General features: G+C 47.7%; 45 protein-coding genes, 1 pseudogene and 1 other annotated feature (1 of these 47 only partly in view). Of the genes and pseudogenes, 43 read left to right on the forward strand and 3 right to left on the reverse strand.

Translation table 11 applies throughout. From position 1 onward, the window contains the following. The 14 genes from I2B62_RS19380 to I2B62_RS19445 form a co-directional block, all read left to right on the forward strand. A protein-coding gene (locus I2B62_RS19380) for a type III pantothenate kinase (RefSeq protein WP_195270672.1) crosses the window boundary here: on the forward strand, positions 1-590 show its 3' portion. Its footprint begins 196 nt before the window's first position; only the last 590 of its 786 coding nucleotides appear in the window; the start codon falls outside the window, past its left edge; its stop codon occupies positions 588-590. Continuing rightward, entirely contained in the window at positions 591-1,565 is a 975-nt protein-coding gene (gene dusB, locus I2B62_RS19385; RefSeq protein ID WP_195270673.1) for a tRNA dihydrouridine synthase DusB, read from the forward strand. Further along, positions 1,558-2,292, forward strand: a complete 735-nt coding sequence (locus I2B62_RS19390; protein WP_195270674.1) for a hypothetical protein — start codon at positions 1,558-1,560, stop codon at positions 2,290-2,292. Before dusB ends, I2B62_RS19390 begins: the two co-directional genes overlap by 8 nt. 105 nt (positions 2,293-2,397) lie before the next feature. Beyond that, positions 2,398-3,222 (forward strand): hypothetical protein, encoded by an 825-nt coding sequence (locus tag I2B62_RS19395; protein WP_195270675.1) that lies wholly within the window; start codon positions 2,398-2,400, stop codon positions 3,220-3,222. A gap of 100 nt (positions 3,223-3,322) precedes the next feature. After that, a complete protein-coding gene (locus I2B62_RS19400; protein WP_195270676.1) occupies positions 3,323-3,952 on the forward strand; it encodes a stage II sporulation protein M in 630 nt (209 codons plus the stop codon). 520 nt (positions 3,953-4,472) lie between these two features. Continuing rightward, complete coding sequence (locus I2B62_RS19405) at positions 4,473-5,249, forward strand: enoyl-CoA hydratase-related protein (protein WP_195270677.1); 777 nt, start codon at positions 4,473-4,475, stop codon at positions 5,247-5,249. 9 nt (positions 5,250-5,258) lie between these two features. Next, a complete protein-coding gene (locus I2B62_RS19410; protein ID WP_195270678.1) occupies positions 5,259-6,815 on the forward strand; it encodes a CoA-transferase in 1,557 nt (518 codons plus the stop codon). A gap of 45 nt (positions 6,816-6,860) precedes the next feature. After that, positions 6,861-8,000 (forward strand): acyl-CoA dehydrogenase family protein, encoded by a 1,140-nt coding sequence (locus I2B62_RS19415; RefSeq protein WP_195270679.1) that lies wholly within the window; start codon positions 6,861-6,863, stop codon positions 7,998-8,000. 208 nt (positions 8,001-8,208) lie between these two features. Next, a complete protein-coding gene (locus I2B62_RS19420) occupies positions 8,209-8,631 on the forward strand; it encodes a MarR family transcriptional regulator (protein ID WP_195270680.1) in 423 nt (140 codons plus the stop codon). Between the two features lie 164 nt (positions 8,632-8,795). Continuing rightward, positions 8,796-10,154, forward strand: coding sequence for a sodium-dependent transporter (locus tag I2B62_RS19425; protein WP_195270681.1), 1,359 nt, complete (start codon positions 8,796-8,798; stop codon positions 10,152-10,154). Positions 10,155-10,169: 15 nt separating this feature from the next. Then, positions 10,170-10,829 (forward strand): nuclease-related domain-containing protein, encoded by a 660-nt coding sequence (locus I2B62_RS19430; protein ID WP_195270682.1) that lies wholly within the window; start codon positions 10,170-10,172, stop codon positions 10,827-10,829. A gap of 106 nt (positions 10,830-10,935) precedes the next feature. Next, positions 10,936-11,946: an NERD domain-containing protein gene (locus tag I2B62_RS19435; RefSeq protein WP_195270683.1), complete on the forward strand. Its 1,011-nt coding sequence runs from the start codon at positions 10,936-10,938 to the stop codon at positions 11,944-11,946. A gap of 179 nt (positions 11,947-12,125) precedes the next feature. Beyond that, complete coding sequence (locus I2B62_RS19440; RefSeq protein ID WP_195270684.1) at positions 12,126-12,827, forward strand: ABC transporter ATP-binding protein; 702 nt, start codon at positions 12,126-12,128, stop codon at positions 12,825-12,827. After that, a complete protein-coding gene (locus I2B62_RS19445; protein ID WP_195270685.1) occupies positions 12,827-15,103 on the forward strand; it encodes an FtsX-like permease family protein in 2,277 nt (758 codons plus the stop codon). The genes I2B62_RS19440 and I2B62_RS19445 overlap by 1 nt, the downstream gene beginning before the upstream one ends. A 10-nt stretch (positions 15,104-15,113) precedes the next feature. Here I2B62_RS19445 and I2B62_RS19450 read toward each other — a convergent pair whose 3' ends face one another. Next, positions 15,114-15,695 (reverse strand): TetR/AcrR family transcriptional regulator, encoded by a 582-nt coding sequence (locus tag I2B62_RS19450; RefSeq protein ID WP_195270686.1) that lies wholly within the window; start codon positions 15,693-15,695, stop codon positions 15,114-15,116. 185 nt (positions 15,696-15,880) lie between these two features. Between I2B62_RS19450 and I2B62_RS19455 the strand changes: the two genes are divergently transcribed. The 5 genes from I2B62_RS19455 (at position 15,881) to I2B62_RS19475 (ending at position 19,009) form a co-directional block, all read left to right on the forward strand. Beyond that, on the forward strand, positions 15,881-16,318 hold the full coding sequence (locus I2B62_RS19455) for a rhodanese-like domain-containing protein (RefSeq protein WP_195270687.1): 438 nt from the start codon (positions 15,881-15,883) through the stop codon (positions 16,316-16,318). Continuing rightward, positions 16,315-16,740: an Rrf2 family transcriptional regulator gene (locus I2B62_RS19460; protein ID WP_347707847.1), complete on the forward strand. Its 426-nt coding sequence runs from the start codon at positions 16,315-16,317 to the stop codon at positions 16,738-16,740. Before I2B62_RS19455 ends, I2B62_RS19460 begins: the two co-directional genes overlap by 4 nt. A gap of 22 nt (positions 16,741-16,762) precedes the next feature. Then, a complete protein-coding gene (locus I2B62_RS19465) occupies positions 16,763-18,127 on the forward strand; it encodes an FAD-dependent oxidoreductase (RefSeq protein ID WP_195270689.1) in 1,365 nt (454 codons plus the stop codon). 31 nt (positions 18,128-18,158) lie between these two features. After that, entirely contained in the window at positions 18,159-18,476 is a 318-nt protein-coding gene (gene trxA / locus I2B62_RS19470; RefSeq protein ID WP_195270690.1) for a thioredoxin, read from the forward strand. Between the two features lie 182 nt (positions 18,477-18,658). Continuing rightward, positions 18,659-19,009, forward strand: a complete 351-nt coding sequence (locus tag I2B62_RS19475; protein WP_195270691.1) for an Hpt domain-containing protein — start codon at positions 18,659-18,661, stop codon at positions 19,007-19,009. A 61-nt stretch (positions 19,010-19,070) separates the two neighbouring features. Here the strand turns inward: I2B62_RS19475 and def are convergent, their stop codons facing one another. After that, positions 19,071-19,526, reverse strand: a complete 456-nt coding sequence (gene def, locus I2B62_RS19480) for a peptide deformylase (RefSeq protein WP_195270692.1) — start codon at positions 19,524-19,526, stop codon at positions 19,071-19,073. Between the two features lie 177 nt (positions 19,527-19,703). On the opposite strand from def, the gene I2B62_RS19485 reads away from it, so the two are divergent. After that, entirely contained in the window at positions 19,704-20,462 is a 759-nt protein-coding gene (locus tag I2B62_RS19485) for an SDR family oxidoreductase (RefSeq protein WP_195270693.1), read from the forward strand. A gap of 49 nt (positions 20,463-20,511) precedes the next feature. Here the strand turns inward: I2B62_RS19485 and I2B62_RS19490 are convergent, their stop codons facing one another. Continuing rightward, positions 20,512-21,369: a GyrI-like domain-containing protein gene (locus tag I2B62_RS19490; RefSeq protein WP_195270694.1), complete on the reverse strand. Its 858-nt coding sequence runs from the start codon at positions 21,367-21,369 to the stop codon at positions 20,512-20,514. Between the two features lie 216 nt (positions 21,370-21,585). On the opposite strand from I2B62_RS19490, the gene I2B62_RS19495 reads away from it, so the two are divergent. The 23 genes and pseudogenes from I2B62_RS19495 to I2B62_RS19605 form a co-directional block, all read left to right on the forward strand. Then, entirely contained in the window at positions 21,586-22,266 is a 681-nt protein-coding gene (locus I2B62_RS19495; protein ID WP_195270695.1) for a response regulator transcription factor, read from the forward strand. Then, positions 22,259-23,305: a HAMP domain-containing sensor histidine kinase gene (locus I2B62_RS19500; RefSeq protein ID WP_243259624.1), complete on the forward strand. Its 1,047-nt coding sequence runs from the start codon at positions 22,259-22,261 to the stop codon at positions 23,303-23,305. Before I2B62_RS19495 ends, I2B62_RS19500 begins: the two co-directional genes overlap by 8 nt. A gap of 99 nt (positions 23,306-23,404) precedes the next feature. Further along, positions 23,405-24,076, forward strand: coding sequence for an ABC transporter ATP-binding protein (locus I2B62_RS19505; protein WP_195270697.1), 672 nt, complete (start codon positions 23,405-23,407; stop codon positions 24,074-24,076). A 5-nt stretch (positions 24,077-24,081) separates the two neighbouring features. After that, complete coding sequence (locus tag I2B62_RS19510; protein WP_195270698.1) at positions 24,082-26,478, forward strand: FtsX-like permease family protein; 2,397 nt, start codon at positions 24,082-24,084, stop codon at positions 26,476-26,478. Between the two features lie 178 nt (positions 26,479-26,656). Beyond that, positions 26,657-27,064 (forward strand): Rrf2 family transcriptional regulator, encoded by a 408-nt coding sequence (locus I2B62_RS19515; RefSeq protein WP_195270699.1) that lies wholly within the window; start codon positions 26,657-26,659, stop codon positions 27,062-27,064. Between the two features lie 14 nt (positions 27,065-27,078). Then, on the forward strand, positions 27,079-28,287 hold the full coding sequence (gene nifS, locus I2B62_RS19520) for a cysteine desulfurase NifS (RefSeq protein WP_195270700.1): 1,209 nt from the start codon (positions 27,079-27,081) through the stop codon (positions 28,285-28,287). Positions 28,288-28,332: 45 nt separating this feature from the next. Then, entirely contained in the window at positions 28,333-28,710 is a 378-nt protein-coding gene (nifU, locus tag I2B62_RS19525; RefSeq protein ID WP_038353165.1) for a Fe-S cluster assembly scaffold protein NifU, read from the forward strand. 145 nt (positions 28,711-28,855) lie between these two features. After that, complete coding sequence (locus I2B62_RS19530) at positions 28,856-30,037, forward strand: AI-2E family transporter (RefSeq protein WP_195270701.1); 1,182 nt, start codon at positions 28,856-28,858, stop codon at positions 30,035-30,037. Between the two features lie 116 nt (positions 30,038-30,153). Next, a complete protein-coding gene (locus tag I2B62_RS19535) occupies positions 30,154-30,699 on the forward strand; it encodes a hypothetical protein (RefSeq protein ID WP_195270702.1) in 546 nt (181 codons plus the stop codon). Beyond that, positions 30,680-31,747, forward strand: a complete 1,068-nt coding sequence (locus I2B62_RS19540; RefSeq protein ID WP_195270703.1) for an AI-2E family transporter — start codon at positions 30,680-30,682, stop codon at positions 31,745-31,747. Before I2B62_RS19535 ends, I2B62_RS19540 begins: the two co-directional genes overlap by 20 nt. 77 nt (positions 31,748-31,824) lie before the next feature. Continuing rightward, positions 31,825-32,043: a binding site (T-box leader), on the forward strand. 78 nt (positions 32,044-32,121) lie between these two features. Continuing rightward, complete coding sequence (gene alaS / locus I2B62_RS19545; protein WP_195270704.1) at positions 32,122-34,761, forward strand: alanine--tRNA ligase; 2,640 nt, start codon at positions 32,122-32,124, stop codon at positions 34,759-34,761. An 82-nt stretch (positions 34,762-34,843) separates the two neighbouring features. Next, positions 34,844-35,116 carry an IreB family regulatory phosphoprotein gene (locus I2B62_RS19550; RefSeq protein ID WP_013382004.1) on the forward strand — a complete coding sequence of 91 codons (273 nt, stop codon included), beginning with the start codon at positions 34,844-34,846 and terminating at the stop codon, positions 35,114-35,116. A gap of 123 nt (positions 35,117-35,239) precedes the next feature. Beyond that, the gene (locus I2B62_RS19555) at positions 35,240-36,184 is read left to right on the forward strand and encodes an aldo/keto reductase (protein ID WP_195270705.1); all 945 of its coding nucleotides are present in this window, start codon (positions 35,240-35,242) and stop codon (positions 36,182-36,184) included. Between the two features lie 48 nt (positions 36,185-36,232). Then, the gene (ruvX, locus tag I2B62_RS19560; RefSeq protein WP_195270706.1) at positions 36,233-36,670 is read left to right on the forward strand and encodes a Holliday junction resolvase RuvX; all 438 of its coding nucleotides are present in this window, start codon (positions 36,233-36,235) and stop codon (positions 36,668-36,670) included. A 56-nt stretch (positions 36,671-36,726) separates the two neighbouring features. Continuing rightward, the gene (locus I2B62_RS19565) at positions 36,727-37,026 is read left to right on the forward strand and encodes a DUF1292 domain-containing protein (protein WP_195270707.1); all 300 of its coding nucleotides are present in this window, start codon (positions 36,727-36,729) and stop codon (positions 37,024-37,026) included. Between the two features lie 2 nt (positions 37,027-37,028). Next, complete coding sequence (gene sfsA, locus I2B62_RS19570; RefSeq protein WP_195270708.1) at positions 37,029-37,736, forward strand: DNA/RNA nuclease SfsA; 708 nt, start codon at positions 37,029-37,031, stop codon at positions 37,734-37,736. Positions 37,737-37,756: 20 nt separating this feature from the next. Then, complete coding sequence (locus I2B62_RS19575; protein WP_207736100.1) at positions 37,757-39,514, forward strand: ribonuclease J; 1,758 nt, start codon at positions 37,757-37,759, stop codon at positions 39,512-39,514. Between the two features lie 173 nt (positions 39,515-39,687). Further along, on the forward strand, positions 39,688-40,053 hold the full coding sequence (locus tag I2B62_RS19580; RefSeq protein ID WP_195270709.1) for a YlbF family regulator: 366 nt from the start codon (positions 39,688-39,690) through the stop codon (positions 40,051-40,053). A 78-nt stretch (positions 40,054-40,131) separates the two neighbouring features. Continuing rightward, positions 40,132-41,598 (forward strand): endolytic transglycosylase MltG, encoded by a 1,467-nt coding sequence (gene mltG, locus I2B62_RS19585; RefSeq protein WP_195270710.1) that lies wholly within the window; start codon positions 40,132-40,134, stop codon positions 41,596-41,598. A 15-nt stretch (positions 41,599-41,613) separates the two neighbouring features. After that, on the forward strand, positions 41,614-42,264 hold the full coding sequence (locus I2B62_RS19590) for an O-methyltransferase (protein WP_195270711.1): 651 nt from the start codon (positions 41,614-41,616) through the stop codon (positions 42,262-42,264). 93 nt (positions 42,265-42,357) lie between these two features. After that, positions 42,358-43,596: a U32 family peptidase gene (locus I2B62_RS19595; protein WP_279354812.1), complete on the forward strand. Its 1,239-nt coding sequence runs from the start codon at positions 42,358-42,360 to the stop codon at positions 43,594-43,596. Positions 43,597-43,757: 161 nt separating this feature from the next. After that, positions 43,758-44,669, forward strand: coding sequence for a site-specific integrase (locus I2B62_RS19600; protein ID WP_195270713.1), 912 nt, complete (start codon positions 43,758-43,760; stop codon positions 44,667-44,669). Positions 44,670-44,924: 255 nt separating this feature from the next. Then, positions 44,925-47,625 (forward strand): annotated as a pseudogene (locus I2B62_RS19605) (hypothetical protein); the annotation flags it as partial.

Here is a 47,625-nt window from a genome sequence, read left to right on the forward strand (position 1 = left end):
TTCCGAATATCATGTATTCTTTAAATAATGGAATAAAAAAATTATTCGGCGTTGAGCCTCTGGTAGTAGGCCCAGGGATAAAAACCGGAATGCCGATTCAAACCAGTGATCCGGCAGAAGTGGGCGCAGACCGGATCATTGACGCTGTAGCGGCATATAATCTCTATGGGGGTCCAGTGATTGTTTTAGACTTTGGAACAGCAACCACCTATGATTATGTGGATAAAAACGGTGCATTTGTTGCGAAGGTCACTTCGCCTGGGATACAGATCTCTGCCGAGGCCCTTTTCAGGAACGCTGCCCAGCTGCCCAATATTGCCATAGAAAAACCGGTCTCGATATTGGGAAAAGATACGGTAACCAGCATGCAGGCCGGATTGGTTTACGGTTATATCGGTCAGGTTGAATATATTGTTTCGAGAATGATTGAAGAAATTGGTATAAAAGGCATTAAGGTAGTTGCAACAGGAGGGTATGGAAGAATGTTCCATGAGGAGACGAGAGCCATTGATATTTTCGATCCCCAGCTGTCACTAAAAGGTCTTAAGATCATTCATGATAAAAATATCAAGACATCCAGAGGAAGATAGATGTTTAAAATAGGAAATGTTGAGATAGAAAATCGAATATTTCTGGCGCCGATGGCAGGTTATACTAACCTGCCATTTCGTTTGATTGCCAGGAAATACGGAGCTGGTGCTGTTTTTACCGAAATGATCAGCGGTAAAGGGCTTTATTATAAAGATAAAAAAACCGCTGAGCTGATGCTTACCTGTGATCAGGAAGCACCGGCAGGTATCCAGCTTTTTGGGTCAGAGCCAGAAATTTTAAGTGAAGTGGTAGAAAAATATATTAATCCTACGGACTTTGCATTTTTGGATTTTAACGCTGGATGTCCTGCGCCCAAAATTGTTAAGAATGGTGAAGGCTCTGCATTAATGAAAAATCCCAAACGTCTTGGAGAGCTTGTCCGGGCAATAAAAAAAGTAAGCAGCAAGCCTGTTATTATTAAAACACGCATTGGATGGGATGCTCAGAGCATCAATGTAAGAGAAGTGGCTGAGGTGATTGAGGATGCTGGCGCAGATGCCCATACGATCCATGGGAGAACGCGCGAGGCCTTTTATTCCGGAACGGCCGATTGGAAAATTATCGGACAGGTCAAGGAAAACAGTAAAATCCCGGTTATATTAAATGGTGATATAAACAGTGGGGAAAAGGCTGCTCAGGCTTTTGAAATGACTGGCTGTGATGCCTTGATGATCGGTCGGGCCTCGGTTGGCAACCCCTTTATTTTTCGAGAGATCAACCACCGTCTTTCTACAGGTGAGACCTTGCCGATACCTTCTCCGGAAGAACGGATTCAAACCGCCATTGAACATGTTGAATGGGTTAGTCTGATGAATCGCCCTGAAGCTGCGATTAAGGAAATGCGAAAGCATTTGGCAGCTTATACCAAAGGGCTGAAAAACGCGACAAATTTGAGAAATGAAATTTTTAAGGTGTGCACGAAAGAAGAAGTCCTTACACTTTTAAACCGATATATGGAAGAAAATTATGGTTGATAAGCTTTTAAAAGAACAAAATTTGAGAATTATTCCTTTTCGCGAAAAGAAGATGTATATTGTCGATAATCATCAATATGCGCTGCTGATATGGGCCAGAGAAGTATTGCAGTGCAATATGCCCGGAGTGTTAGTGAGTATTGATTATCATCCAGATACGAATCCCTCTTTTTGGCTGTACGCTTATCAGAAGGCAATAGCCATTGATCCAGAGAGAGAAGAAACGTTGTGTTCGATATTTCAGAAAAAAATCATGGAAGAGATTGATCCTTTACGTCTAGATACTCTGGCGGAAAAGATGCCTTTGATGCGCAATGATGAACAAATCAACACAGCTATGGAACTGGGCTATCTCATTGATTACCATATGATCAACTGCATGGAAAAGCATTGCTACACTAAAGGGCACCATTACCGGGTTCCAGAAGAAAAATTTGGTATTCTAAAAGATGATATGTTCCAGGCGGCAGGATTCGGTTTGTCAAGCTTATGTAATCAGGAGAAGTCAATCTTAATTTTAGACATTGATCTTGATTACTTTATGAAGCGGGAAAATTTTGTTGTTTCATCCAATGAAATGTCCGTTTTCAAAAAACTGCTCAAAGCAGCGCATTTAATTACCTGTGCTCGGTCTGCTACATATTTTGAGCATCTGAAAAGAGAACATTTTACCATAGAAGCGTGTGAAAATGCGCTGATAACAATGCTAAAAAATCTGATGGAATAAAAAAAGGAAAACGCTTAAATACAAAATTCCTTTTGTTTTTTCAGACAGATTAAATCAAGTATGCTAAAATAGAGAAAAAGTTCTGAAGGAGCGTTTGTATATAGAATGAAAAATCTTTATGAAGAAGAATGGTTCAGCAGGCTGTATGCTGTTATTTGCATATTAATTCTGTTGGTCGGGTTTGGTATACGGAATCTTTTAGTATTAATGCTTCCATTTATTTTGGCAGGGGGATATTTCTTTTTTAAATTTAATAAAGAGGATGAAAACCGATTTTTGTTCCGCATGCTGATTCTTATGGCTGTTTTCCCCTTTCTTTTGGCGTTTGTATTTATTCTCTGCGGTAACATTAGAGACGCTGCCTGGTTTGACGCGTATAATATCAATCAATGGGTCATGATCTTTACCGGACTTTTGATTTACGCCGGAACACTTACCCTATCGTTTAGTGCGTTTTATGTAAACAGAGGATCTGATCTCGGCAAAAAGAAAAAAGAAAAAACAGCAGACGCTTCAAAGCTTTCTTTCATTACCTTGTATCCTAAAAATGGAAAAAAGGTTGAAAGTCTTCCAATACCAGGAGACTTAGAGCACCATAAACAGCTGGTAATCCCGATTAATAAAAAAACGGACTGGGTAAAAATCCCATGTCATCTAAAAAATGAAAGTAATTTGCCGGTCATTAGCGTTGGACTAGAAGCATTGAATGAAGAGATAAAGGGAACAAAGAGTATGGATCATGCATTGCTCATACCACCGCATAATACCATTGGTATTGACCTCTATGTTCCGTTGACATCGGCAAAGGGTGTTGACATTAAATGCAGCTTTAAAAATGTGCTGGGCGAAAAAACCGCAGGTTTTTTGCATTTAGATAAAACCGGCGACATTTACCAGGGAATTTACAATTTAAGAATGGTAGAAGCGTGATCGAAGCACCTCATTTGGGGTGCTTTTATTATTTTAAAATGATTGCGCTTTGAGAAAAATGAAAGTATAATGGAGGTAATATAACTGCGGGAGGAAGCCAATGAATTTTATAAAGGAGCAGTATTTTCAGGTCGGGAAATTTTTGAAGACAAGAATCCTTTGGATTTTTATGATTCTATCACTTGCGTTTATCAGTGTCAGTGTCTTCCTTTATTTTGTATTGTTGGGGCACCAGGAAGTCGTTACCGCTCTGTTTAAAAGTTTTACAGAAGCAATTTTAAGCAAAGATATATTAGGATCAGATGGCAGTATTGCATCCGGAAGTCTGTTCTTTAACAATCTGCAGGCTACCACAATTGGGATATTACTGGGTTTCATGCCTTTTTTATTCCTTCCGGTATGGGTTATACTTGTCAATGCTGGCGCATTATCCATCGTTTTCGCGATGGTAAAAATAACAGGAGTGGCCTCTGTTTGGAAGATGATTGTGTTTGGAATTTTACCCCACGGCATTTTTGAACTGACCGCACTGTTTTTAGGAATTTCTTTGGGATTTTATATTTGTAAGACATTATGTATCATTGTCTGTAAGTCTGATTCTGGAATTCACTTCAAAGAGGAGCTTCTAAATGTACTGAGAACTTATCTACTTCTGATCATTCCGCTTTTAATAGTTGCCGCATTGATCGAAAGCTACCTTACGCCCTTGTTAATAAATTTTGCTATTTAAAAAAGAACAGCGGCATTCATTTTGATGATGAATGCTGCTGTTTTTTGTTTTCAATGATCGCAATACGGTTGATTTTATTGATGAATTCTCAAAAAAATAGGGATAGTAGCAAATAATAATTGTAAAAAGGCGTTGCGTGCATAAAATAAGAAAAAGTTGATAAAAATAATGAAATTTATACTTTTTACGTATATCTTTTTTTTAGGATACAGTGTAAAATTAAAATGTGTAAGATTTATTCTCTTACAAGTCCCCTCTCTCCACCATCAATGGTCTCCCAATGTATTGATGGTGGTTTTTTATTTAAGAAATTTTAAAAAAAATTGAAAATTGCTTGACAGAAAATGCCAGAGGGTGTATATTATAGCCAACAAGTAATTTGCGTACGAAATATTTTCATAAAGAAGCGTCTTAAGACGTTTTTTACAGCTCATATAATTCGTATGCTATCTATTTTTTGTGCGAAATATGTACATTCAAGATTTTTACATCAATAGATTATTTTTTAGGGGGTTCTAAAATGAACAATTTATTATTTAATGTGGAAAATGAAATTGGTGTGATTACAATTAATCGTCCCAAAGCGCTTAACGCTCTGAACAGCGAAACACTTTCAGAGTTAAAGCAGCTTGTCAATGAAATTGAAGAGCGTAAGGACATCAAAGTTGTAATCGTAACCGGGGCTGGCGAAAAGGCCTTTGTTGCAGGTGCTGATATTGCAGAAATGGTTGATGGCACTCCGGTGGAAGGACGGCAAATGTGCCTGTTGGCCCATGAAGCATTTGCAAAGCTTGAAAATATTCCCCAGGTAACAATCGCAGCGGTTAATGGATACGCATTGGGGGGCGGTTGTGAATTATCCATGGCCTGTGACATTCGTATTGCAGCGGATAATGCTAAATTCGCTCAACCGGAGGTTAATCTTGGAATTCTTCCTGGCTTTGGAGGGACGCAGCGATTACCGCGGCTGGTAGGAAAAGGAAGAGCAAAGGAACTGATCTTTACAACCGATCAAATTGATGCACAGGAAGCCTACCGGATTGGCCTGGCAAACAAGGTAGTTCCAAGAGAAGAATTGATGAGCACCTGCATAAAAATGGCGGAAAAGATTATCAGTAAGGCAAGCTATGCTGTGACACTGGCAAAATCTGCCATTAACACCGGCATGGATATTGACTTGGCTTCTGGCTGTAAATTTGAATCAGACCTTTTTGGCCTGGCATTTTCTACAAATGATAAAAAAGAGGGTATGATAGCTTTTCTGGAAAAAAGAAAAGCGGATTTAAAGGATTTTTAGGGTGGCAAAATGAAACATATACCAGTTTTAACACCCAAACAGGCAGCGGACTTGGTACAGAATAATCAGATTATTGTGACTGGAGGTTTTGTCGGAAGCTGTTGTCCGGAAACCTTGACCAAGGCATTGGAAAAACGGTTTTTGGAAACCGGTGAACCGAAAAATCTGACCCTGATTTACGCTGCAGCCCAGGGGAATCGGGATGGCAGCGGGGCGGATCACTTCGCGCATGAAGGAATGGTAAAGCGTGTCATCGGGGGGCATTGGAATATGGTTCCTCAGCTTGGAAACATGGTAATTGAGAATAAAATAGAAGGCTACAATCTGCCGCAGGGAACCATTTCTCAGCTGTTTAGAGATATTGCGGGAAACCGTGTTGGCACAATTACCCATGTAGGTTTAAATACCTTTGTTGACCCCAGAAACCAGGGCGGAAAATTAAACGAGATTACAAAGGATGATATTGTAGAGCTTATTGAGATCACTGGACAGGAAAAATTACTTTACAAGGCTTTTCCGGTTAACGTCGCTTTTTTAAGAGGAAGCTATGCAGATGAATACGGAAACATTACGGTTGAGAACGAGGTGGCATCCCTTGAGGGAACTTCCATCGCCCAGGCGGCTAAGAACAGCGGCGGCAAGGTGGTAGTACAGGTCGAAAAAATAGTAAAGGGTGGTACGCTTGATCCCAGATTAGTGAAAATTCCCCGAATTTATGTCGACGCTGTTGTCGTTGCCGAGGAAGGTGACCATCAGCAGTGCTTTGGACATTCTTTTGACGCCTCATTGACAGGGGCCAAGCAAGCGCCCCTTGGCGACACCAAAGCGGACTGTATGTGTACAAAAAAGATTATAGGACGGCGGGCCGCGCTTGAGCTTATGGAAGACAGTGTGGTCAATTTGGGAATTGGCATACCGGAGTATATTTCCCGCGTCGCAAACGAAGAAGGAATTGGGGATTATATGACGCTTACGGTAGAAGCCGGCCCGATTGGCGGGGTGCCGCAGGGCGGTTCGCAGTTCGGTGCAGCCTTGAATCCGGAATGTATTCTGGATCAGGCCTACCAGTTTGATTTCTATGATGGCGGCGGTGTTGATTTAGCATTCCTGGGATTGGCTCAGGCAGATGAAAAAGGAAACATTAACGTTTCTAAATTCGGACCGAGAATTGCTGGCTGCGGGGGCTTTATCAACATCACTCAAAATGCAAAGAGGGTTTACTTCTGTGGTACCTTTACGGCCGGCGGACTAAAGACCGAAATCAAGGATGGAAAGATTAAAATTGTCCAGGAGGGTAAATCTAAAAAATTCTTAACAGAGGCAGAACAGGTTACCTTCAGCGGAGACTATGCTAACAAGACTGGACAACCGGTTATGTATATTACTGAGCGCGCTGTTTTTGAACTGCGAAAAGATGGCGTTTATCTCATTGAAATCGCCCCGGGGATTGATCTGCAAAGAGATATCCTGGAGCAGATGGACTTTGTACCAAAAATGGATGGAGAGCCGGCGCTTATGGACTGGCGGATCTTCCGGGACGAGTTGATGGGAATAAAAGGCAATTAAAAAGATTTTTAAATAAATTTTAATAATATAAAAAGGAGTTTTAAAATGGATTTTCAGTTAGATGATAAAAGATTGGCTTTACAGAAGGCGGTACGGGACTTTGCAGAAAAAGAATTGTTACCAGGTGTTCGAGAAAGGGATGAGACAAGTACTTTCCCGGTTGACGCTTATAAAAAAATGGGGGAAATGGGGCTGATTGGCCTTCCTTATCCAAAAGAGTATGGCGGACAGGGCGGGGATTACCTCGATTATGCCATTGCTGTTGAAGAGATTGCCAAGGTCGACGGGTCTGTAGCCATCTCATACTCTGTATCAACCTCACTTTATGGTGGAAGTGTGTCCAATTCTGCTTCAGAAGAACAAAAGAAAGCCTTCTTACCGCCGGTATTATCCGGTAAGAGCTTCGGCGCTTTTGGACTGACAGAACCCAATGCCGGCTCAGATGCGGGCGGATGTATTACAACCGCCACCAGAGAAGGGGATCATTACATTTTAAATGGTGCAAAGTGTTTTAACACGAATGGCCCTTTAGCCGATTATTTTGCAGTTTACGCTTTAACTGAGCCGGAAAAGAAGGCCAAAGGCTTATCCTGCTTCTTAGTCAAAAAAGGAACGCCAGGCTTTTCAATCGGAAAGATTGAAGACAAAATGGGAATCCGTGCGGCACAGGTATCTGAGCTCATCTTCGATAACTGTAAAATTCCGGCAGAAAACCTGATGGGTGAAGAAGGACAGGGCTTTAAGGTTGCCATGAAAACCCTTGATGGCGGTCGTATTGGTGTAGCTGCACAGGGCTTGGGACTGGCTGAAGGTGCCTTTGAAATTGCCCGTAAGTATTTAATGCAGCGTGAACAGTTTGGTAAACCATTGTATAAGAACCAGTACCTTGCATTTAAAATGGTTGAACTGGAATGTCAGATTGAACAGGCAAGATTAATGCTCTACAAAGCAGCGCTGGATAAAACGGAAGGAAGACCGTATACTCTTTCGGCGGCGAAGGCAAAACTTCTGTGTACAGATGCCGCAATGCATGTCACGACGGAAGCGGTACAGATGCTGGGCGGCAATGGATATATGAAAGATTACCATGTTGAGCGCATGATGCGGGATGCTAAGATTACTCAGATTTATGAAGGAACCAATGAAATCCAGAAGCTGGTGATCAGCGGACAATTATTCAGATAGCAGGATTTAAGACACTGCTCTTATAAAATATTATAAGCTTGATGTAAAGACCCTGCTTAACCGGTTTTTACATAGAACCCCAAAACTCCTGATGGTCTTACCAATCAGGAGTTTTTGCGCGATTTCAATTGACAAAAAATTGCGGATAAAATATAATTAATTAGAATGTAAATATTTCTGTAACAAAAGAATTAGAATTGAGGTTTTTATGGAATTACATGATTGTATAAATTTTTTATTGACCACTGCGCAGCACAATGTTTTTCAATACCTGAGCCAAAGGCTGGCGCCCTATGACATCACACCATCGCAGTATGGCGTGTTGAACTGCTTGTGGGGCAGAGAACACAATACGCCAAAGCAGATCGCAGATACCTTGTGTCTTGAAACCTCGACGATTTCGGGAGTTCTGGACAGAATGCAGAAAAAAGGACTGATTGACCGTATTGTCAACGTTGAAGATCGGAGAGAAGTGCAGGTCATTGCGACTGAAAAGGGCAACCAGCTGGAGGAACCCGTTTTAAAAATTATTGAGGAAGTCAATATTGAGGCTTTAAAGGATTTGGACGGCGCGCAGCAGGAACAGCTTAAAGCTTATTTGCGGATTATCGCGAATGGTGATTTCAAATAGAAGCTACTGGAGAAAAGGCACACAGGGAGAACCGCTGTGTGCTTTTTTGCTGTACATTAAAGTAGTTTTCGTATATAATAAAAAATTGGTGCGTTAAAAGGCAATAAAAGAGCCTGTGAGAACAGAGGCACATAAAATTAAAAGTGAGGAGCGTTTTTAATTTAGTGGAGAATCGAAAAAGAAGTCAGTTTTCAGGAAAGCTTGGTTTTGTCCTGGCCGCCGCGGGTTCTGCCGTTGGGCTTGGCAATATATGGCGCTTTCCGTATTACGCTGCGAAATACGGCGGCGGAGCATTTATTCTGGTTTATATCATTTTAGCGTTGACCTTTGGTTATACTCTGATGACCACAGAGATCGCGATTGGGAGAAAGACTCATCTGAGCCCCATTGGCGCTTACAAAAAATTAAACTCAAGGGCTGCCTTTATAGGCGTTTTTGCAGTGGTCGTCGCTGCGATTATTACGCCCTATTACAGCGTGATCGGCGGATGGGTCATCAAATATCTGACTGTTTTTGCAACCGGAGGGATGACAGAGGCAGCAACGGATACTTTCTTTTCAAATTATATCAGCACAAGTGCAGAACCCATTATCTGGATGGGGCTTTTTATTCTGATTGGAGCGGTTATTTTGTTTGGCGGTGTAAAGGGAGGTATTGAGAGGGCCAGTAAGATACTGATGCCTGTTTTGGTGCTTCTGACCATTTTTCTGGCCGCCTATTCGTTCACGCTTCCAGGTGCGCTTGACGGTTTTAAATACCTGCTGATTCCGGATTTTTCGAGATTTTCAATTATGGGGGTAGTAGCCGCCATGGGGCAGATGTTTTACTCAATGTCCTTAGGAATGGCGATTATGGTTACCTATGGATCCTACATGAAAAAAGATGAAAATATCGAAAAATGCGTCGGTCAGATTGAGATTTTTGATACCGGCATAGCCATATTGGCGGCTATGATGATTGTTCCGGCGGTTTTCGCTTTTTCGGGTGGAGATCCGAGCGCGTTAAACGCAGGCCCAGGCCTGATGTTTATTACTTTGCCCAAGGTGTTTGCTTCAATGCCAATGGGCGGTATGGTTGGGGCGGTTTTCTTTGCGCTGGTGTTATTTGCGGCCCTTACCTCTGTTATTTCACTAATGGAAGCCATTATCAGTGCTGTGTGCGACCAGTTTAAGCTGCCGAGAAAGAATGCTGTTTTTATGGTGGCGCTGCTTTGCTTTGTTGTGGGTATGGCGCCGAGCCTTGGCTTTGGATTGTGGGACAGCGTTCAGATCTTTGGGCTGCAGATTCTTGATTTTATGGACTTTGCATCCAATTATATCCTGATGCCCTTGGGCTCCTGCCTGACCTGTGTCTTGGTTGGATGGATCATCAAACCAGATTTTGTCCTGAGTGAGCTTAAATCCTCAGGGGAGTTTAGACGGGAAAAGCTTTATATTTTTATGCTGAAATACATTGCGCCGGTCTTTACCATCGCAATTATGGTAGCCTATATACTGGATACTTTTAAAATAATCAAGCTTTAGGCAAAGCGAAAAAACATGCTGTGGTTATTTCTTTTAGGATTGTTTTTTGCTGTTGCTGTGATCTTTAATCAATGGATCAAAAATAAAAAGAAGCGTAAAGCTGGTGAGATGGGTGAAACTGAAGTTTATCAGATCCTCAACAAAATAATACCTGGAAGCAGTGTTGTTTTTAGAAATCTTTATCTGCCGACAGCAAAAGGAAGCACAGAGATCGACCTTCTTCTGTTGACTCGAAAGGGGTTTTTTGTCTTTGAGATTAAAAACTATCGTGGTAATATTTTTGGGGATGAACGGTACAGCGAATGGGTCAAAATTCTGAGCAATGGCAGAAGAGTCCCCTTTTATAATCCGATATGGCAAAATGAAGGGCATATCCGCGCTCTGCTCTGTCTTTTTCCGGAAATTAACCCAAAGCGTGTTTACTCACGCATTGTGTTCTGCGGCAGCAGTGAAATAAAAAAAGTAAAAATTAAAAGTCGGAACGTTTTGGTTTTGAAACAGAGTGCGTTAAAAAGAAAGATGAAATGGAAGCTCCGGCTGGGTTTTAACAGGTTTTCCAGAAATGAGCTGTCCTTTTTTGAGAAGCGGCTCCAGGAATTTGCAGATACGGACAGGCGCGTAAAGCACAGTCATAAAAAACAGGTTAAAAGCCTGAAAAAGCGGCATCTGGCCTGAGAACAGTAAAACCTAAAGGAAGCAGGTTGTAATATAAATCCTATTACAGCCTGTTTTTTATATGCAAAAATATAGTATAATAAGAAAAAAGAAAGGGGGAGTAAGGATGCTTAAGATTCTGACGGGAATCTTTTACCTGTTTATTTTGGTTATCCTGGCATTTGTCATGATAAAGCTTATAAGCCGGCGGATGAAAAATACGTTTAAACCACGGAAATCCAAAGTCAGCTATGCTGTCGAAATTGACCCTAGAACAGCAGCTCCCCAGCTTTTAAACCAGATACTCTTAATGCTTCCCGGCGAAAGCAATGAGGTTCTTTCACGAATGTGTATTCTTGCAAATGACGGAAACCAGGCAGAAATTGATGTTTTGTTGATTTGTCCGACAGGCCTCTATCTGTTCAATTCCATCAATGAGTCCGGGTATGTCACGGGCAGTGAAGAGGACCGGCAGTGGTTTGTTTTACAGGAGGACGGAAACCGCAAAGCATTTAAAAATCCTCTTGAGGAAAACAGGTATAGCATACAGGCTCTGCTGACGCGCTATCCCGAAATAAAGGAGGAGTGGATTCACGATTATGTGGTTTTCAGCAACCGATGCGGCATAAGAGCGTTACAGGTAGAAGCAGCATCGACTATTGTACTGAACAGAAAAAAACTTTTTGAGAGGCTTCGTGGCCAGATTGCAGAACAGCCTGTTGTTTTAACGCCAGAGCGTATTCAGTATCTTTATAATCGGCTGAAGCTTTATACAGACGGAAAAAATATGCCCTCAGATTCAAATCGGAGGAAAACGGGGAGGCAGCCCTTTTCGCCTAAAACAGCAATGGAAATTCATGAAGTGAAAGCTCCAGATCTTACGCAATTTTCACCGGAGGATCAATGCTTGAAAAATAAGCTCATGATTTTTGCGAAGGATCAAAGCCGGAGAGACGGGGTTGACGTGGCGCAGGTGTTGGACAGGACGAGGATTGAGAATCTTGTAAATATGAAGCCCCAAAACCGGATTGAGCTCGAAACGGTTCAGGGAATGGATGAAAAGCGCTGTGAAAAATACGGAGAGCGCATTGTACAGATTATCGAGCAGCACTATCGTGAGACCATTGATAAATATTAAGAAAAAAGACAGTCCGGGTGGGGCTGTCTTTTTTGTGAAGTCAAAAATGAACGCTTATGAACTAATGATTTTATATACGCTGCCGGCATTTACACAGGCGATCTTTTATCCTATAATCAAACCACAATTATCCTGTCAATTACCGTGCGCACGATAGACGATAAAACTGGAGGTAAAAGATGGGCTTTATTGAATTAGAACAAATTACAAAAGAATATTTTATGGGTGATCAAAAAATTCTGGCGGTTAACCGAGTCAGTTTCTCGATTAAAAAAGGTGAACTGGTCGTTATTCTTGGGCCCAGCGGCGCAGGAAAAAGCACTGTTCTAAACCTGCTGGGCGGAATGGATACAGCCACAAAGGGCAGACTCTATGTTGACGGCCGGGATATTACCGGACTCAAGGACAGCCAGCTGACAGATTACAGGGCGATGGAGGTCGGGTTTGTATTTCAATTTTACAACTTAATTCCAGCGTTGACTGTTTATGAAAATATTGCCTTAATCAAGGAGGCGGCGCCTCAAGCGCTGGAGCCAGAAGCCGTTTTAAAATCTGTGGGGCTTTGGGAGCGTCGACATCTGTTTCCCACACAGATTTCCGGCGGAGAACAGCAGAGGACAGCCATTGCCCGGGCTCTGTGCAAAAATCCAAAGCTGTTATTGTGCGACGAGCCGACCGGAGCGCTGGATTCAGAAACAGGAGTTGTCATTTTATCTCTTCTCCAAAATATGAGTCGCCAAAATGGGCATACGGTTGTAATTGTCACGCACAATGCATCACTTGCGGAGATGGCCGATAAGGTAATCCGGATAAAAAATGGCCGCATTGCGGACATCACGCTCAATAGGGCTCCAAAGGACGTAAGCGAGGTGAGGTGGTAATGCTGCTGCGAAAAATGCTGCGTGATTTAAAGAATAATGCCGCTCAGTTCCTGGCGATCTTTTTGATGATTTTTTTAGGGGTATTCATATTTTCAGGAATGACCAGTATTGGACAGGGGATGAAAGAATCAAGCCAGGATTACTATGATGAAACCCACCTTGCGGACGCTGTTGTTTACAGCAGCTTTTTTACAGATCAGGATTACAGACAACTAGAGCGCATCCCTGGGGTTTCGGCAGTAACCAGAAGATTACAATTGGATACGGCCTACGAATCAGACAGCGCGACGATCCTACAGCTGAATGTTATTGACAGCGATGCCCTGTCGGGATGCCATCTGGTGGAGGGAGAAGCCTTTGGCGGCAGTGCGGACGGTATATGGCTGGACAGTGAGTTTGCAAAAGCACATCAGGTAAAAACAGGAGATGTTATCAGCCTTACTTATCAGAATGAAGCTCTTGCAAAAGAGGTGAAGGGGCTTGTGATGCAGCCGGAGTATTTGTATTCTGTCAGGAATAATAATGAGGTGGTACCGGATCACACCCGGTATGGCTATGCCTTTATGCCGGAAGATGCCTGGAGTTTTGGCTCTGTGCCTTATACCCAGGCACTTTTGAAAACAGAAGGATTATCTAAAGATGTTTTGGAAAGCAGGATAGCAGAAACCCTGCCGGGCAGGACAACGATGCTTGTCATGCAGGAGGATAGCCCGAGTGTCGCCATGTTTCGGAACGAAGTTGATCAGATGAAAGCTGTGGGGTCCGTTTATCCAGTCGTTTTTCTGGTCATTGCCATACTCACGACATTGACGACGATGACCAGGATAACAGCGGATCAGAGAGTCCAGATCGGCACCATGAAGGCGCTGGGGATAAAAAACAGAAAAATCACGCTGCATTATCTGTCCTTTGGGCTTTTAGTGGGGGGCGCCGGCAGTATCCTTGGTGTTTTTGCCGGACCGTTTTTTTTGCCGCCGCTGGTTTTTAGATTTCAGAAATCAATGTATACCATGCCATGGTGGAACAGTGCGGTGACCCCGCCTGTTTATATCATGGCGGTTTTGTGCCTTTTGATCTGCTGTGCCAGCTGCTATGGAGCAAGCCGTAAGCAGCTGAGGGGAGCTGCCGCAGAAACACTGCGGCCCAAAACGCCAAAGGCGGGCCGTCACACAGCCATTGAAAAAAGCCGTTTCTGGAACCGGATGGGCTTTTACAGCCAGTGGAATATCCGCGATATTCTCAGAAATAAACTGCGGTCGTTGATCACTGTGTTTGGCATTATTGGCTGTATGATGCTTATTCTGTGCGGTTTGGGAATGCGTGACACGGTCAGTAACCTTTCTGAGACCATGTACGGCACACTTCAAACCTATGAAACAAAGGTCAGCTTATCTGAAAAATGTACTGACGAACAGAGAGCACAGCTTGAAAAAGAAAAGAATCATCAGTTTTTGCAGGAAGCCACAGTGGAAATTGAAAGAGACAGCAGTAAGGATACACTCATCCTCTCTGTTTTTGATCAAGGTCCTTATTTCAATTTTCAGGATGAAAGGGGTCTGGCACTTTCCCTGCCAGACGAGGGGGCTGCCATTACGCGCAAAACAGCTGAAAGCAAGGGGCTTTCTGTGGGAGATACGTTTAAATGGCGGAGCTATGGAAGCCAGGACTGGCATACTGAACGGGTAGAGGAAATCATACAAACCCCTTTGGAACAGGGGATATACATGAGCCGGACAGCCTTTGAAAAAAGTGGGGAAGGCTTTAAGCCCACTGCTTTTGTGAGCGATGAGGCGGCTGAAAGCTTTTCAGGAGAAGCCTATGAGACGGTTCAATCCCGGGAAGATTTAGTTGCGTCGCTTGACAGTATGCTCGAAATGATGAACGCCATTATTTTTATCATGATCGGCGCGGCAGTTGTTCTGGGCCTTGTGGTCCTTTATAATCTTGGAGCACTTTCGTTTCAGGAAAAGATGCGGGAGCTGGCGACCTTAAAGGTTCTGGGCTTTCAGCATAAACGGCTGACAAAGCTGCTGCGACGGCAGACGATCTGGCTGACGCTTGTGGGAATTATTGCCGGAATCCCGTGCGGGTATGGGCTGGTTGCATACATGATGCTCTTTATGGGCGATACCCTGGATATGCAGCCTAAGATACAGCTTTGGTCTTATGCGTTCAGCGGTGTTGGGATTCTGGCGATCTCTCTGTTTGTCGGATGGCTTGTATCCAGAAAGCTGAAGCGGATCGACATGGTCAGTGCTTTAAAATCCGTCGAATAGCCATAGTGCATCAGAAATCTGTGAGGTCTGGAAGACCAAAAGCAAGGGCGACAATATAATCGTAAAGGTCCTGCTTGCGTTCTTCCAGGCTTTTGTCACTTTTTGCAATCGAAAGAAAGGCGGCAATGGTTCCCTTGAGCATTGCAGTGCTCAGATTATTATCATGAGGAAGTTTAAGGTGCTCGGCAAGATGCTCAGAAAAAAGTCTGAGCAGGCGGTCGCGCTGAGCCATATACTTTGTTCCCTCGCAGCCCTCCAATAAAATAACAACACCTTTGCTCATCAGCAAATCTAAAGGGAAAACCTCTGGCAGAATGTCGCCGATAATCGCCAGATAGTTATTTTTTGTGAGGGCGCTTACAGAAAATTCCCGGTGTTTTTCAATCATGGCGTCTATTTTTTCAGGAATATGGCCGACTACCGCGTCGAGAAGCGCTTCTTTGTTTTTAAAGTAGTTATAGATATTGCCAAGGGTGGTGTTTGCCTTTTTGGCAATGGTGCGCATGGAAGCTTCCTTATAACCGCGTTTATAAAATTCGTCCTCTGCTGCCAAAAGAATTTCCTGACGTATCTCATCTTTTTTTATCTGCATGGGTACTCCGTTATAAAATTGAATGCTGCTTATTGGGCCGATTTTTCGGGTGTTTTAATATTAGTATAGCATATGTGTTCGTGAACAATAATGAAATTTTTAAAAAAGAGCTTGACAAAACAAAGTGTAACTTTTATAATTACAATCAAGAAGTGTAACAAGTATGGTTACAAAATGGAGGGTTCATGAAGAAAAAGGGTATATTTATCTTAACACTGCTGTTATTGACAGCAGCGATCTATACAGGCTGCACAGCACAGCCCTCCGGGGATAACAGCCAAACAGAACAAAAAGGAGATAAAAATATGGTAAAAGCAGAATATCATAAGATTTCTCAGGATGAAGCCAAAAAGAGAATGGACGAGCATGAAAATATTATGATCATCGATGTCAGACAAGAGAATGAATACAAAGAAGGGCATATCAAGGATGCGGTCTTAATCCCGCTTGACACCATTGGCGATGAAATGCCTGAGGCGCTTCCGGATTTGCAGCAGGAAATTTTAGTCTACTGCCGGAGTGGCAAACGCAGCGAACAGGCCTCGAGGAAGCTGGTGGCCCTAGGGTATGCCAATGTTTATGATTTTGGCGGGATCAACACCTGGCCCTATGAAACGGAGTGATTGAATTGACAGGTGAATTTAGTATTGCGGTTCACGCCCTGGTTTTTCTAAACCATCATCTGGGCGAGATTTTATCCAGTGAGGCGCTTGCTGAAAATGTATGTACCAACCCTGCAAGAATCCGCAAGGTAATGGCAAAGCTTAAAAAAGCAGGGTTGGTTAAAACAAAGAGCGGCAGCGAAGGCGGCTATTATTTTGATCTGGATCCTTTTTCGGTGGATCTGCGTTCGATCTGTGAAGCGATTGGCGGAAAGGTGGTATCCACCTCATGGCGCTCTGGGGATTCGGAAATGGATTGTCTGATCGCCTCGGGCATGGCGGACATAATGGACGAAATTTTTATGTCCATTGATGCTGTTGGGAAAAAAGAGCTGGAAAAAACAACGGTTGGCGACATAGATCTTAAAATTTTTGGTTCGTGAGAAAAATAACAGGAGAGAAAAAATGAAACATTATGATGCAGTGATTATCGGCTTTGGAAAAGGCGGCAAAACCCTGGCAGGAAGTCTGGCGGGAATGGGAAAAAAGGTAGCGATGATTGAAAAATCAGATAAAATGTACGGCGGAACCTGTATTAATGTCGGGTGTATCCCTACAAAATCCCTGGTGAACAGCGCAAAAGCGTCGGTCATTCAAAAACCGGGCAGCTACGATGAAAAAAACCGTTTGTATTGGGAAGCGGTAGAAGAAAAACGCCGTTTGACAGGCATGCTGAGAAAGAAAAATTTTGACAAGCTTAATGATTCGGACAATGTAACGGTCTATAATGGACTGGGCAGCTTTGTGTCCGCTAACCGTGTGAAGATTGAAACCGCCGAAGAAACCCTTGAGGTTGAAGGCGACCAGATTTTTATCAATACCGGTTCAGTGTCGGTCATTCCTCCCATTAAAGGAATTGAGGACAACCCTTATGTTTACACCAGCGACTCCCTGATGGAGCTTGATGTGCTGCCGAAGCGCCTGGCAATTATCGGCGGTGGCTATATTGGCCTGGAATATGCATCGATGTATACAGATTTTGGCGCAGAGGTGACCGTATACCAGATTGAAGATAAACTGATCCCGCGTGAAGACCGGGACATTGCAGAAGCCATTCAAAAAGCTTTTGAGGATAAAGGCGTGCGTTTTGAAATGAATGTTCAGACCGGGGAAATTGAAAATGCCGGCGCTGAAGCGGTTGTTCATTACAAAAGAGACGGCGAAGCCATGATGGCTGGAGCGGACGCGGTTTTAATCGCCACGGGCAGAAAACCCAACACAGAAAGCCTCAACCTTGAGGCGGCCAGTGTCGAAAAAACGCCGAGAGGCGCTGTGAAGGTTGATGAAAAGCTCCGGACCAGTGTCCCCAATATTTGGGCAATGGGCGATGTCGCCGGAGGACTGCAGTTTACCTATGTTTCATTGGATGATTTCAGAATTGTTAAGGATCAGCTGACAGGCAGCGGTGAACGTGCCAGCAATGACCGCACCGTACCCTACAGTGTCTTTATCGATCCGCCGTTTTCACGCGTTGGCCTTAATGAGGAAGAAGCGCTGGCTCAGGGCTATAATGTGAAGATTGCCAGGCTGCCGGCAGCGGCCATACCGAAGGCTCAGGTTCTGAGAAAGCCCGTCGGTCTCTTAAAGGCAGTTATTGATGCCGATACCAATAAAATTCTGGGAACAATGCTTTTCTGTGAAGAATCCTATGAAATGATTAATATTGTCAAGCTGGCAATGGACGCAGGTCTGGACTACACAGTGCTGAGAGACCAGATATTTACGCACCCCACAATGAGCGAAGCGCTCAACGATTTGTTTGCAGTATAAATAAAATAGATAAAAAAAAGGAGTAACAATCATGGCAAGAGTCATTAATGCACAGGAATTTAATGAAGAAGTATTAAATGGAAAAGGTGTTGTACTGGTGGATTTTTTCGCTACATGGTGCGGCCCCTGTAAAGCGCTCTCACCGATTTTGGATGAACTGGCTGAAAAGGTAAAGGATGCTAAAATTGTTAAGGTCGATATTGACGCCGACAGCGATTTAGCCTCAGAATACCGTGTTATGAGCGTGCCTACGCTTAAAATTTTTAAAGACGGCGAAGTAAAGGAAAGCCTGGTGGGCGGCCGTCCATTGGAAGAATTGGAAGCTAAGCTGGCCGAATATCAGTCCTAATAGAAAACGGACTTTTATTGAAGCGCTGGAAGCTATTTGGCCGGCGCGGGGTCAGTTGTCTTTAAAGCAATTATACTTCTTGTCTTTTTCAGCGGGCTGTACTATAATTTAAGATAACATTACGATTATCTTGATCAGTCACAAGCATGTAAGATGATAAAAAAGAGAATAGGAGAGACAAGATGGATATTTTAGAGGGACTGGAATCAATAGGAATTGATTTGGACATAGTCTTGCATCGTTTTTCTAACAATGCGGCTCTATTGGAACGTTTTTTACTCAAATTTCCAAAGGATAAAACCTATAGTGCGTTAAAACAGGCGGTAGAAGAAAAAGATTATGCAAGCATCGAATCTGATGCTCATACACTAAAGGGGATAGCGGCCAATCTGGGTTTTGATCTGCTGAGTAAAAGAGCGGCGGAAATGGTGGACAAGGTAAGAGCAAATGATTATGCAGACCTTGAAACTATTTTTGAGGCCCTGAGCGAGGAATATGAAAAGATCATAGCAGTGATTGAAAGAAATGGCTGAGACGCCGCATTAAGAAACGATTTAAAAAGAGTACCGCTTTTATAAACGGTACTCTTTTTTGTTAGGGCTCGACATACTCAATGACTTTGTCTGTAAAAAAGATGCCGTCCAGATGGTCAAGCTCGTGGCAGAAGCATTTTGCCAGCAGGCCCTCGGCTTCTTTTTGGAGAATCTCACCCTCCGGAGTGGTGTACTCGACGACAACGCGCTCGGGGCGTTTGACCTTTCCCCAGACATCGGGAGAGCTCATGCAGCCCTCCACCACAATGCGTTCGCCTTCAGCTTCGATAATTTTCGGATTTACCAGCTGATAGAGACCTTCGCCTACATCGATGACCACCACACGCTTCAGTACGCCAACCTGGTTGGCGGCAAGGCCGCCGCAGTTTGGAAGCTGGTACATGGTGTCAGTCATGTCCTTGATTAATTCCAGTGTTCTCTCATCAATGGTTTCAACAGGACGGCACTTTTTGTGTAAAATGTCGTCAGGAAACTTTCTTATTTGTCTAATGGCCATAATGATAACCTCAATATATTAAATTTAATGCTTTAAAAATTGTATCCTAATTTTTTCGTAATGTCAACGAAGCCCAAAAGACAAATGTTTAACAATTATTTACAGGCGTATAAAAATATTTTATAATACCTCATTGACAGATAAAATTCAATCTTTGACACAGAAAGGACGACAAAAATGAGAATGAAAAATAAAACAGTAATTATAACAGGCGGCGGCAAGGGAATTGGCTTTGGGATCAGCAAAGCTTTTGCAAAGGAAGGCGCATCTCTTGTACTGACAGGAAGAACCGCCTCGACGCTTGAACAGGCCAAAGAAAAGCTGGAGACGGAATACGCCGTCGATGTGCTGACTGTCACAGCAGACGGGAGCGACGAAGCCGCTGTCAAAAACGTGATTGAAAAGACAATTGAACGTTTTGGACATATTGATGTGCTCATCAACAATGCCCAAACCTCAAAATCCGGCGTGCTTTTACAGGACCACACCAAGGAAGATTTTGACCTGGCCATCAATACAGGGCTTTACGCGACCTTTTTTTACATGAGAGAAGCCTTTCCGTATCTGAAGGAAAGCCACGGTGCCATCATCAATTTTGCTTCTGGTGCGGGTTTGGCAGGGAGAGAAGGTCAATCCTCCTACGCCGCAGCTAAAGAGGGCATTCGCGGCTTGTCGAGAGTGGCTGCTACGGAGTGGGGGCAGTACGGCATTAACGTCAACGTGGTCTGCCCTCTGGTCGAAACGCCGGGGCTGGCAAAATGGAAGGAAGAGTATCCGGAGCTGTACGCTAAAACCATAAAAGGTGTGCCGCTCGGTCGTTTTGGAGACGCTGAAAAAGATGTCGGACGCACCTGTGTTTTTCTTGCAAGCGAGGATGCTTCTTTTATCAGCGGTGAAACCATCACCCTTCAGGGCGGCTCTGGCCTGAGACCGTAACAGCAAAACAGACCATTCATAACCTGAATGGCCTGTTTTTTGTACTCCGTTATTTTTTCACAATCGGCAGCCAAACCTCGCATCGGTAATCCTCTGCCTGCTGGTCACCTTCGCCGTAGACCTCGATGTCCGGCGCATTGGCATATTCGTAGCCGGAATTTGGGAGCCATTCGGTGACAATGCGCCGCTGCAAAGTCTGGATGGCCTGAGGCATGGGGCCGATACACTCAAACACAGCCCAGGTAGAGGCGGGAATAGTGAACTCGGTCATGCCCTGGGGTACAGGCCTGTCTGTGGCGACAGCAATGTAATAGTCAAGGGTTTTTTCGTTCATTCCAGAGCTTACGCCCAGAACGCCAAAGGGTTCTTTGTCCATAAGCGGTACAAGCTGGGCGATCAGGTTCCGTTCTGCGGCTTCCTGCCAGAAACCCGGAATCTCTTTGTAGCTTTCGTCGAAGTTTACCTCCAGCGATTTACAGACACCCACAATTCTAAATGCTTCTTTTTCAATGATTTTGTAATTCATCTCTGTATCTCCTTTAATTGAAATTGAGAAGGTTATCCGTGGATATGCTTTCAAAGAAATCCCCTTCGACCTGGCCGCAGAGGGCGGGACACCATGAACGCTCTGAAAAGCGCGGGTGAAGGAGGTAGGGGACTGATATCCGTACTCCAGCGCGATGTCCAGTATTCTTACGTCGGTTGTCTGAAGCTCAAACGCGGCGGTGGTCATGCGCCGCCTGCGGATGTACTCGGAAAGCGGTATATCCGCAATGTACGAAAACATCCTTTGAAAGTGAAAGGTTGAGCAGCAGGCGATTTCGGCCGCGATGTTATAATCAATGACGCCGTTGAGGTTTTCCTCAATGTAGTTTACGGCCTGGTTAAGTCTTTGAATCCATTCCATGTTTAACATACTCCTTACAACAAAAAGTTTACCACCAGATGAAAAAAGTTTCCTCGCAGTTCCTGCACAAAAAAGGGTGCAGGCTCTTATGATCATACCCGAAAGTATGAAGAAAGGAAATGATTCTTAAAAAAGAAACTTTTCTTTCTTTATGAGTTAGGATAAAATTAGGATAAAATATTAGAACGATGATCATATGCTGGAGAGGAGCATAAAATGAAGCGTATTCTTGTAGTTGAAGATGATGAGATGCTGGGCGCGGGTCTTTGCTATAATCTGGAGCTTGAGGGCTTTAAAACTGTTTTGGTACAGAGCTTTGAAGGCGCCGAAAAAAGAGTGGAGGAAGGCGGATGGGATATGGTTATTCTGGATGTCAACCTTCCGGACGGCGATGGGTTCAGCCTGGCGAAAAAAATACGTCTGAGGGCCCGGACACCGCTGATTTTCTTAACAGCCTGTGACCTGGATGATGATATATTAAAGGGCTTTGAGCTGGGTGCAGATGACTATATCACCAAGCCCTTTAACATTAAAATTGTGATTAAACGGATCAACGCGGTTTTCAGAAGAAGCGGGGACAGCAGAAAAGAGCGGTTTATCTGCGGAAATCTGGAGATTGATTTTGACAGGCGGACAGCCTGTAAAAATGGGGAGCCCCTGATATTGACCCCGACAGAGTTTAAGCTGCTGCAGCTTTTCTGCGAAAACCCCGGCAAGGTACTGACCCGGAAAATGCTTTTGGAAAGCCTTTGGGACAATGAGGGAAATTTTGTTGACGAGCATACCCTTACCATCAATGTCAGCCGTCTGCGCTCAAAAATTTCGGACGATGCCTTTGCCTATATTAAGACAATCTATGGGATGGGCTATGAATGGATGGGTGAGAAGGATGCGTAAAAAACGAATTCCCTCCGCGCTTCAGGAGTGGATGAGTATTGGGCTGATGGCGGCTTTGACCGCAGCTTTTCTGCTTTTGGTCTTTGCTTTGACAGATGGTGAGACAGGGGCTCTGCTTCGGCTGGCGGCGGTTGTTTTCGCAGTGGCGTTCTGGGGAATCTTCTACGCTTTTCAGCTGATCTGCAAACGCCGTTTTGTTGCGTTTGCGGACGGGCTCTGCTCAAACCTGGACAGCCTGATCCAGAACGAAGGGATACAGGCGTTTAGCCTTGAGGAAGAAACGCTGACTTCAAAGGTACAGATGAAGCTGAATCAGCTATACGAGGTTACCAATGCCGCCATCCAGGAAAACGGCGAACAGAAGCTGGCAGTCCAGAGAATTGTTTCGGATATATCGCACCAGCTTAAAACCCCCATCGCCAATATTAAAATGTATGCCGATACAGTCACAAATCCTCAGGTGCCCGAAGAAAAAAGGCGCTTCTTTCTGGATGGACTTCAAAATCAGGTTGAGAAGCTGGATTTCCTGATTCAGGTACTGACCAAAATATCCCGCCTGGAAAACGGGCAGATTGCTTTAAAAGCCGAACGGCAGGCCTTTTACCCGACACTGGCCCAGGCGCTCAGCGGCATTACCCTGCCGGCGGAAAAGAAGGGAATCACCGTCAGCGTTGTGTGTGACGAGGCGCTGGAGCTTTACCACGACTCAAAATGGACGGCCGAAGCCCTTTTTAATCTGCTGGAAAACGCGGTCAAGTACACGCCGGAAGGCGGCAGGGTATCCGTTTCAGCAGAGCAGTGGGAAATGTATACCAGGATAGAAATTGCGGATACAGGGATCGGTGTTTCAGAGGAGCATATGAACGATATTTTCAAACGTTTTTACCGTGAGTCCAAGGTCCAAAGCACCCCGGGAATCGGTGTGGGGCTTTATCTGGCGCGTGAGATCATCGGAAAGGAGCAGGGGTACATCAAGGTTGCCTCACAGGCGGGCGAAGGTTCTGTTTTTTCAGTGTTTTTGCCGAATCAGGCCGGTTGATGAACAATCTCTCAAAACTGTAACAATCTTTTTTCAAATCGAGAGGGTATTGAAACATTCAGATGATAAGATTAAGTCAGCAAATAAAGGAGACAGAAAATGGAGATCTTAAAAACAACGGATTTGAAAAAGCATTACGGCAGTGGTGAGAGCATGGTAAGAGCGTTGGACGGCGTGTCCCTGTCCATTGAGAGAGGAAAGTTTACAGCCATTGTGGGAACTTCCGGCAGCGGTAAGTCAACCCTCCTGCATATGCTGGGAGGCCTGGACAAGCCGACCTCCGGCAGTGTCAAAGTAGCGGACAAGGAGCTGGCTGACATGAATGACGAGCAGCTGACGATCTTCAGGAGACGCCAGATCGGTTTTGTTTTCCAAAATTATAACCTGGTGCCAATCCTTAATGTATACGAAAATATTGTACTGCCCATTGAGCTGGATGGCAATACAGTGGATAAACGGTTTGTGGGCGGTATTGTCAAAATGCTCGGCCTCAAGGAAAAGCTGACAAGCCTGCCGGGCAATTTGTCAGGTGGACAGCAGCAGCGTGTGGCGATCGCCAGAGCTCTGGCAACCAAGCCGGCGATTATTCTGGCAGATGAACCGACCGGAAACCTTGACAGCCGGACCAGCCAGGATGTGCTGAGCCTGTTAAAGGCAACCAGCGCCCGGTTTAATCAGACCATTGTGATGATCACTCATAACGAGGAGATTGCTCAGCTGGCGGACGAGGTGATCCGCATCGAAGACGGAAAGATCGTAAACGGCAGGTAAGGGCAATGAACTACGAAAAAAACAATAATGGAAAAATCATCGGGAAGCTTGCCAGAGACAGCATTAAGACCAGCAGAATGCGCAATGCCTTTATTGCGGTGACAATTATTTTATCCGTAAGCCTTCTGATGGTGATGAGCCTGTTTACCGCTGAGGTGAAAGAAGCGGACAAGCGGGCCATGGCCAGAGCGCAGCATGTGATTTACTATAATCTGACAGCTGATCAGCTGCACAGCCTGACACAGGATTCCCGCATTTCTTACCTGACCCTCGGGAAGCGGGCACAGCCGGTAGAAATCGACAACTATACGCTGGTACCTGTCTATGTGGATGGAAACTCCACGGATATCAAGACAATGGAGCTGTTGGAGGGAAAGCTGCCTGTGCAGGAAAACGAGGTTCTGGTTTCAAAGGAATACCTTGAACAGATTGGCCAGCCGGCAGAGCCTGGCACAGCGTTTACCGTAACCTTTCTGGACGGAACGACGGAAAGCTTCAAAGTCAGCGGCCTCATAGAAGGGGCAGAGGGAAGTAAGCAGTATACAATGGTGTTCTCAAAGGCCTATGCCGAAAATGGATCACAGATGAAAGCTATCCCATATGAGGCTTATGTCCGGCTTAAAGGGGCAGAGCAGATGGGCAAGGAAGTGTGCAAGGCAGAGATTTATTCGGTCGGCGGCGACGCGGGAATCCTGAGAGAGGACATGAATCCCAACGATCATTTCCTGGATACCCTGACAGCAGACACCCAGGAAATCGCCCTGGCGGCCGGTGTGGGCGTTGTGGTATTACTGGCCAGTGTCCTGGTTATCTATGGCGTTTTCTATATATCGGTGGTTGGGCGGATTCGCCAGTACGGACAGCTCCGGACCATCGGTATGACCAAGAAACAGGTGCGGCGGATGGTCACCCGTGAGGGCATCTATCTTTTTGCCGGGGCGGCGCCCATCGGAATCGTCATCGGCAGCGTTATCGCTTATTTTCTGAAGCCTGACGGCTGGAGCTTTTTAAACACGCTTCTGGTGGCACTGCTGGTACTGCTGATTAATCTGATTACGGTATTGCTCTCTGTTCGGAAGCCGGCCGCCATCGCGGCGGCGATTTCACCCATCGAAGCGTCGCGGTACTCGGCATATTCCGGCGGAAAGAAAAAGAATACTAAAAAGATCCACAGAAGAATCAGCCCTTTGCACCTCGCGGCCATGAATTCAGCCAGAAACCGGAAAAAGGTTCTGATGACCGTATTATCGCTGGGGATCGGCGGCGTACTGTTCATGGCCGCAGCCACCTTTGTCAATTCCTTTGACAAAGAAATGTATTCGCGTCAGGGTGATTTTGCGGATTCGGAATACATTGTTTCCTTCTCGGGAAACGCAATGAAGCTTTCAGAATATGGTATGGCGGGCCTTCAAAAGAACTCCCCCTTTACCGACGCTCTTGAGAGCGAGATTCTGTCCATTCCCGGAGTGGACGGCATCCGCAGCAACCAGGCGACCTCCGTCGAATTTGACTATGCCAAAAAGGACCTCGTTCACGTAGAGGATAACATTTCGCCCTTTACCAGAGAGCAGGCCCAGGAGCTCTCAAAATATCTTGAGGAAGGCACTCTGGATTACGACGCGATGCTGAAAGGTGACACGATTCTGCTGCAGGCCAACTCTGTGGTTCAGGAAATTTACGGCTGGCGCTTTGAGGTGGGCGACACTTTAACCCTTTATTTCTACAATGGGGACACCGTAGTACCCAGAGAGGTGAAAATAGCGGGGATGGTCAGCACAGATTATCCTAAACCGATCAGCGGCTGGTTTATGATGCCCCAGAAGGTGCTGCAGGCCATTGTGCCCTTTAATCTGGATAAAGACTTTGTCGTGTCCACTGAGCCATCCATGGAATCCGCGGTTGAACAGCCATTGAGGGGCCTGGTTGAGAGCAACCCGAACCTTACGCTGTCAACGCTTCAGGAGCAGCGGGAGCAGGACGCGGGCAGCATCGCGACCCTTTCAGCCACGGCCATGGGGCTTGCGCTGTTTATCATTGCCTTCAGTATGATCAATCTTGTCAACACGCTTATTACCAACATTTTGTCTAAAAAGCAGGAGCTGGCCATGCTGGAATCCATTGGAATGAGCCGCAGGCAGATCCGCCAGATGGTGCTCGGCGAGGGAATGCTTCTGGCAGCCGGAAACCTGCTCATCACCCTGACCCTCGGCACAGCGGCAGGCTATTTGATCTGCTGGGCCTTTGGAAAACTCGGCGTTCACTATATGATTTACCAGTTCCCGGTTTTCTATGTGCTGGCCTATGCGGTGGTATTGCTTCTGGTACCATACCTTATCTCTAAAATTGCGCTGCGCAGCTTTGAAAAGGAAACGCTGGTCGAGCGGCTGAGAGAAGCAGAATAAATAATTTAAACATCTGGACAGCCGTTTTATATCCAGATGTTTTTATTTTGACGAAAAATAATAAATTTTCCTGAAAAAAAGCCAAAAAGCAAAATTTTATCTTGCATTCATACGGAACTGTGCTATAATACTATTAAATTCCAGGTGGAATACTGGGAATTAAAAAGGAGGTGCTACAGTGAGACTCTCCACAAAGGGCCGGTACGGTGTACTGGCAATGTATGAGCTGGCGTGCCGTTACGGCAGCGGGCCAGTGTCAATCAAAGAGATAGCAGAAAAACAAAATTTTTCAGACTCCTATATGGAACAGCTTTTTTCGACTCTTAAAAAGGCGGGGTTAATCGTCAGTTTAAGGGGCGCAAAGGGTGGGTACATTCTTTCAAGAGAGCCTAAGGACATCAGCATTGGTGAGATTATCCGTGCGCTGGAAGGACCCATTGAGCTGGCCGACTGTGTTGGCGGCCCAGAGGGCTATGTTTGCAGGAAATCGGGCGAATGTGTCACCAGAGGACTCTGGATGGAAATCAGAGACAGTATTAATAACATCATTGATAACCGGTCTTTACAAGACTTAATGGATAATTGAAAGAGAGGCTTTTTATGAAAAGAATCTATTTAGATAACGCGGCAACAACAGCTGTTGACGAAGCGGTTCTGGCAGAAATGCTGCCATATTTTACAGAAAAATACGGAAATCCGTCCTCCATTTATGAGGAGGGCAGGGAAGCCAAGCGTGGTGTGGAGACTGCCAGACTGCAGCTCGCCCAGGCCATCAACGCAGACCCTAAGGAAATTTATTTCACAGCAGGCGGCTCTGAATCGGATAACTGGGCCATCAAGGGCGTGGCTTTGAAAAACAGAAAAAAGGGAAACCATATTATCACCACAGAAATCGAGCACCACGCAGTGCTGCACACCTGTGAATACCTTGAAAAGGAAGGCTTTGAGGTCACCTACCTTCCGGTTGACAAGGATGGGCTCATTTCGCTGGAAGAGCTTAAAAACGCCATCAAGGATGAGACCATTCTGGTTTCAATCATGTTTGCAAACAACGAGATCGGCACCATTGAACCCATTAAAGAAATCGGTGAAATCGTTAAGGCCAAGGGCATCATTTTCCATACTGATGCGGTACAGGCCTTTGGCAATGTTCCCATTGACGTAAAAGACCTGAATGTGGACCTGCTGTCCCTTTCCAGCCATAAAATTTATGGACCGAAGGGCATCGGCGCTCTGTATATCCGCAAGGGCGTTCCGATTGATAACCTGATCCACGGCGGCGCGCAGGAAAGAAGACGCCGCGCCGGTACAGAGAACACTGCCTCCATTGTCGGGTTCGGTAAAGCAGCGGAGATGGCTGCCAATGATCTGGAGGCCAATACAGCGCATTTACAGGAGCTCAGAGACGCTTTGATCAAGGGCGTTATGGAAAGAATCCCCCAGGTGCGTTTAAACGGACATCCAACCAAACGCTTACCGGGCAATGCGAATTTCTGCTTTGACTATATCGAGGGGGAATCCATTCTCCTGAGCCTTGACCTCATTGGGGTTGCGGGCTCCAGCGGATCGGCCTGCACCTCGGGCTCTCTCGACCCATCCCATGTACTGCTGGCCATCGGCCTGCCGGCCGGGATTGCCCACGGCTCCCTGCGTCTGACCATCGGCAAGCACACCACCATGGAGGACATCGAATACGTCGTCGACAATCTTGTCGGCATCATTGAGCGGCTGAGGAAAATGTCACCCATTGACGCCAACAGCCCCATTGACGATGCCGTTTATGACCACGATCAGCACCATCATCACTGAGAATGATGAAAGATAATTGATAAAATAAAGGAGAAAAAAATCATGATGGAATATACAGATAAAGTAATGGAAAACTTCCAAAACCCTAAAAATGTGGGCGAAATGGAAGATGCTAACGGAATCGGCCAGGTAGGCAGCCCCGCCTGCGGCGATATTATGAAAATGTACTTAAAGATCAACGATGACGGCATCGTTGAGGATGCCAGCTTCAAAACCTTTGGCTGCGGAGCCGCCATTGCGACCAGCAGCATGGCGACAGAAATGATCAAGGGTAAGACCCTTGAGGAAGCCGCTGCCCTGAAAAACTCCGAAGTGGTTGAAGCCCTCGGCGGACTTCCGACTGAAAAAATCCACTGTTCTGTCCTGGCGGCTGAAGCCATTCAGGCAGCCATTGAAGACTACAAATCAAAACACAACGCATAATCCGAAGATCAAAACGCTTTTCAATCATGAAAGGCGTTTTTTTATTTATGCAAAATCCTTTTGTTGGCAGAGCTGTAAAAAAGGGTATTAAAAAATAAGCAACTCATGATGCCGCAGGATTCGATAAAAGAAAGGGGGCGAAGCAATGGAGATGAACCAGAAAACAAAACGGTCGCTGATCGGAATCATTGTCCTGGCGCTGCTTTTGTGGGCAGGCCTTAAAAATATTGACGCTGTGTGGGGTGCTTTTCTGAGCCTGATGGGACTGATTTCACCCTTTATCATTGGCGCGGGCATTGCCTTTGTTTTAAATATTCCCATGAGCCTGATGGAAAGGCGCCTGTTTACCAGGGAGCGTTTAAAGGGAAAGCGGGTTCAGAAGCTTCGGAGGCCCCTGAGCATTCTGATGGCTTTTTTAATTCTTCTCGGTATTTTGGCGCTGGTTGTTTTTCTGGTGCTGCCTGAGCTGGTGAACGCCGTTCTGCTTTTCGCCAGAAGCTTTCCCACTGTTCTTGAGAACTTCCAGGGCTGGGCCATCCGCATTCTCGGTCAGCACTCCGAGGTTTCAGCCATTATACAGAAGCTGGATACCGGGGGGCTTGAAAGCCTGAACTGGGATATGATCAGCAAAAATCTGTTCTCCTTTTTCAGAGGCGGCGCCGCGGGATTTTTAAACACAACCCTGAACGTGGCGGCATCGGTCGCGGGCGGTGTGCTCCATACAGTGATCGGTGTTGTGGTGGCGGTTTACCTTCTTTTTCAAAAGGAGAGGCTGGGGCTTCAGACCAGAAAGCTTCTGTACGCCTGTCTGCCTGAAAAACGTGTTGACCGGATTCTTGACATTGCCAGACTCACCCAGGAAACCTTCAGCCACTTTGTCTCCGGGCAGTGTATTGAGGCTTTGATTCTGACGGCCATTTATGCTGTTGTGCTGTCAATTTTGCAGATGCCCTATGCCATGACCATCGCGGTGCTGATCGGCCTCTTTTCACTGATCCCTGTCTTTGGCGCCATTGTGGCCTGCTGCCTGGGCGCTTTTCTCATTTTAACAGCCAGCCCGGTCAAGGCGCTGATTTTTGTGATCAGCTGTTTTATCGTGCAGCATATCGAAGGAAATTTGATTTATCCGCACGTTGTGGGCAGCTCCATCGGCCTGTCACCGCTTTGGATTCTGGCCGCGGTCACCATTGGAGGGGGTGCTTTCGGTATTCTGGGCATCATTGTGATGATCCCGCTGTTCTCAGTGCTCTATACGCTGACCGGTGAGGCCGTAAACCACCGTCTTAGCCAAAGGCATATCGACCAGAAAAAGCTTTTAAAAAGATAGGAGTGATCCTGCGATTTGAAGAATTCTTGATCTTTCTTTCAAGACACCGCGGGAGCAAATATGCTATAATAAAGCCATAAACAGAAATAATAAAGTGAAGACAGAAAGGTGAAAAGATGAAAGCCAGTAATTTAATAAACACGCAGGTGTTTTTTGAAAATGATACGCGGCTTCGGGGCCTTGTGCGCGACATAAGAGTCCGCGATCACGAAATTGACTGCCTGGTTCTTTCAGAGGGCGGCCTGTTCAGTAAAGCTCAGATTATTTTCCCTGCGGACATCATTGAGGTCGATTATGACCATGTAACGCTCGGTGGGGACAAGGCCATAACCAAGCTGTCCGCAAAGGAAATGAAGGAGCGGCTGAAGCAGAGCTACTCTCTTGTGAACATTCCGGTTAAGGATGTGGACGGCAAACGCTTTGCCAGGGTTGCGGACGCTACGGTTTCAAAGGATTTTAAGGTTCAGGAGTACGATTTGTCCCGCAGCTTCTTTGACGATCTGGATTACGGCTACAGCCTTGTGGCGGCCGAGCATATGGAGTACCGTGACGAAAGCCTGAATTACGACCGGGATATGCTGGAAATGGACCGGACCCACCGGGAAGGCGGCATTCTGGAAAAGGTTCTGGGGGAGGAAGCGCATGAAAATATCACCCGATAAAAAACGAATTTTGATTGTCAATACCATTGTCGTCCTGATTTGTATCGCATTTGCGGTATTTTTATGGCCCACCTTCTCCGGGATGTTCATGCCGTTTTTTATGGCCATTATTTTGGCGTATCTCCTGAATCCACTGGTCAGGATATTTGAACGACGGGGCTCTGGGCGGGGGTTGTCCGTTCTCTTTGTCTGTATCATTGTCCTTTTGATTTTATTTGGCGTTTTTATGAGCTTTGTGCCCAGCCTGATCAGCAACATTGCCCAGATGGTGACCAACATTCCGTCAATGCTGCGGAATTTGCAGAATTACAGCGGACAGATTTCTGAACTTATTCAAAAATACAATGCTTCGGACATGTCCAAGTACTTTAACCTTGAGCAGAGCCTTTCCCAGGTAGCCGGAATGTTCGGCAGTATGCTGCAGGGGCTGTCAAACGCTCTTATCGCCAACAGCGGCCAGCTCATGAACATTATCATCGTTCCACTGGTTACGATTTTTCTTTTGCTGGACAAGGAGCTTTTTACCCAGTCGCTCATGTACCTGGTGCCCATTGACGCCAGAAATCCAGTCAAGAAGATGTTTTACGACATTGATATGGTGATCGGCGGCTTTATCCGCGGCCAGGGCCTTATGTCCATCATCGCCGGGATTTTGACCGGAGTGGGCGCTTACTTTATGGGGCTTCCCTACGCGCCCGTCATCGGCGTGATCGCGGGTGTAACGACCATGATTCCCTATTTTGGACCGGCAGTGGGCATGGTGGTTATCTGTATTATGGCCCTGCTTTCGAGCCCGATACAGATGGTTTATATCCTGATCTGGATGGCCATTGTCCAGGTGGTGTGCGGCAATCTGCTGGCGCCGGCGCTGATGTCCGGCAACGTGGGGCTGCACCCGGTCATCATCATCTTCTCAATCTTCTTCTTCGGCGCCATGTTCGGTGGCCTTGGGATGATTCTGGCAGTGCCGATCATGGGAACGGTCAAGGTAGTGCTGAAGTATCTGATCGCCGGTTTTGCGTCCTCCAAGGAAGAAATGTTCCGGTAAGCAGGCGTTAAGGAACAATTCAGAATAAGACTTGACAAAAGCGGGAACATTACATATAATTTGAATGTTAAGTAAATATGAATGCAATGAGAATGACAACCTTATGACAGACCATTCAGAGAGGAAACGGCTGGTGCGAGTTTCCATGGAAGTGATAAGGCCGCCCCATTTGAGCAGCGGTTCTGAAATCAGGAGAGTGTAAGAACCGACGGCAGACAGACCGTTATCTGTTTGAGTGAGCAAAGCGCCGCTTTGCTAATTTGGGTGGTACCGCGGAAATCGACTTCGTCCCTGTTTACAGGGGCGGAGTTTTATTTTTTTACTCAAAGCATCAATTATAATCCAAAACAAATTAAAAAAGGGAGAATGAAAACATGCAACCTTTAGGTTTAAACGAAATTCGTGAAAAGTTTCTAGCGTTCTTTGAGAGCAAAGGGCATTTAAGATTAAAGAGCTTCCCGCTGGTGCCGATCAACGACAAGAGCCTGCTCCTGATCAACTCCGGGATGGCGCCCATGAAGCCTTACTTTACCGGTGACGAGATTCCGCCGAGAAAACGGGTCACCACCTGCCAGAAATGTATCCGTACCCCAGACATTGAAAATGTCGGCAAGACAGCCCGTCATGGAACCTTCTTTGAAATGCTCGGGAATTTTTCCTTTGGGGATTACTTCAAAAATGAAGCGATTCCATGGGCGTGGGAATTCTGTACCGAGGTCATGGAGATGGACCCGGAAAAAATCTATGTCTCCATCTATTTAGACGACGATGAGGCCCACGACATCTGGCACGACAAAATCGGCGTGCCTGAGGAACGGATTGTGCGTCTGGGAAAAGAAGATAACTTCTGGGAACACGGACTGGGACCATGCGGCCCCTGCTCAGAGCTCTACTATGACCGCGGCGAAGAATACGGCTGTGGAAGTCCAGACTGCGCGCCAGGCTGTGAATGCGACCGCTATGTTGAGTTCTGGAACCTGGTATTCACCCAGTTTGACAAGGACGAGGAGGGCAACTACAATCCTCTGGCAAATCCGAACATTGATACCGGCATGGGCCTGGAACGTCTGGCAACCATTATGCAGGGCGTTGACAATATCTTCGAGGTTGATACCATCGGCCATATTTTGAACTATATCTGTAAAAAAGCCGGCGTTAAATACGGCGAAAACCAGCAGGACGACGTTTCAATCCGCGTGATTACCGATCATGTGCGCAGCGTGACCTTTATGATCGCTGACGGCGTAATGCCGGGAAACGAAGGACGCGGCTATGTCTTAAGACGTCTCTTAAGACGTGCGGCCCGCCACGGCAAGCTGCTTGGCATGCAGGAGCTTTTCCTTTACGATGTGGCAAAGGAAGTGGTCCGTGTCTCCTCCGGCGCTTATCCGGAGCTGGCTGAAAAGCAGGACTATATCCAGAAGCTCATCAGAATAGAAGAGGAACGCTTTAAGGAAACCATCGACCAGGGCTTAAGCCTGCTCGAAAAGGAGCTGGACAGCCTGATTGCCCAGGAAGAAAAAGTATTCCCGGGTCAGGGTGCCTTTAAGCTGTACGATACCTACGGTTTCCCATATGACCTGACCAAGGAAATCGTTGAGGAGCGCGGCCTGACACTGATCGCCAGCGAGTTTGAAGAAGCCATGCAGGAGCAGCGGGAACGTGCCCGTAAAGCCCGTGCGGAAAGCGATCTGGCCGTTTGGGCGGACGATCCCTTCAATCCGCTGGGACCAGACGCTCTGGTGGAATTTGTCGGCTATAATAATCTGGAATCAACCGGAAAAATCATCGGCCTGATCTCCGGAGGAGAGCTGGTGAGCGAAGTGCATGCCGGTGAGGATGTACTGGTGCTGTTGGACAAGACCTCCTTTTACGCTGAAAGCGGCGGCCAGGTCGGCGATAAGGGCCAGATCGTGGCAGGCGACAAGGTGATTGAAGTGACAGACTGTAAAAAAGGCAGCCTGAGCCGCCATCTCCACTACGGCAAGGTAGTCTCCGGAACCTTTAAAATGGGCGAGGAGGTAACCACAAAGGTTAACCGTGAGCTGCGCGCCGCAACCCAGAGAAACCATACCTCAACCCATCTGCTTCAGAAAGCATTAAAACAAGTGCTGGGCGATCATGTTGAGCAGGCAGGCTCCTTTGTATCGCCAGACCGTCTCCGCTTTGACTTTAACCACTTCCAGTCAATGACCCATGAGGAAAAACGCCAGGTAGAGGAAATTGTCAATAAGGCGATTCTGGAATCCATGGACGTCTCCATTTTTGAAACCAGCATCGACGAGGCCCGCTCCATGGGAGCGATGGCACTTTTCGGCGAAAAATACGGCGAGGTGGTCCGCGTTGTCAAGGTTGGGGATTTCAGCATTGAGCTTTGCGGCGGCTGCCATATCACCAACTCCGCCCAGGTCGGGATGTTTAAAATTCTGAGTGAAACGGGCGTTGCCGCCGGTATCCGGCGTATTGAGGCGGCCACAGGCATGAACGCAGTTTATCATGTGGAACAGATGGACGACACTTTGCTCGAAACCTCCGAAGCTCTGAAGACCAATCCGGACCACCTTCTGGAAAAGGTCACCGAGCTGGCAGAACAGAGCAAGCATAAAGAAAAAGTCATCAACGAGCTCAAGCATAAGTTTGCTGGCAACATGGTCATGGATATTCACCAGAAGGTGACCGTCATCGACGGCGTTCAGACCACCATCGCAGAGGTTGAGGGCGTGGACATGGAAGAGCTCCGCAACATCAGCGATATGCTTAAGGACCGCATGGGCTCCGGCATTGTGCTGCTGGGCACCAAGGGCAAGGAAAAGGTCAACTTTATCGCCACAGCCACCAAGGATATTCTCGGCAAGGGTTTCCATGCCGGCAAGCTTATTAAGGAAGTAGCGCAGATTGCAGGCGGCGGCGGCGGCGGACGTCCGGATATGGCCCAGGCTGGCGGCAAAAAGCCCGAAAAACTGGGAGAAGCCTTAGAAAAAGCTAAAGAAATCATCAAGAATCAGCTGGACTAAGCCTTTTCAAGAAAAAAAGCTTGTCTTTTGAAGGTTATTGCGTTAAAATAGGCGTAGACCAGTAAAGAGGAGGAATGGCAAAATGGATAGCAATACAGTATTTGATCGAGGGACCATCTTGTTTGACGTGAACAACGATAAAGCTAAAACAATTGATGAAGTCATGCAGGAAGTCAACAAGGCATTGATCGAAAAAGGATATAATCCCGTTAATCAAATCGTTGGTTATGTTATGTCAGGCGATCCGACTTATATTACAAGCCATAATGATGCCCGTAACTTAATCCAGAAAATCGAACGCGATGAACTTCTTGAAGAGCTGGTGAAACGCTATTTGAGCAGTATTCAAGAATAACGAGCTTATAGATGAACACAGGTCTTAGGCGAATTTTAACATTTGCCTAAGACTTTTTATTTCTATTGTAAAGGAGAGCCGAGGATCTTTTTTCCAATAGAAATAAACAGGAAATGACGGATTATGGAATATCGTAAACTGGGACAGACGGGTATTGAGGTTTCAAGGCTCTGCTTTGGAAGCCTGACCATCGGTCCGCTGCAGAAAAACAAAACATTGGAAGAAAGCCGCCCGATCATTGAAGCGGCTCTGGAGGCCGGGATCAATTTTTTTGATACGGCCGATCTATATAATTGCTACCCTTACCTGAAGCAGGCCCTGGAAATCAAGAAGGATCTGGTCATCTGTACCAAGTCCTATGATTATTCGGCCGAGGGAGCAGCCAAAAGCCTGGACAGGGCCCTGCGTGAGCTTGGACGGGATTACGTCGATCTCTATATGCTGCATGAGCAGGAAAGCCGCCTGACCTTTGAAGGCCACTGGGAAGCCATTGAGTATCTTCTGAAAATGAAGGAGAAGGGCGTTATCCGCGCTTTTGGCATATCCACCCACCGGGTTGAGGGGGTGCGTGATGCGGCGGACTTTGACGAGATCGAGGTTGTTTTTCCCCTCATTAACCTGACAGGTATTGGCATTGAGGATGGAAGCCGCGAGGATATGGAAGCCGCAATTCTTAAGGCCAAGCAGGCCGGGAAGGGCGTTTTTGGCATGAAGCCCCTGGGCGGCGGTAACCTGCTGGCCAGCAAGGAAGCCTGCTTCGACTATATCCTGGGTCTGGAAACCCTGGACGCCATCGCCTTTGGCATGCAGTCTGTAGACGAGGTGCGCTACAATGTGGCCAAAGTAAACGGAGAGCCCATTGGAGCAGCGCTTGAGAAACGTGTGGCAGGCGCAGAAAAAAGCCTTCATATCAGTGACTGGTGCGAGGGCTGCGGCGAGTGCGCTGCCCATTGCAGCCAGAAAGCACTCACAATTATTGATGGAAAAGCACAGGTGGACCACTCAAAGTGTCTGACCTGCTGTTATTGTGCGGCCTATTGTCCGCTTTTTTGTATAAAGGTCATCTAGTATTGAACCGGCTGACTTTGGGTATAAAACTGGAAAGAGAAAAAATTTATGGCAACAAAACGTATACTCGGCCTTGACGTCGGGGATAAATATATTGGCATCGCAGTCAGTGACCCGCTGGGCATAACCGCCCAGGGCTACAGAACCTGGAAACGCGGGACACGTGACGACGATCTGGCTTTTTTTAAAGACGTGGTGGAACAGTTTAATGTGACCACCCTGGTATCTGGCCTTCCTAAGGATATGGAAGGGAACGAGACCGCCCAGGCCCGCAAGACCCGCAATTTTTGCCAGTTCCTGAAAAAACGGCTGAACCTGGAGGTCGTCTATATTGATGAACGGCTAACCTCAAAGGCATCGGAGCGGATTTTGATTGAAGGCGGAGTGCGCCGGGAGAAACGCAAGGATTACATTGACACTCTGGCGGCCCAGATGATCCTCCAGGTCTATCTGGACAGCAGCATGAACACAAAAGAAGGATATTAAAGCTGAATTAAGCATAATAATATAAACTAAATTTAAAGAAAACGAGGTATTTAAACATGGAAGACAACAAAGTTACATTATTGGATGAAGACGGCGTAGAACGCGTATTTGAGCTGGTGGTCAGCTTTGACATTGAAGATAAAACCTATGTCCTCTTAGCAGAAGACGAAGAAAGCGAAGATGTATTCCCATTCGTTATCCGCGAGGATGAAAACGGCGAAGAAACCCTGTACCCGGTCGAAAGCGAAGAAGAATTCGCCCTGATCGAACAGACCTATGAACAGCTGATGGAAGAAGATGATGACGATGAAGAATGCGGCTGTGGCTGCGGCTGCGGTGGAGACCATCAGGAATAATAATGGAGCTGAGCAGCTTCCCCATCGTTGAGGGGGAATTTATCGCCAGACCCAACCGGTTTATTGCCCGGGTTATGATTGATACAGACAGCGCCCCACGTGAAATTATGGCGCATGTAGCAAATACCGGCCGGATGCGGGAGCTTCTCGTGCCCGGCGCCCGGGTTCAAATGGCCTTTAATCCGTCGCCAAAGCGAAAGACGGATTTTACATTACTGACAGTCTGGTACAAAGGTACCTGGGTTTGCATACATTCAACCATGGCCAACGCCCTTGCCTTTGAGTTTATGGAAAAAGCCCCGGACATCTGTCAGCTTAAAAGGGAAGTGACCTACGGCAAAAGCCGGTTTGACCTGGCTTTTGAACGGGAGGGGCACCCCTGTTTGTACGAAGTGAAAAGCGCTAACCTGGTGGTTGGTGCTGCGGCGATGTTTCCAGACGCCCCCACCGAAAGGGGCTGTAAACACCTGGAAGAACTGATGCAGGCGCATAAAGAAGGTTATGAGGCCGGTGTGCTCTTCGTTGTACAAAGAGAGGACGTCCGTTTTTTTACGCCCAATATTGCCACCGATCCGCTGTTTTCAGGACTGCTTAAAAAGGGTTATGAAGAGGGCTTGGTCGTTCGCGCCTTAAGGTGTGTCATTCGAGGAAACACAATAACAATTGATTCAGAAATACCGGTCTGTTTTGAGACAGCCGGACGGATATAAAATAATGAAAGGAGATTATTTTGATCGAAACACAACAGAATAAAAACGAAAACAAAAACGAGAACAGAAACCAGAACCGTCAGAACCACCGGCCCAAGAGAAGGAACCATCCACCGAAGCAGAAAGACAAGCTTAAGGTAATTCCCATTGGAGGCCTTGGCGAAATCGGAAAAAACATGACGGTTTTTGAATACAAGGACGAGATGATCATCGTTGACTGCGGCTTAAAATTCCCGGATGATGAAATGTATGGCATTGACATTGTCCTGCCGGATTTCAGCTATATCGCCGAAAACGTCGATAAGCTGAAGGGGCTTTTTATCACCCACGGACATGAGGACCACATCGGGGGTATTGTCTATCTGGTTAAAAAGCTGGGCATCACTGTTCCCATCTATGCCACCAAATTTACCATGGGTCTCATCGACAAAAAGCTTGTTGAGCACCGCCTGACGACCAAAGTGGACCGTCAGATTGTGAAGGCAGGCGACCGTGTGCAGACTGGTAATTTCGAGGTTGAGTTCATTCGCGTTAACCACAGCGTAGCCGATTCCGCGGCCCTTTACATTAAAACACCGGCCGCCACCGTCCTGCATACGGGCGATTTCAAGATTGACTACCAGCCCATTGACGGCGAAATCATGGACTTGCAGCGTATTGCAAAGCTGGGAAGCCAGGGCATCGACCTTTTGATGGCCGACAGCACCAATGTTGAGGAAGCTGGCTTCACCCCTTCGGAAAGCTCCGTTGGCGCCACCTTCTACAACCTGTTCAGGGGCTGTAAAAACCGGATCATCATTACCACCTTTGCCTCCAACGTGCACCGTGTCCAGCAGATCATTGACGCGGCCGCCAGCTATAAGCGCAAGGTCATTATCAATGGCCGGAGCATGGAAAACATGGTAGAGGTCGCCTCTGATCTGGGTTATCTGAAAATACCCAAGAATATCCTCATCGATATCAAGGATATGAAGAGCTATAAAGACAGCGAGCTGGTCATCATCACCACCGGCAGCCAGGGCGAGCCCATGGCGGCCCTGGGACGGATGGCTCACGGCGAGCACCGCTTCCTGAATATCAAAAAGGAAGATACAGTCATTATCTCCGCATCTCCGGTACCGGGGAATGAGAAGATGGTTTCAGAAATCATCGATAAGCTGGTGGATCTTGGTTCAGAGGTTGTTTATAAAAAATTCGCGGACATCCACGTTTCCGGCCATGCCCGCCAGGAAGAGCTGAAGCTGGTCCAGACACTGGTCAAGCCCAGATTCTTCTTACCCGTACACGGCGAAGCCCGGATGCTCGTACACCACGCAGCGCTGGCGGAAAGCGTGGGAACCGACAAACGCAATATCTTAATTGCGGAAAACGGGTCCATCGTAGAGGTTGACCACAGAAGCTGTAAGATTACCGGCAAGGTTCAGGCAGAGCCGGTGCTGGTTGACGGCCTGGGCGTGGGCGACATTGGAAACATCGTATTAAACGACCGTAAACGCCTGTCAGAGGACGGCCTGTTCATCGTGGTGGTCACCATGCATAAGGGAAAGGCCATCTCAGGACCGGACATCATCTCCAGAGGTTTTGTCTATGTACGTGAATCTGAGGAGCTGATCAACACAGCCCGCGACGAGGTTAAAAAAGCCCTTCTGGCCTGTGAGGAAAAAGGCGTGGTGGACTGGAGCTCAATTAAAAATGAGATCCGTGAGTCTCTCTTCCGCTATCTGTACAGCCAGACAAACCGGAAGCCCATGATCCTTCCGATTTTAATGGAAGTATAACTTCACCGTTTTTTAAATAAATATTATTTAGAAATCTTAAGCTCCAGATAGGGAAAAATTCCCATTATCTGGAGCTTTTTCTAAAATAATCACCATAATTGTAAAAATTTAGTAACAATTTGATCTAAGATGTGTTATAATGTTGAACAAACGAAAAGAAAGGAACTTAGGGAATGAACGTATATGATGAAGCCAATAATCTGGCCCAGGCTCTTAAAGAATCGAATGAGTACCAAAACTTTAAAGCGGCAGAGCTGAAGCTGAAGGCTGACGAAGAACATTACGCAATGGCTCAGGATTACGCGAAAAAGCAAATGGGCCTTCAGACAAAACAAATGATGGGCCAGGAGCTGACAGAAGAAGAGGTAGAAGCCTACAATTCTTTGACAGCGTCCGTGCTGGGCATTCCGATTATTTCTGAATACTTTCAGGCGCAGATGTATTTTGGCATTGTATTCCAGGACATCATGGACATCATCAGCAAGGCTGTTGATTTGGACATGAGCGGCATGTTTGGCGGTGCGGAAGACGCAGAGTAACTAAATAAATCCAGGGGTACTTTCCAAAAAAACAAGGTACCCTTTTTTTGAGTAAATCCCCGCAATTGAGGTGAGTAAATGAAAATCAGATTAACCCAGGGCGAAGCAAAGAAAGAAGCTTCGGAGCCAAAAACGCAGAGCCGTCAGGCACAAAAGCGGACGGCCCAGTCCACCGAGGTGGAAATGCGTAAAAAGCGTGCAAACGCCAAGCGCCCCACAGACGGAGGCTCCCAGACAGCAGCAAAGAAAAAAACACAGCCGCGTGTGGCAGAAGGAACCGCTAAAAACCGTCCGACGTCCGGCACCGGAACACCGGAACGCAGAAAGGCGGCCCGCCTGGCAGGCAGCAGTACACAGAAGCAGCGCCCCGCAGGCCAGTCTGCCCAGAGAGCAGCCAGTCCCGCAGCGGCTAAGAAAAAGAGACCGGTAGCACAGCCGCCAGCCGAAACACGCCGGAGAAGAGAAGCAGAGGAAATGGAAGCACCCGTGAGAAGAAAAAAGGGCGGGCTTAAATACAAGCTGCCCATCGTCATAGCGGCCGTCGTCTTGATCGTCGTTATCGCCGTTTTTGCCGGCAGAAGCTTTTATAACGCCATGCTGGAGCCGGCAGGGACCAGCACCGAGACCATGATTGTCGAAATCCCGGACGGCTCGACCATCAAAGACGTTGGCGAGATCCTTTACGATCAGGGACTGATTAAAAACACCATGATCTTTCAGAGCTATGCCGGGCGTCACAGCCGCGGCACAAGCGGTATGCAGGCCGGAAACTATGAGATGAACCAGTCCATGTCGGTTGCGGACATTGTCACAAAAATGCTGAACGGCGATGTTTACAGCGGCGCGATCCCGGTACTCCTGTCCGAGGGCAAGAATATCAATGAAATGGCTCAGATACTGGAAAAACATAACATCTGTACCTCGGCGGCCTTTATCAGCGAAACCAAGAAGCTGGGCGAATATAAAGCCCTGTATCCAATTTTGAGCAGCATTCCGGATGATAAGAACCGGAGTCTTGAGGGCTATCTGTTCCCAGATACCTACGAGATCGAACCCGGCAGCACCGCGTCCGATGTTGTGAAAAAAATGCTTGACCGCTTTACCGAGGTTTATAACCAGAACTTTATGCAGCAGACCACCGAAAAGGGCAAGACCGTGGACGAAATTGTCATTATGGCATCCATCATAGAGCTTGAAACCAAGCTGCCGGAAGACAAGGCCAATGCCGCCAGTGTTTTCTACAACCGTATCGCCCAGAATATGCCGCTGCAGTCCGACATTACTGTGGACTACGCGTTAGGCAAAAAACACGCGGTGCTGACCGAAGAACAGACCAAAATTGACTCTCCATACAATACCTATCAGAATTTGGGACTGCCCGTCGGCCCGATCTGCTCACCGGGGAAAAGCTCCATCGATGCAGCCATCAACCCGGCCCAGACCAATTACCTGTTCTTCGTGGCAGATATGGATTCCGGCAAGCTCTATTTCAATGAGACGCTGGAAGGCCACGACGCCGATGTTCAGAAGTATATGGGAGACTAGAAAGCGTAACAAACCGTGAGTGACATTGTACCAGACTACATAGAAGACTATATCCGCGGCCTGCTTCCGGAGGAGACCCCTTTCTTAACGCGGCTGCGGCTCATTGCAGAAACCAACCACGTGCCCATTATCTTTCCCGAGGTTCGGAACTATCTGGAAATCCTGATCGAAACCCATCAGATCAGGCGTATCCTGGAGATCGGGACAGCGGTCGGCTACTCCGCCGGCGTTTTTGCAAACGCCATGGGCGAAAAGGGCCATGTGACCACTGTCGAGCGGGACGACCGCATGATCGTCCAGGCCAGAGAAAACATTGCCAAAATGGGCTATGAAAAGCGGATTACCCTGATACAGGGCGACGCCCAGGAAACAGCGGCCAGCCTCACTGGAACCTTTGACATGATCTTTCTGGACGGCGGCAAGGGGCACTATATCCATCTGCTCGAGGACTGCCTGCGGCTTTTAAAGCCCGGTGGCCTCATCGTTTCTGACAACGTGCTCTACAAGGGCATGATCGCCACCAACGAGCTGGTGATCCGCAGAAAAATCACCATTGTCAAGCGGATGCGCAAATATCTGGACGCCATCAGCCATGACCCCAGACTCATGACCACCGTGCTGCCACTGGGCGATGGGCTGGCAGTCAGCTATAAAAAAATCAATTGACCAAAGCGGCCTGCGGGCCGCTTTTTTGTTTTTGCATTCCGTGGAAATTTGCTATATACTATAGAGATGAAAATGACGAAGGAGAACCCAAAATTGAGAAAAAAACCTGAATTGCTCGCTCCGGCGGGGAATTTTGAAAAATTGCGATATGCCCTGCACTACGGCGCCGACGCTGTCTACTGTGCGGGCAAACGCTTTGGCCTGCGGGCCGGGGCTGGTAATTTTGAGCTGGACGAGCTGGAGCAGGCGGTCCGCTATGTTCATGAAAGGGGCAGGCACATCTACGTGACCCTGAATATGATCCCCCACAACGACGATCTGGAGGGACTGCCCGAATACGTGCGCGCCTTAAAGGCCATGGGCGTGGACGCCGTGCTGGTGGCCGACCCCGGTGTCTTTGCCATCGTGCGGGAAACCGAGCCAGAGCTCAAGGTTTCCATCAGCACCCAGGCCAACAACACCAACTGGAAAACCGTGGAGTTCTGGTACCACCAGGGCGCCCGGAGGATCGTGCTGGCCCGGGAGCTGGGGCTCGAGGAAATGAAGACCATTGTAAAAAAGTCCCCGGCAGATATGGAGATCGAGACCTTTGTGCACGGTGCCATGTGCATCTCCTATTCGGGAAGATGCCTGCTGAGCCATTACATGACCGGCCGTAACTCCAACCAGGGCGACTGCGCCCATCCCTGCCGCTGGAAATACCACCTCATCGAGGAAACCCGCCCCGACGAGGACTTTAAAATCGAGGAGGACGAAACCGGCTCCTTTATCTTTAACTCCAAAGACCTCTGCCTCATCAACCATATCCCCGAGCTCATAAACGCAGGCATCGACAGCCTTAAAATCGAGGGCCGCATGAAGAGCCTTTATTATGTGGCCACCGTGGTTCAGGCCTACCGCCAGGCCATCGACTACTACTACGATCATGCCAGGGAAGAGGCCGTTGATCCCAAATACTTCGAGGAGCTGCGCAAGGTCAGCCACCGCAATTACACCACCGGCTTCTTTGAGCATAAAACCACAGCCAGTGACCAGAACTACGGTACCAGCAGCTACACCCGCCTGTACGACTTCGCCGGTGTGGTGCAGTCCTACGATGCCCAAACCGGCGTGGCGGTGATCCAGCAGCGCAATAAGATCAGTGTGGGCGAAACCGTCGAGGTCATGGTCGCCGGATCACAGGAGGGCTATTACGTCCAGCAGGTGGGCGAAATGCTGGACGAAAAGGGAAACCCCATCGAATCGACCCCGCACCCCAAAATGCTCTATACCATGAAGATGGACAGGCCCGTCGAGCCCATGGATATCATCCGAAAAAAAGAAAAAATTTAAAAATCAAAGCTTAATTCATACCCGCCGAAAAATGCTCAGGCGGGTCTTTTTTATTTTTTTGCCGCTTAAGCCTGTCCTGGATGTTAAAATGGAGAATAGAATCCTGCGTGTGCTGGGTACAAAGTATAGCGACAGCAATACAAAGTAAAGGAGCGAAAAAAATGCAATCAAGCATCACCATGGAAGCATGGCTGAACCAACGCAAGGCCAAGGTCAAGGGAAGCAGCCTTAAAACCTATAAAAGCTACGAGCAGGCCCATCTGCTGCCTTTTTTTGGCGATACGCCCCTCAAGGACATCCGCCGGAAAAAGATCCGAAAGTTTAAAAAACATCTGGGCAAAAAGCTGGCGCCCAAAACCGTGAAGGATATCTTGTCCTATCTCAGGACCCTTTTGAAGGCGGCCGAGAAGAAGGGCTATCTTAAAAGCCCAGAAATGCCAAAGGTGCGGGTGCAGGCAAGAGAAAAGGAGATCCTGGACCGCCGCGACCATCAGGCCTTGAGTGAGAGAGTCCGGCAGAGCCAGAATCCCCAGGATATGGCTGTGTATATCAGCCTCTCTCTGGGCCTGCGCATCGGCGAGGTGCTGGGGCTGAGAATAAAGGACGTCGATCTGGAGGGCGGCGTGCTGCGCGTGCGCAAAAACCGGCAGCGTGTGTACGATCCCCAAACCGGCCGCTATCCTGTTGTCAGCCTGAGCCCCAAAACCAGGAGCAGTATCCGGGATATCCCCATTGCTGCCAGCGTGAAGGCCGTCCTAAGCCGCTTTTTAGAGAGCAGGGACCATACCCCCAAAAAGCTCCTGATCACAGGAAAAAATGGTCGTCCCTGCGATACCCGCTCTGTCCAGTACCACTTTGCAGGCCTTAAAAAAGAGCTGGGGCTCAGCCCAAAGCTTACCTTCCACAGCCTGCGCCACAGCTTTGCCACCCGGGCGCTGGAGGCCGGCGCAGAGATGAACACCCTGTCCGCCTTTCTGGGCCACGCCAGCGTCAGCTTTACCCTCAGCCGTTACGGCCACTGTGTGACAGCCCAGAAGCGGGAGCAGATGGAAAAAATAGCCGCGTGCTTTTAAAAAATAAAAAAATAACGTTAAGTTAGGAACTTAACGCCAAAGTTATAAGTACATGTATTATTAGAATATCATAACAGTGAGAAATTAGCAAGGGTTACGAAAAAAAATTAAAGAGAAGCAAAGCATGTTAACTTAATAACAGACTTCAGAAATAAACACAAGCATTTTTTATATTTTGGCGTTAAGTTCCTAACTTAACAACAACCTGAATGAGACAGGTATCAAAAATAAAAAATGCGTTTAAAGGAGTCTACCATGAACCCAACCGTGAAAGCTGCCCTGACCAAAACCCTGATTCTTGTTTTCCTCGCCCTGGCGGCGTTTTTTGTGCTGCCCGGCGGCGCCCGGGCAGCGGACACCGGGGCTTTTACGGTGACAGGTACAGGGAGCTACAGCTATGAAAACAAAACCCTGACCGTCAACAACGGCGCGGATATTGTGATCGCAAACACGAATCCAAGCGTTGCGGCCACCGACAAGATCGTGGTGGCAGGCAATGCCACCATCACGCTGGACGGGCTGAACATTGACGTGCACAACATTGACGTGCACAACGAAGGCCGTGACTGTGCCTTCGCTGTCACCCAGGGCGCTGCCCTCAATTTAATATTGAAGGAAGAGAGCCAGAATACGCTTGTAAGCGGGTTGTATTGCGCGGGTCTCAACGTCCCCGAGGGCGCGGAGCTGACGATCAGCGGCAGCGGCCAGTTGGCAGCGAAAATGCCTTATTCATCAAAAATTTCCAGAGGGGCAGGGATTGGTGGTAATGATGAACAAAATGCCGGTAAAATCACCATTGCCGGCGGCATTGTGGAGGCTTACGCCACTACGGTGAATGGTGCCGAAGGCGCTGCCATCGGCGGAGGCCGGGAAGGAAACGGTGGTCAGATTACCATTACCGGTGGGACCGTAAAGGTTCAGAGCCGCGATGGCGCCGGCATCGGCAATGGTCATTATTATAAAAATAAAGAAGTTAGCGACATCAATATCAGCGGCGGCCACATAGAGGCCGAATCCCAAAGCGGCGCGGGTATCGGCAGTGGAAGTAATGGCACTGGCGCTGGTGCCAGGATTACAATCAGCGGTGACTGTTGTATTACCAGTGAATCTAAAGGCAGCTCGAGCGGCGCGGGCATCGGCGGCGGAGCATATAATAGCAGCGGTGAGATCGCCATCACCGGCGGCACCGTGAAGGCGAAAGGCGAAAGCGGTGCCGGTATCGGCGGCGGCGTGAAGGCCATGGGTGATAAGATCACCATCACCGGCGGCAAAGTGGACGCTGAAAGTAAAAATGGCGCAGGCATCGGTGGCGGCGGTCACGGCATGTACAGCCATAGCGGTGAGATCACCATAAAAGGCGGCACCGTGAATGCCAAAAGCGAAGAAGGTGCCGGTATCGGCGGCGGTTACGGTAAAGGGGGCGATGGCAGCGGCGACAAGATCACCATTGACGGCGGTACCGTGAAGGCTGAAAGCAAAACAGGCGCCGGCATCGGCGGCGGTGACGGAAGCGATGGCAATGGCAGCGATGGTGCGACCACCATTAATGGCGGTACAGTTGTTGCAAAAAGCGAATACGGCGCGGGTATCGGCGGCGGTAAAAAGGATGTGACAATTGAGAAGGATGTGACAACTGGGGAGGAAAAAGAGGTTATTCATGGTAATGGTGGTGTGGTCATCATTGACGGCGGCAGCGTTAACGCGGCTTCGACAAGCGGTGAAGCCATCGGCCACGGGCAGGAGACCTCTGCGGATACAGACCCTCTTACATCCGGCACACTTAAAAATGGCGCCGGGCAGGATGTTTACCGTGTTACCGTCACCGGCGCTTGGAACAGCACGTCCGTCTATCCGGCCGGTGCCCCGGCGGGCTACGGCCTGAACGACGTCCAGACCGACAGCGAGGGCAAGCTCTACTTCTACCTGCCGGTCAACGATCCCAGTAATTTTGAGGACTACACCACCGTCAGTCTGAAGAAAGACAGCATGGACGGCAGTGTAGCCACCGGCGATCTCTGGGTAGCGGCAGACCACGGCAATACCCTGCAGATCGGCGATGACGACACTGGGCTGGCCTTTGACACCAGCCCCCTGACCTACAATAAAAATCCCCAGGCTCCGATTCTGAAAAGAGGAAATTCTCCCCTTACGCCAGGGGTGGTCTATTATAAAGATGCCAGCGGCCTCTGGAGCGACACCAACACCAACATTGACGCCGCCACCAGTTACGGGGTCATTGCACAGACCAATGCCGAAGGCACCTACGGCCAGCAGATTGTCAAAGCTGACTACACTGTGAACAAGGCCCAGGGCATAGCCAGCGTCACCCTGGACGGCTGGACCTATGGCCAGACACCAGCAGACCCTGTGGCAGAAAGCGCCACCAATAGCGGCGTGACACCCGTTTTTGAATATAAAGACAAGGACGCGGCCGACACCACCTACACCAGTGACAAGCCCACCCTGCCCGGTGCTTATACCGTGCGCGCCACCTTTGGCGAAACCACCAATTACAATACCGTCACCGCCACCGCCGACTTCACCATCCGCGAGGGCAGCTACACCGGTCTTACCTTTGAGAATAAAACCGTCACCTACGACGGCCAGCCCCAGCGCCTGACCGTGGCCGGCACCCTGCCCCAGGGCACCACCGTGACCTACGCGCCCGAAAGCGCCACCGACGCTGGCAGCTATCTGGTCACCGCCACCATCAGCGGCACGGGCTACACCACCAAAACCCTAAAGGCCACCCTCACCATCGAGGCCGCCACCCCAGTGGTCAGCATCAGTCCGGCCCCGGGCCAGGACATCCTCGTCGGCCAGCCCGTCACCCTTGACGTGGCCGTGGCAGGCATCCGCAGCGAAACCGTGACCGGCAGCGTGTCATTGAACGGCGAAACCAAAGCCCTTAAAAATGGTCAGGCCGCCTTTACCTACACCCCGGCCGACGATCAGC

Source organism: Eubacterium sp. 1001713B170207_170306_E7, from assembly GCF_015547515.1.
GTDB lineage: Bacteria > Bacillota > Clostridia > Eubacteriales > Eubacteriaceae > Eubacterium.

Excerpts from the sequence above, each read along its gene's own strand:
- I2B62_RS19500 (WP_243259624.1), top strand. The coding sequence starts at position 22,259 with ATGCGTAAAAAACGAATTCCCTCCGCGCTTCAGGAGTGGATGAGTATT.
- I2B62_RS19430 (WP_195270682.1), top strand. The coding sequence starts at position 10,170 with ATGCTGTGGTTATTTCTTTTAGGATTGTTTTTTGCTGTTGCTGTGATC.
- I2B62_RS19420 (WP_195270680.1), top strand. The coding sequence starts at position 8,209 with ATGGAATTACATGATTGTATAAATTTTTTATTGACCACTGCGCAGCAC.
- I2B62_RS19400 (WP_195270676.1), top strand. The coding sequence starts at position 3,323 with ATGAATTTTATAAAGGAGCAGTATTTTCAGGTCGGGAAATTTTTGAAG.
- I2B62_RS19415 (WP_195270679.1), top strand. The coding sequence starts at position 6,861 with ATGGATTTTCAGTTAGATGATAAAAGATTGGCTTTACAGAAGGCGGTA.
- I2B62_RS19530 (WP_195270701.1), top strand. The coding sequence starts at position 28,856 with ATGGAGATGAACCAGAAAACAAAACGGTCGCTGATCGGAATCATTGTC.
- ruvX (WP_195270706.1), top strand. The coding sequence starts at position 36,233 with ATGGCAACAAAACGTATACTCGGCCTTGACGTCGGGGATAAATATATT.
- dusB (WP_195270673.1), top strand. The coding sequence starts at position 591 with ATGTTTAAAATAGGAAATGTTGAGATAGAAAATCGAATATTTCTGGCG.
- mltG (WP_195270710.1), top strand. The coding sequence starts at position 40,132 with ATGAAAATCAGATTAACCCAGGGCGAAGCAAAGAAAGAAGCTTCGGAG.
- I2B62_RS19465 (WP_195270689.1), top strand. The coding sequence starts at position 16,763 with ATGAAACATTATGATGCAGTGATTATCGGCTTTGGAAAAGGCGGCAAA.
- I2B62_RS19490 (WP_195270694.1), bottom strand. The coding sequence starts at position 21,369 with ATGGAATGGATTCAAAGACTTAACCAGGCCGTAAACTACATTGAGGAA.
- I2B62_RS19410 (WP_195270678.1), top strand. The coding sequence starts at position 5,259 with ATGAAACATATACCAGTTTTAACACCCAAACAGGCAGCGGACTTGGTA.
- nifU (WP_038353165.1), top strand. The coding sequence starts at position 28,333 with ATGGAATATACAGATAAAGTAATGGAAAACTTCCAAAACCCTAAAAAT.
- trxA (WP_195270690.1), top strand. The coding sequence starts at position 18,159 with ATGGCAAGAGTCATTAATGCACAGGAATTTAATGAAGAAGTATTAAAT.
- I2B62_RS19390 (WP_195270674.1), top strand. The coding sequence starts at position 1,558 with ATGGTTGATAAGCTTTTAAAAGAACAAAATTTGAGAATTATTCCTTTT.
- nifS (WP_195270700.1), top strand. The coding sequence starts at position 27,079 with ATGAAAAGAATCTATTTAGATAACGCGGCAACAACAGCTGTTGACGAA.
- I2B62_RS19565 (WP_195270707.1), top strand. The coding sequence starts at position 36,727 with ATGGAAGACAACAAAGTTACATTATTGGATGAAGACGGCGTAGAACGC.
- I2B62_RS19555 (WP_195270705.1), top strand. The coding sequence starts at position 35,240 with ATGGAATATCGTAAACTGGGACAGACGGGTATTGAGGTTTCAAGGCTC.
- I2B62_RS19445 (WP_195270685.1), top strand. The coding sequence starts at position 12,827 with ATGCTGCTGCGAAAAATGCTGCGTGATTTAAAGAATAATGCCGCTCAG.
- I2B62_RS19505 (WP_195270697.1), top strand. The coding sequence starts at position 23,405 with ATGGAGATCTTAAAAACAACGGATTTGAAAAAGCATTACGGCAGTGGT.
- I2B62_RS19510 (WP_195270698.1), top strand. The coding sequence starts at position 24,082 with ATGAACTACGAAAAAAACAATAATGGAAAAATCATCGGGAAGCTTGCC.
- I2B62_RS19440 (WP_195270684.1), top strand. The coding sequence starts at position 12,126 with ATGGGCTTTATTGAATTAGAACAAATTACAAAAGAATATTTTATGGGT.
- I2B62_RS19455 (WP_195270687.1), top strand. The coding sequence starts at position 15,881 with ATGAAGAAAAAGGGTATATTTATCTTAACACTGCTGTTATTGACAGCA.
- alaS (WP_195270704.1), top strand. The coding sequence starts at position 32,122 with ATGCAACCTTTAGGTTTAAACGAAATTCGTGAAAAGTTTCTAGCGTTC.
- I2B62_RS19405 (WP_195270677.1), top strand. The coding sequence starts at position 4,473 with ATGAACAATTTATTATTTAATGTGGAAAATGAAATTGGTGTGATTACA.
- I2B62_RS19540 (WP_195270703.1), top strand. The coding sequence starts at position 30,680 with ATGAAAATATCACCCGATAAAAAACGAATTTTGATTGTCAATACCATT.
- sfsA (WP_195270708.1), top strand. The coding sequence starts at position 37,029 with ATGGAGCTGAGCAGCTTCCCCATCGTTGAGGGGGAATTTATCGCCAGA.
- I2B62_RS19450 (WP_195270686.1), bottom strand. The coding sequence starts at position 15,695 with ATGCAGATAAAAAAAGATGAGATACGTCAGGAAATTCTTTTGGCAGCA.
- I2B62_RS19435 (WP_195270683.1), top strand. The coding sequence starts at position 10,936 with ATGCTTAAGATTCTGACGGGAATCTTTTACCTGTTTATTTTGGTTATC.
- I2B62_RS19600 (WP_195270713.1), top strand. The coding sequence starts at position 43,758 with ATGCAATCAAGCATCACCATGGAAGCATGGCTGAACCAACGCAAGGCC.
- I2B62_RS19580 (WP_195270709.1), top strand. The coding sequence starts at position 39,688 with ATGAACGTATATGATGAAGCCAATAATCTGGCCCAGGCTCTTAAAGAA.
- I2B62_RS19395 (WP_195270675.1), top strand. The coding sequence starts at position 2,398 with ATGAAAAATCTTTATGAAGAAGAATGGTTCAGCAGGCTGTATGCTGTT.
- def (WP_195270692.1), bottom strand. The coding sequence starts at position 19,526 with ATGGCCATTAGACAAATAAGAAAGTTTCCTGACGACATTTTACACAAA.
- I2B62_RS19485 (WP_195270693.1), top strand. The coding sequence starts at position 19,704 with ATGAGAATGAAAAATAAAACAGTAATTATAACAGGCGGCGGCAAGGGA.
- I2B62_RS19550 (WP_013382004.1), top strand. The coding sequence starts at position 34,844 with ATGGATAGCAATACAGTATTTGATCGAGGGACCATCTTGTTTGACGTG.
- I2B62_RS19475 (WP_195270691.1), top strand. The coding sequence starts at position 18,659 with ATGGATATTTTAGAGGGACTGGAATCAATAGGAATTGATTTGGACATA.
- I2B62_RS19535 (WP_195270702.1), top strand. The coding sequence starts at position 30,154 with ATGAAAGCCAGTAATTTAATAAACACGCAGGTGTTTTTTGAAAATGAT.
- I2B62_RS19495 (WP_195270695.1), top strand. The coding sequence starts at position 21,586 with ATGAAGCGTATTCTTGTAGTTGAAGATGATGAGATGCTGGGCGCGGGT.